The sequence below is a fragment of the Myxococcus eversor genome (genome assembly GCF_010894455.1).
Lineage (GTDB): Bacteria > Myxococcota > Myxococcia > Myxococcales > Myxococcaceae > Myxococcus > Myxococcus eversor.
Genome location: NZ_JAAIXY010000005.1, coordinates 459,733 through 517,403, shown reverse-complemented (window position 1 = coordinate 517,403; position 57,671 = coordinate 459,733). Strand labels below are relative to the sequence as shown.

Annotated in this window: 46 protein-coding genes (2 of these 46 only partly in view); 17 read left to right on the top strand and 29 right to left on the bottom strand. The window is 69.3% G+C overall.

Going from position 1 to position 57,671, the window contains the following annotated elements; genetic code table 11:
- Nucleotides 1-729: the 5' portion of a hypothetical protein gene (locus G4D83_RS13475; protein WP_163865119.1), read on the bottom strand. Its footprint begins 651 nt before the window's first position; the window shows 729 of its 1,380 coding nt (coding positions 1-729); it begins with the start codon at nucleotides 727-729; the stop codon falls past the left edge of the window.
- A 171-nt stretch (nucleotides 730-900) separates the two neighbouring features.
- Nucleotides 901-1,488 carry a hypothetical protein gene (locus G4D83_RS13470; protein WP_163865118.1) on the bottom strand — a complete coding sequence of 196 codons (588 nt, stop codon included), beginning with the start codon at nucleotides 1,486-1,488 and terminating at the stop codon, nucleotides 901-903.
- A 180-nt stretch (nucleotides 1,489-1,668) separates the two neighbouring features.
- Between G4D83_RS13470 and G4D83_RS13465 the strand changes: the two genes are divergently transcribed.
- The 3 genes from G4D83_RS13465 to G4D83_RS13455 all read left to right on the top strand — a co-directional run bounded on the left by G4D83_RS13465 (nucleotide 1,669) and on the right by G4D83_RS13455 (nucleotide 2,562).
- A complete protein-coding gene (locus G4D83_RS13465; RefSeq protein ID WP_163865117.1) occupies nucleotides 1,669-1,926 on the top strand; it encodes a ribbon-helix-helix domain-containing protein in 258 nt (85 codons plus the stop codon).
- Nucleotides 1,923-2,096: a hypothetical protein gene (locus tag G4D83_RS13460; protein WP_163864771.1), complete on the top strand. Its 174-nt coding sequence runs from the start codon at nucleotides 1,923-1,925 to the stop codon at nucleotides 2,094-2,096. Before G4D83_RS13465 ends, G4D83_RS13460 begins: the two co-directional genes overlap by 4 nt.
- An 85-nt stretch (nucleotides 2,097-2,181) precedes the next feature.
- Complete coding sequence (locus tag G4D83_RS13455) at nucleotides 2,182-2,562, top strand: hypothetical protein (RefSeq protein ID WP_163865116.1); 381 nt, start codon at nucleotides 2,182-2,184, stop codon at nucleotides 2,560-2,562.
- A 36-nt stretch (nucleotides 2,563-2,598) separates the two neighbouring features.
- Here G4D83_RS13455 and G4D83_RS13450 read toward each other — a convergent pair whose 3' ends face one another.
- The 3 genes from G4D83_RS13450 to G4D83_RS13440 are packed head-to-tail and all read right to left on the bottom strand — an operon-like array spanning nucleotide 2,599 to nucleotide 4,618.
- A complete protein-coding gene (locus tag G4D83_RS13450; protein WP_163865115.1) occupies nucleotides 2,599-3,663 on the bottom strand; it encodes a lysylphosphatidylglycerol synthase transmembrane domain-containing protein in 1,065 nt (354 codons plus the stop codon).
- A 17-nt stretch (nucleotides 3,664-3,680) separates the two neighbouring features.
- Complete coding sequence (locus tag G4D83_RS13445; RefSeq protein WP_163865114.1) at nucleotides 3,681-4,412, bottom strand: tyrosine-protein phosphatase; 732 nt, start codon at nucleotides 4,410-4,412, stop codon at nucleotides 3,681-3,683.
- Nucleotides 4,409-4,618, bottom strand: coding sequence for a DNA gyrase inhibitor YacG (locus G4D83_RS13440; RefSeq protein WP_163865113.1), 210 nt, complete (start codon nucleotides 4,616-4,618; stop codon nucleotides 4,409-4,411). Before G4D83_RS13440 ends, G4D83_RS13445 begins: the two co-directional genes overlap by 4 nt.
- Before the next feature lie 83 nt (nucleotides 4,619-4,701).
- Here G4D83_RS13440 and G4D83_RS13435 point away from each other — a divergent pair, with 83 nt between their 5' ends.
- Nucleotides 4,702-5,691 carry an NAD(P)H-quinone oxidoreductase gene (locus tag G4D83_RS13435; RefSeq protein ID WP_163865112.1) on the top strand — a complete coding sequence of 330 codons (990 nt, stop codon included), beginning with the start codon at nucleotides 4,702-4,704 and terminating at the stop codon, nucleotides 5,689-5,691.
- 143 nt (nucleotides 5,692-5,834) lie between these two features.
- Nucleotides 5,835-6,251: a hypothetical protein gene (locus tag G4D83_RS13430; RefSeq protein ID WP_163865111.1), complete on the top strand. Its 417-nt coding sequence runs from the start codon at nucleotides 5,835-5,837 to the stop codon at nucleotides 6,249-6,251.
- 20 nt (nucleotides 6,252-6,271) lie between these two features.
- Here the strand turns inward: G4D83_RS13430 and G4D83_RS13425 are convergent, their stop codons facing one another.
- Nucleotides 6,272-7,489: a M57 family metalloprotease gene (locus G4D83_RS13425; RefSeq protein ID WP_240356305.1), complete on the bottom strand. Its 1,218-nt coding sequence runs from the start codon at nucleotides 7,487-7,489 to the stop codon at nucleotides 6,272-6,274.
- A gap of 484 nt (nucleotides 7,490-7,973) precedes the next feature.
- On the opposite strand from G4D83_RS13425, the gene G4D83_RS13420 reads away from it, so the two are divergent.
- A complete protein-coding gene (locus G4D83_RS13420; protein WP_163865109.1) occupies nucleotides 7,974-8,456 on the top strand; it encodes a hypothetical protein in 483 nt (160 codons plus the stop codon).
- A gap of 40 nt (nucleotides 8,457-8,496) precedes the next feature.
- On the opposite strand, the gene G4D83_RS13415 is transcribed toward G4D83_RS13420, so the two are convergent.
- Nucleotides 8,497-9,027: a hypothetical protein gene (locus tag G4D83_RS13415; protein ID WP_163865108.1), complete on the bottom strand. Its 531-nt coding sequence runs from the start codon at nucleotides 9,025-9,027 to the stop codon at nucleotides 8,497-8,499.
- Between the two features lie 372 nt (nucleotides 9,028-9,399).
- Between G4D83_RS13415 and G4D83_RS13410 the strand changes: the two genes are divergently transcribed.
- The 4 genes from G4D83_RS13410 (at nucleotide 9,400) to G4D83_RS13395 (ending at nucleotide 15,856) form a co-directional block, all read left to right on the top strand.
- Nucleotides 9,400-12,234 carry a serine/threonine-protein kinase gene (locus G4D83_RS13410; RefSeq protein WP_163865107.1) on the top strand — a complete coding sequence of 945 codons (2,835 nt, stop codon included), beginning with the start codon at nucleotides 9,400-9,402 and terminating at the stop codon, nucleotides 12,232-12,234.
- Between the two features lie 91 nt (nucleotides 12,235-12,325).
- Nucleotides 12,326-13,267 carry a peptidase associated/transthyretin-like domain-containing protein gene (locus G4D83_RS13405; protein WP_163865106.1) on the top strand — a complete coding sequence of 314 codons (942 nt, stop codon included), beginning with the start codon at nucleotides 12,326-12,328 and terminating at the stop codon, nucleotides 13,265-13,267.
- Nucleotides 13,268-13,278: 11 nt separating this feature from the next.
- Nucleotides 13,279-14,775, top strand: a complete 1,497-nt coding sequence (locus G4D83_RS13400) for a DUF4215 domain-containing cysteine-rich repeat protein (protein WP_163865105.1) — start codon at nucleotides 13,279-13,281, stop codon at nucleotides 14,773-14,775.
- Nucleotides 14,776-14,818: 43 nt separating this feature from the next.
- Nucleotides 14,819-15,856 (top strand): agmatinase family protein, encoded by a 1,038-nt coding sequence (locus G4D83_RS13395; RefSeq protein WP_163865104.1) that lies wholly within the window; start codon nucleotides 14,819-14,821, stop codon nucleotides 15,854-15,856.
- Between the two features lie 4 nt (nucleotides 15,857-15,860).
- Here G4D83_RS13395 and G4D83_RS13390 read toward each other — a convergent pair whose 3' ends face one another.
- Complete coding sequence (locus tag G4D83_RS13390; RefSeq protein ID WP_163865103.1) at nucleotides 15,861-16,496, bottom strand: response regulator; 636 nt, start codon at nucleotides 16,494-16,496, stop codon at nucleotides 15,861-15,863.
- A 244-nt stretch (nucleotides 16,497-16,740) separates the two neighbouring features.
- Between G4D83_RS13390 and G4D83_RS13385 the strand changes: the two genes are divergently transcribed.
- Together G4D83_RS13385 and G4D83_RS13380 are read left to right on the top strand one after the other, a co-directional pair.
- Nucleotides 16,741-18,087, top strand: coding sequence for a trypsin-like peptidase domain-containing protein (locus tag G4D83_RS13385; protein WP_163865102.1), 1,347 nt, complete (start codon nucleotides 16,741-16,743; stop codon nucleotides 18,085-18,087).
- Between the two features lie 78 nt (nucleotides 18,088-18,165).
- A complete protein-coding gene (locus G4D83_RS13380; RefSeq protein ID WP_163865101.1) occupies nucleotides 18,166-20,310 on the top strand; it encodes a protein kinase domain-containing protein in 2,145 nt (714 codons plus the stop codon).
- 92 nt (nucleotides 20,311-20,402) lie between these two features.
- On the opposite strand, the gene G4D83_RS13375 is transcribed toward G4D83_RS13380, so the two are convergent.
- From G4D83_RS13375 to G4D83_RS13365, 3 genes are all read right to left on the bottom strand, one after another.
- Nucleotides 20,403-21,953: an ATP-binding protein gene (locus tag G4D83_RS13375; RefSeq protein WP_163865100.1), complete on the bottom strand. Its 1,551-nt coding sequence runs from the start codon at nucleotides 21,951-21,953 to the stop codon at nucleotides 20,403-20,405.
- A gap of 118 nt (nucleotides 21,954-22,071) precedes the next feature.
- Nucleotides 22,072-23,415: a GspE/PulE/PilB domain-containing protein gene (locus tag G4D83_RS13370; RefSeq protein WP_163865159.1), complete on the bottom strand. Its 1,344-nt coding sequence runs from the start codon at nucleotides 23,413-23,415 to the stop codon at nucleotides 22,072-22,074.
- Nucleotides 23,416-23,470: 55 nt separating this feature from the next.
- Nucleotides 23,471-23,857, bottom strand: coding sequence for a VOC family protein (locus G4D83_RS13365; RefSeq protein WP_163865099.1), 387 nt, complete (start codon nucleotides 23,855-23,857; stop codon nucleotides 23,471-23,473).
- A 13-nt stretch (nucleotides 23,858-23,870) separates the two neighbouring features.
- Between G4D83_RS13365 and G4D83_RS13360 the strand changes: the two genes are divergently transcribed.
- A complete protein-coding gene (locus G4D83_RS13360) occupies nucleotides 23,871-25,262 on the top strand; it encodes a response regulator (protein WP_163865098.1) in 1,392 nt (463 codons plus the stop codon).
- 63 nt (nucleotides 25,263-25,325) lie between these two features.
- Here G4D83_RS13360 and G4D83_RS13355 read toward each other — a convergent pair whose 3' ends face one another.
- From G4D83_RS13355 to G4D83_RS13325, 7 genes are all read right to left on the bottom strand, one after another.
- A complete protein-coding gene (locus G4D83_RS13355; RefSeq protein ID WP_163865097.1) occupies nucleotides 25,326-28,397 on the bottom strand; it encodes a hypothetical protein in 3,072 nt (1,023 codons plus the stop codon).
- 9 nt (nucleotides 28,398-28,406) lie between these two features.
- On the bottom strand, nucleotides 28,407-32,012 hold the full coding sequence (locus tag G4D83_RS13350) for a flagellar motor protein (protein ID WP_163865096.1): 3,606 nt from the start codon (nucleotides 32,010-32,012) through the stop codon (nucleotides 28,407-28,409).
- A gap of 65 nt (nucleotides 32,013-32,077) precedes the next feature.
- Nucleotides 32,078-33,982 carry a hypothetical protein gene (locus tag G4D83_RS13345; RefSeq protein WP_163865095.1) on the bottom strand — a complete coding sequence of 635 codons (1,905 nt, stop codon included), beginning with the start codon at nucleotides 33,980-33,982 and terminating at the stop codon, nucleotides 32,078-32,080.
- Between the two features lie 43 nt (nucleotides 33,983-34,025).
- Complete coding sequence (locus G4D83_RS13340) at nucleotides 34,026-35,687, bottom strand: TolB family protein (RefSeq protein ID WP_163865094.1); 1,662 nt, start codon at nucleotides 35,685-35,687, stop codon at nucleotides 34,026-34,028.
- Between the two features lie 249 nt (nucleotides 35,688-35,936).
- Nucleotides 35,937-36,905, bottom strand: a complete 969-nt coding sequence (locus G4D83_RS13335) for a FecR family protein (protein WP_163865093.1) — start codon at nucleotides 36,903-36,905, stop codon at nucleotides 35,937-35,939.
- Between the two features lie 36 nt (nucleotides 36,906-36,941).
- The gene (locus G4D83_RS13330; protein WP_163865092.1) at nucleotides 36,942-38,789 is read right to left on the bottom strand and encodes a sensor histidine kinase; all 1,848 of its coding nucleotides are present in this window, start codon (nucleotides 38,787-38,789) and stop codon (nucleotides 36,942-36,944) included.
- Nucleotides 38,786-42,112: a response regulator gene (locus G4D83_RS13325; RefSeq protein ID WP_163865091.1), complete on the bottom strand. Its 3,327-nt coding sequence runs from the start codon at nucleotides 42,110-42,112 to the stop codon at nucleotides 38,786-38,788. The genes G4D83_RS13330 and G4D83_RS13325 overlap by 4 nt, the downstream gene beginning before the upstream one ends.
- A gap of 198 nt (nucleotides 42,113-42,310) precedes the next feature.
- Between G4D83_RS13325 and lexA the strand changes: the two genes are divergently transcribed.
- Nucleotides 42,311-42,976, top strand: a complete 666-nt coding sequence (lexA, locus tag G4D83_RS13320; protein WP_141648756.1) for a transcriptional repressor LexA — start codon at nucleotides 42,311-42,313, stop codon at nucleotides 42,974-42,976.
- A 34-nt stretch (nucleotides 42,977-43,010) separates the two neighbouring features.
- Here the strand turns inward: lexA and G4D83_RS13315 are convergent, their stop codons facing one another.
- The 4 genes from G4D83_RS13315 to surE all read right to left on the bottom strand — a co-directional run bounded on the left by G4D83_RS13315 (nucleotide 43,011) and on the right by surE (nucleotide 47,140).
- A complete protein-coding gene (locus G4D83_RS13315) occupies nucleotides 43,011-44,147 on the bottom strand; it encodes a tetratricopeptide repeat protein (protein ID WP_163865090.1) in 1,137 nt (378 codons plus the stop codon).
- 14 nt (nucleotides 44,148-44,161) lie between these two features.
- Complete coding sequence (locus tag G4D83_RS13310; protein WP_205522628.1) at nucleotides 44,162-45,247, bottom strand: hypothetical protein; 1,086 nt, start codon at nucleotides 45,245-45,247, stop codon at nucleotides 44,162-44,164.
- A 145-nt stretch (nucleotides 45,248-45,392) separates the two neighbouring features.
- A complete protein-coding gene (locus tag G4D83_RS13305) occupies nucleotides 45,393-46,355 on the bottom strand; it encodes a peptidoglycan DD-metalloendopeptidase family protein (protein WP_163865088.1) in 963 nt (320 codons plus the stop codon).
- Between the two features lie 2 nt (nucleotides 46,356-46,357).
- Nucleotides 46,358-47,140, bottom strand: coding sequence for a 5'/3'-nucleotidase SurE (gene surE / locus G4D83_RS13300; protein ID WP_163865158.1), 783 nt, complete (start codon nucleotides 47,138-47,140; stop codon nucleotides 46,358-46,360).
- 79 nt (nucleotides 47,141-47,219) lie between these two features.
- Here surE and G4D83_RS13295 point away from each other — a divergent pair, with 79 nt between their 5' ends.
- Nucleotides 47,220-48,293, top strand: coding sequence for an ADP-ribosylglycohydrolase family protein (locus tag G4D83_RS13295; protein WP_163865157.1), 1,074 nt, complete (start codon nucleotides 47,220-47,222; stop codon nucleotides 48,291-48,293).
- 126 nt (nucleotides 48,294-48,419) lie between these two features.
- On the opposite strand, the gene G4D83_RS45530 is transcribed toward G4D83_RS13295, so the two are convergent.
- The 4 genes from G4D83_RS45530 to G4D83_RS13280 all read right to left on the bottom strand — a co-directional run bounded on the left by G4D83_RS45530 (nucleotide 48,420) and on the right by G4D83_RS13280 (nucleotide 50,833).
- Entirely contained in the window at nucleotides 48,420-48,596 is a 177-nt protein-coding gene (locus G4D83_RS45530; RefSeq protein ID WP_176433708.1) for a hypothetical protein, read from the bottom strand.
- 385 nt (nucleotides 48,597-48,981) lie between these two features.
- Nucleotides 48,982-49,407 (bottom strand): type II toxin-antitoxin system RatA family toxin, encoded by a 426-nt coding sequence (locus tag G4D83_RS13290; protein ID WP_163865087.1) that lies wholly within the window; start codon nucleotides 49,405-49,407, stop codon nucleotides 48,982-48,984.
- A 33-nt stretch (nucleotides 49,408-49,440) separates the two neighbouring features.
- The gene (gene glpX / locus G4D83_RS13285) at nucleotides 49,441-50,409 is read right to left on the bottom strand and encodes a class II fructose-bisphosphatase (protein ID WP_163865086.1); all 969 of its coding nucleotides are present in this window, start codon (nucleotides 50,407-50,409) and stop codon (nucleotides 49,441-49,443) included.
- Nucleotides 50,410-50,422: 13 nt separating this feature from the next.
- Nucleotides 50,423-50,833 carry an acyl-CoA thioesterase gene (locus G4D83_RS13280; protein WP_163865085.1) on the bottom strand — a complete coding sequence of 137 codons (411 nt, stop codon included), beginning with the start codon at nucleotides 50,831-50,833 and terminating at the stop codon, nucleotides 50,423-50,425.
- A gap of 100 nt (nucleotides 50,834-50,933) precedes the next feature.
- On the opposite strand from G4D83_RS13280, the gene G4D83_RS13275 reads away from it, so the two are divergent.
- Nucleotides 50,934-52,550, top strand: a complete 1,617-nt coding sequence (locus tag G4D83_RS13275) for an alkaline phosphatase family protein (RefSeq protein WP_163865084.1) — start codon at nucleotides 50,934-50,936, stop codon at nucleotides 52,548-52,550.
- Between the two features lie 57 nt (nucleotides 52,551-52,607).
- Here G4D83_RS13275 and G4D83_RS13270 read toward each other — a convergent pair whose 3' ends face one another.
- Entirely contained in the window at nucleotides 52,608-53,369 is a 762-nt protein-coding gene (locus G4D83_RS13270) for an alpha/beta fold hydrolase (protein ID WP_163865083.1), read from the bottom strand.
- Nucleotides 53,370-53,473: 104 nt separating this feature from the next.
- Between G4D83_RS13270 and G4D83_RS13265 the strand changes: the two genes are divergently transcribed.
- Nucleotides 53,474-54,175 (top strand): helix-turn-helix transcriptional regulator, encoded by a 702-nt coding sequence (locus tag G4D83_RS13265; protein WP_240356304.1) that lies wholly within the window; start codon nucleotides 53,474-53,476, stop codon nucleotides 54,173-54,175.
- Between the two features lie 7 nt (nucleotides 54,176-54,182).
- On the opposite strand, the gene nadC is transcribed toward G4D83_RS13265, so the two are convergent.
- Complete coding sequence (gene nadC / locus G4D83_RS13260; RefSeq protein ID WP_176433711.1) at nucleotides 54,183-55,067, bottom strand: carboxylating nicotinate-nucleotide diphosphorylase; 885 nt, start codon at nucleotides 55,065-55,067, stop codon at nucleotides 54,183-54,185.
- An 11-nt stretch (nucleotides 55,068-55,078) separates the two neighbouring features.
- Nucleotides 55,079-57,671 carry the 3' portion of a valine--tRNA ligase gene (locus G4D83_RS13255; protein WP_163865081.1) on the bottom strand. 1,109 nt of this gene lie beyond the right edge of the window, so the window shows 2,593 of its 3,702 coding nt (coding positions 1,110-3,702); its start codon lies beyond the right edge, outside the window — the gene reads right to left on this strand; its stop codon occupies nucleotides 55,079-55,081.

Sequence of the window (57,671 nt, the reverse complement as noted above, 5' to 3'; positions counted from 1 at the left end):
CAGCCGCGCCGTCTTCTGCTCCGTGGCCTGCCCGCCCTGATACACGGTGAAGGTCAACGGAAGCGTGGTCGGGTCCATCGCCTTCTCCACCGTCGAGTAGGACCAGTCCAGCCGGTACGAGTCCGCGTCCACCGCCGCGACTGCCGGCGCGCCATCCGGCGCCGTCACCGTGAGCGCCTCCGCGGACACGTCCGCGCGGCCCCGGTACACCAGCACGTCCGCCCCATTGCGCACGTAGACCGGGTCCACCTTCTCGTCGATCCACACCGCATTGGTGCCACGGAAATCGAAGAAGCGCGGGTACACCTCAATCTTCGCCGTGTAGTTCGTCGGCGTGCCCGTGAAGGTCTCCACGGTGATGAACAGCGGCAGCCCGGACAGCACCGTGTTCAGCTCGTGCCCCACCGGCAGCACCACCTCGAACCGGCGCTCACTGATGATGTTCGCCGTCCCGAAGGCGTCATCCGGCACGAAGCTGAATACGCGCTTCAGGTACCGGTTCGCCGTCGCCTTGAGGATGAGCGAGCGCACGCCGTTGCGCGTCTCGAAAGTCCCCATTGTCTCGAAGCTCAGCTCCAGCGAGGCCTCCGTCGCGTAGATGCGCGTGGCCGTCGCCTCCGCCTCGGAGACTCCCAGCTCCAGTTCGGACGCGGGCTCTCCATGGGAATCCATACAGCCCGACATGCCCAATACAACCAGACACGCAAACAACAGCTTGCGAAGACTCATCAGTTCGCTCCAGGTGGGTGACTCGGGGAAAAACACGATAACGTGACCACCCAGCCACGAGACGTGTCAATCCCGTCACACCGGCGCGAGCACCGAGTCGCTCTCACGTTGATACATTCTCAGAAACCGGCGCCGGCCCGAGCCAGGGGGCCGACGCCTCACGACCTCGACTCAGGAGTCGTAGCCCGTGTACCCCTGCAGCACGACGACCTTGCGCGTGGCCGGGTAGTACAGCACCGCGTACTGAAGGAACTCATGGCAGTTGTGGCAGGGCACTTCCTGGGTGGCGATCCACGCCTGGACCGTCCCACCGCCCGCGAAGGAATCAATGGCCGCCAGCACCGCGAGGCCATTGCCGTAGTAGTTCGAGCTCAGGAAGATGCTCTGCGACAATCCGGCGCGGTTGGTGAAGATGCCATCCCCGGGGAACGGAAACCCCTGGTTCTGCTCCGACAGCTTGTCCACCACCGCCTGGATGGTGACAGGCGTCGCGGGGCACTGCGGGGTGCTGTAGGCCTGGATGGTGTCCATGTAATGCCAGGCGCCACTGTTCGAGCCGGCATTCCACGCCACCCGCGTGGGCTCCAGCGAGGACGCGTTGATGGCCGTCAGCGACAGCGGCACCGCTGTACATACCTTCGCCTGGGAATCGGCGAAGCCATCCACCTGCACCAGCGACACGGACTCCCGAACTCCCTCGGCGCTCGCGGAGAACGAAAAGACAGCGGCAGCGGCAACACACACAAGACGCATGTTCATCAGGACGCTCCAGGTGAGAAGTCCGCGAAATACCACATCAATTCGAGAGACCGGATAACAAAGGTGTCAATTCCAACCCGTGTGGCGCGGGCCGTTTTGTTGACGAGTCCCCGGAGCGCCCTCCTAATGCCCGGACAGGTCGGTAGCGGCCTGTAGCAGCCACGCCAGGAGGAACCCCCGATGCAAGATGGAAACGCCAGCCCCCTGAGCCCCGAGCTTCCCGCGCCCCCGGCCACCGCCGAGGTCTCCGTGGACGCACGTGGGCCCGAGGCCGACATCGTCTCCACCCACGTCCTGGTGCCGGAGGAGCAGGTCCAGAAGCTGCGCGAACTGGCGCGGCGGACCCGCATCCACCAGAGCGAGTACCTGCGCGAGGCGGTGGAGGACCTGCTCGGCAAGTACGGCCGAGGCCCCGCGAAGGAAGAAGGCCAGTCGTGACGCGTCGGGCCTTCATGCAGCACGGAGCGCCGCCCCGTATGCGCGAGCACCTGTCGCCCGCGCGGCTGTACGACGTGGAGACGACGCGAGGCCCGCGCGCTCGTCCGGCCTCCGAGCGTCCGACGTCCATCCGCGACGCCATCATCCGCTGGTTGGACCAGGAGTTGTAGGACCGACACACCCGGCCCCTGTCTGGAGGCTGGCGACACGCGCGGGCTAGGCTGGCGGCTTTCCTTCCCTGGAGCCCCGCACCCCATGCGCTCTTTCTTCCTGACCGCCACCCTCGCCGTCGCCGCCTCCGGCTGTTCCACCACCGGTGGCTTCCAGAAGCTCTACCCCGGCATGACGGCGCGGGAAGTCGTGGACGCCATGGGCGAAGGCCCCACCCGGGCCCAGGAGTTCCCCGACAAGTCCACCGCCTGGTACTACGGCGAGGACCGCTGCGTGCTGATGCGCGACGACAAGCTCGTCTCCAAGGCGACGTCGAAGGAGCGCATCGCGGTGGACACCCCCGTCGTCTCCATCCGGGACACCGCCAAGGCCCAGTGCGCGCCGGAGGGCTACGCCGTCGAGGGCCACAGCGAGCACCAGGTCGACACGCCCTTCGGCACCATCAAGCGCAACGTCGACCCCTGACGCCGGGAAGCCGCGCCCGCGAGGACCTCGCGGCGTTCACGTCGTGGGCGCGGCGGCCTCGCCTTCCTTCTCCAGCTTGCCCGCGATGTCCTTGAAGGACATGTGGCCCAGGGACATGAGGAGGATGCCGAAGCCCACCGTCTGCACCGTCTGCGCGAACCACAGCACGTTGGCGTAGGCCAGCCCGCTGGCGTTCACGACGGTGGCGGGCAGGAAGAGGCTCAGGCCCACCTTGCAGGCCGCCTGGAACGTGCCGACCATGCCGGGCGCCGCGGGAATCATCAGCCCCACCACCAGCACGCACAGCACCACGTATGCCTGGAAGAGTGACAGCTCCATGGGCTGACACGCGGTGCCGGCCGCGACGCCCGAGCAGTCGAAGGCGTTGGCCAGCAGCACCATCCCGAAGCCGTTCAGGCCCCAGTAGCCGAAGGTGAAGAGGAAGAAGAGGACCACCTGCTTCGCGTCGGGCAGTTGCCGCATGGCGCCCACGAAGGTGTCGACGACATCCGCCACCTTGTCGGCCAGGCCCGGAGCGAGGCGGCCCACCGTCGCGCGCACCAGACCCACGGTGCGCTCCTGCTGCCACAGCCCGACGAGGAGGAAGAGCAGCCCGCCGCCGAACACGGCGAACATCAGCCACGAGCCCAGCTTGACGTAGCGGACCTCGGGCGTCTCGTTGGGGACGAAGAAGAGCAGCACGCGCATGGACGAGGCGACGAAGAGGCCGTCGACGATGCGCTCCAGCACCACGGACGTCATCGCGGCGCTGCGGCGGATGGAGCTGCGCTGGGCGATGAGGAAGGGCCGGGCGAACTCCCCCAGGCGGAACGGCAGCACCAGCAGCATCATGAAGCCGATGCCGGAGGCCTCGTTCAGCTTGCGGAAGGGGATGCGCTCCATGCCCGACAGCAGGCTCCCCCAGCGCAGCGTGCGGAACACGTGGATGGCGAAGAGGCAGCCGAAGTACGGCACCAACCAGACGTAGTTGGCCGACTTGAGGCTGGCGAGTTGGGTCCCCCAATCGGTGTCCCGGAAGGCCCACCACAGGAAGAGGACGGTGACCAGCAGGCTGGCTGTGAGCTTGACGGCGCGTTTCACGGCGGCCGGGTATACCGTCAGTCCTGGTCAGACTCCAGCGACTCGCCGGCCAGAAGGCGGGACGGGTTGCCCCGGAGGAGGCGGCCGGATGCCTCCTCCCCCACCCTGCTCCTCAGCTCCCCGAGCGCCCGGCCCACCCAGTCCCGCGCTCCCACCGGGCCGTGCAGGTCCGTGGCGGCCACGGCGTAGAGGCCGTCGTCCAGGAAGGCCCGGGCCAGCTTCTTCGCCATCGGGCCATAGCGGCCGATGAGCGCCCCCACGTCGAGTTGCAGGTGGGCGCCCGCGCGCACGGCCTCCGCGGCGCGGCCCTTGCGCTCGAACTCCAGGCACCGCTCGGGGTGGGCGATGAGCGGCACCACGCCCTTGGTGCGGATGCGGAAGAGGATGTCCGGCAGCGCGGGCACTGGCGCCGTGTAGGGCAGCTCCACCAGCGCCACGCGCCCTTCGCCCAGCATGCGCGCCGAGGGAGACCCCAGGCCGCGCAGGAAGGCGTCATCCAGGATGTTCTCCGCGTTGCGGCCGAGCGACAGCGGGATTCGCGCCTGCTCCAGCGCGGCCTTCAGCTCCGCGAGCCGGGCCTCCACGACGTCGACCGGCGCGTACTCGGGGCGAGCGTGAGGGCTGGGCGCCACGGTGGAGAAGCCCAGGTCGACCAGCGCTCGCGCCATCTCCAGCGCGTCCTCCAGCGTGCGCGCGCCATCGTCCACGGCGGGCAGCAGGTGGCAGTGCAGGTCGACGAAGCCGCTCACGCATCCTCGCGCTGGCGGTCAGGGTGGCTGCCAGGGGGCAGCTCATCCTCCGTCTGCTCGGCCTGGCGGTCGGGCATCCGGTACTCCTCCCCCAACCATCGTCCCAGGTCCACGGCGCGGCAACGCCGGGAACAGAACGGGAAGGCCGGGTTCTCGGCCCTCGGAGGGGCGGGCTTCTTACAGATGGGACACGTAATGGTGCTCATGATGGACCTGTCCTTAGATATGCCTTGATGCTCTCGCGGGCCAGGACGTTTCGTACCCGCTCGCCCCAAGGGAGGTCCGCGCCATGAAGGTCATGCGAATCACCGAGCCGGGAGGCCCCGAGGTCCTCGCGGAGGAGGAGCGCCCCGAGCCCACGCCTGGCCCCGGCGAGCTGCGGGTGCGCGTCCGGGCCACCGCCCTCAACCGCGCGGACCTGCTCCAGATTCGCGGGCACTACCCCGCCCCGCCGGACGCGCCCCCGGATGTGCCAGGCCTCGAGTATGCGGGCGAAGTCGTCGCCGTGGGCCCTCGCACGCGCCGCTTCAAGGTGGGTGACAGGGTGATGGGCCTGGTGGGCGGCGGCGCCTGGGCGGAGATGCTGCTCACGCACGAGCGCGAGGCCCTGCCGATGCCGGAGGGCATGGACTTCACGGACGCCGCCGCGCTGCCCGAGGTGTACCTCACCGCGTACGACGCGCTGGTGCTCCAGGGGGGATTGAAGCCCGGTGAGACGGTGCTCGTGCACGCGGTGGCCAGCGGCGTGGGCTCCGCGGCGGCGCTGCTGTGCCGGGCCTCGGGCGCGCGGGTGGTGGGCACGGGCCGCAACGCGGCCAAGCTGGCTCGCGCCTCCGAGTGGGGCGTGGCGCGCACGGTGCTGTGCGAGTCGTCCCCTCCGCGCTTCGCGGACGCAGTGCGCGCGGAGACGGGCGGCCGGGGCGCGGACCTGTGTCTGGACCTGGTGGGCGGAGACTACGTGCCGGAGTCGCTGCAGGCCCTGGCCCCTCGGGGACGGATGATGCTGGTGGGGCTGGTGGCCGGAGTTCAGGCCGACCTGAACCTGGGGCTGCTGCTGATGAAGCGCCTGAGCCTGACGGGCACGGTGCTGCGCAGCCGTCCCGTGGAGGAGAAGATGGCCCTGACGCAGAGCGCGGAGCGCCACCTGCTCCCCTTGTTCCGCACGGGCGCGCTGCGCCCCGTGGTGGACGCGGTGCTGCCAAAAGCGGAGCTGCGTCAGGGGTTGGAGCGCATGGCGCGCAACGACTCGGTAGGCAAGCTGGTGGTGCGCTGGGAGTGAGGGCGCCCCTTGCATGACATTGCGCGGAGCCGCCCGGTCCGCGCCCTGAGTTGGCGAAGTGTCAAAACCCTGGCGACGCCTCCGACCGGGAAGGCGCCGTGTTAGACAGGCGCCCCCGCAGGCCCAGCTCCCGGGGTGACTCCGTGACGGATGTAGCAACGCAGCGAGGACGTGACCCGGCCGCGACGGGCCGACGGTGGTGGATCGCGGCGGGCGTCACCTCGGGCAATGTGTTGACCGCCTCTGGCTTCGCGATTCTGGGGCTCGTCGCTCCCGCGGTCATCGCCGCCGACGGGAATGATTCCGCCTCCGCCCGGGTGTTCGCGATGTACGCGGCGGCCCGAACGCTCCCGCTCGCGGCCGCCGTGCTCTGGAATGTCCTGGCCCGCTCGACGCGGGGACTGGGCGTCCTCGCCGTCGTCGCGGGGTTGATGCAGGCGTGCGACGCGCTCGTCGGCATCTCGATGAACGATGCCGGCAAGACGTTCGGCCCGGCGATTCTCGCCGTGGCCACGTTCGTCTGCGCGCGGTGGCTCCTCAGGCCCGAACCTCGGACCTGAGGAGCCTGGCTCGGCTCAGCTCAGGGAGGGCCGAGGCGCCCCACGCGCATGCGCCCGTCCGCCGTCGTATAGATGCGCCCACCGCTGAGGGAGTCCCACAAGGCCCCGCCGCTGTAGGGATTGTTGTTGTCGACGGCGATGGTGAGCGGCTGGGTTCCCGTTCCAAAAACAAACGTGTAGGTGCTCAAGGCCGGAGTGGAAACCCCCGTGAAGTTGGCGCGGTACCAGGTGTAGGTCGCGCCGAAGGGGCTGCATTGGACTCCCGTGTTGACGACCGACGTGGCGACTGCCGCCACGGCGCCGGCGAAGCCATTGCCGACGCGGATGTGCGCGGCCGTCGGCGCCGCCCCCGCGGCGAAGCAGCCCTCCGCGAAGTTCGTCTGCACGTCGATGGGGAAGTAGAACGCCTGGGCCACCTGGGCCGTCACCGACACGTTGTGGGTGTGCGTCGCGGGCACGTTGCGGTCCACGTTGGCGTTCGTATGCCAGCCATAGAGGAGCGCCGCGCCCGCCGCGTCCGGGTAGGTGATGTTGAGCGTGGAGTTCGTCACCCCGTTGCACCAGGGATAGTGCATCGTCGAGTTGACGTCGTAGGGCGTGAGCGCGCGCCAGTTGTTGTCCTCGAAGCAGGGCACGGCGTTGCGCGTGTGCTCATGACGGAAGCCGAGGACGTGCCCCAGCTCGTGGATGAGCACCGTGGCCGTCGTCACGTTGGGCGAGGTGGGCGGCGCCGGGTCCAAATTGGAGATGTTGATGACCACCGTGCGCGCCACGCACCCACCGCCCGAGGGGAAGAAGGCGCACGCGCCGCTGCCCGTCCACGGCTGTACGGAGAAGGTCACAGCGGTGTTGGCGTTGGTGCAGTTCGCATCGTGAGTCGGGTCATAGATGAACTGGACATCCGCGAAGGCCCGCCAGTTCGCCGTCGCGTTCGCCATCTCGTTGACCATGCGCGCCTTGTTCGCGCCGAACGTGTTGCTCACGCAGTAGCGCAGGTTGAAGCGTGACGCCCAGGGCCAGATGTCATCCACCCCACCCACCCGGTTGACGATGAGAGGCGACGTCTGCGTCCCCAGCGGCTCCGGCCCCGCGCGCACTCCCGCGGACTCCGCCGCCACGTAGCTGTCATAGCGCTCGCGAAGCGCCTCCAGCGACAGGCCCATGTCCCACTCGACGATGTAGTACTCCTTGCCGTCCACCACCTGCCGGGCGCTGCGCTGGTACTCCTCCCATGACACGACGCCTCGAGAGGCTTCCCCCGGAGGAGGCGCGCTCGGTGGCCCACCCACGTCCCCCGTCCCACACGCCCACAGCAACGGAACCAACAGAAGTCCCCACCGCGTGAACCTCGGCCCTGCGCCTCGGACTGGCGTCATGACTGCTCCTCTTTGGAATGGCTTGTCTGGGTACGGCCGGCCGCAGACTCGCACCCAACAACCACCGCCAGTCAATGGTGGATGACCTCTATACATTCACATCTGAGATTGTCATTTCCGTTGGCGCGGCCTTTTTCGCGCGGCAGATGGAATGCCGTAACGCGGCAACGCGGCGCATCAGTCACTGGGAGGTCACACCATCTCGCCGTGAGCCGCCACGCACGGTGCTTGACGGCGTCAGGCGCGGCGACTTATCTGAAGACTGAATCACCCATCAACTCACGGATTCGCCGCATACGTGCGGCCCGGGAAGGCAATGCGCTACATGGGACACCTTCGGCATGGCATGGTCATCGGCTTGGCGCTGCTCGCGGGATGTGGAGGACTGGAGGGCACGGAGGCCGGCGCGGAGCACCCCGAGGCCACCGGCACCGTCGAGGCCGCCCTCTACGAGTCTCCGGACAGCCTGGCGGGACTCGTAGGCACCTACTCCCGCAGCTGGCCGCTGGCGGCGTCGGAGGAGTTGCTCACGATGACGCTGACGGGCACTGAGTACGTCGACCGCGTGGAGGGCAGCTACGTGCGCACGGTGAGCCGCACCTGCCCCGTGGTGGGCTGCAACACGGAGACGGGCAGCTTCTACGCGCTCCCCAACAACCCCGCCATCGGCTCGTTCATCGCATTCAGGAACCTGGCTGGAGAGACGGTCGACGTCTATTCCATCAGCCAGATCCAACGCAGCCTCTTCACGGGGAAGATCACCGGCATCATCCTCCAGAAGGGCGTCAATGGCTCGCAGCCCTTCACGATGATTCGCGTGGGCTTCTGATTCACCGGGGCGCCTGGGTTCCTCCTGCCCGGGCGCTCCGTCAATCCCAGCCGTACCAATACTTCTTCTCGGGATTGTACGAGTACTTCCAGAAGACGATGGTCATGCAGGTGATGCCGTAGGTATCCGCCGTCGTGCGGTAATAACCGCCGTCGGCGATGCCCGGCCTCTGCTCGGACGAATCCTCCAGCGCGCACGAGGGCGCCTTCGACAGGTGCGCGGGAATCAGCTCCGCCACCGACTCGGGGTACCGCCCCGTCTCGGCGTGGTAGGCGTCCAGCGCGGTGATGAGCGGGGCGAACTCCTCCTCGATGCGATCAAACCGCCAGGACGTCCCCCGCGTCATGCCCGCATAGGCCAGCGCGATTCCGCCCAGCAGGTACGCCAGGGTGACGAAGTTCGCCGACTTCCGAGCGGGCGAGAGCGCGAGGACGAGGGTCACCAGCAACAGCCCCGCTCCCCCCAGCACCAGGAACGGCACCAGCAGGGCCGCGGTGAACGAGAGATGTCCCAGCAGCGTCATCATCGCCGCCCCCAGCAGCATCAGGGCGGGCAGAAGCCAGCGTGTCATCTCGTCACCGTAGCAGTCGGGAATGACCTGATGTCGCGCAGCCGACGCCCCGTTCGAGGCCCGTTTCCGTCCAGGGTGCACGACTGCATCCAAGCGCCAGTCACACGACACAACCCTGCCCTCCCGTTCACATAGGCAAGCAGGCAAGTGTGCTCAAGATTGGCAACGAGAGCTTTCTCCGGAAAATCAGACCTCCCCCCTAGAGCTCTCGCCATCGGCGGACGTCCATTCTCCGCGAACAGGGATTCGTCAACGGCCCCTCCCTGTCGGCCCGCCCTCATCGAGATTCGCTGAAGCACGGCCCGCACCCTTCGCGGGGGCGATGGGCCGCTCGCGCTTTCCCGAGGCCCCCCTGCCTCTTCCGAGTACCCCATGAAGCCAGAACCCACTCAAACCGCCCGCAGTGCGCCCATTCCCCTTGTTCCTCCGCCCGGAACCCTGGCTGCCTTTGGCCCGGGGGCGCGCATCCAGCACTACGAGCTGATTCGGCAGCTCGGCAGCGGAGGCATGGGAACCGTCTTCCTCGCGCGAGACACCCGGCTGGGCCGGCGCGTCGCCATCAAGCTGCTGCACACGCAGGACGCGCAGTTCGCCCGCCGCTTCATCCTCGAGGCCCGCACCACCGCGCGGTGCAGCCATGAGAACATCGTCATCATCTACGAGGTCGGCGAGGCCAACGCCACCCCGTACATGGTGCTGGAGTACCTGCAGGGCCAGCCGCTCAACAAGATTCTGAAGAGCAGCCCGCGACTGCCCCCGTCGCGCGCCGTGGAGCTGGTGTCGCCCATCCTCCGCGCCCTGTCCTGCGCGCACGCGCACAAGATTGTCCACCGAGACCTCAAGCCGGAGAACATCATCGTGACGGACTCCGGCACCATCAAGGTGCTGGACTTCGGTATCGCGAAGGTGCTCCAGGGGGACGGGCATCGCGGCGAGACGGACCCGCGTGCGCTCCTGGAGGGGCTGCGGCTGGTTCCTCCACCGGGGCCTCGGGATGAGTCCATTCACCTGACGCGACAGGGCGCGTTGCTCGGGACGCTCGCGTACATGTCTCCGGAGCAGTGGGGGAACGGCATTCCCGTCGACCACCGCACGGATATCTGGGCGGTCGGCATCATGCTGTTCCGGATGCTCACGGGACGTCATCCGCTGGAGCCCCTGCGGGGTCCGCAGTTGATGGTCACCGCGCTGCTCCAGGAGCCCATGCCGTCGCTCCGGGCCTTGCTCCCGGATGTCCCCGCCGAGCTCGCCGCCGTCGTCGACCGGTGCCTGCTCAAGCACAAGGAGCAGCGCTTCCCGGATGCACTCGCGGTGCTGCGGGCCCTGGAGCCGTTCCTCCCAGGCCGGTTCGTCCACGAGGCGGGGCTCGATGAGAGTCCGTATGCGGGGCTCGGCTCGTTCCAGGAGGCGGACTCGGCGCGGTTCTTCGGCCGCTCGCGGGAGACCGCCGCGCTCGTCAATCGGTTGCAGGACCAGCCCCTGCTCGCGGTCGTCGGTCCGTCGGGTGCGGGGAAGTCCTCGTTCGTGCGCGCGGGCCTGGTGCCCGTGCTGAAGCGGACGGGAATCCCCTGGGAGTCGCTCATCATCCGCCCTGGGAGAGACCCGCTCGGGGCCCTGGCCAGCATGGTGGCGCCGCTCGTCACTTCGTCACCGACTCTTGAGGAGGACCTCCGCAAGCAGCAGCAGATCACCGCGCATCTGCGGGTGGAGCCGGGGTACGTGGGCGCCGTCCTGCGAGCCCGTGCCCGTCGCGAGCGTCGGCGCATCGTGTTGTTCATCGACCAGTTCGAGGAGCTGTATACGCAGGTGCCCGATGCGCGGGAGCGGCGTGCCTTCACGGCCTGCCTGTCTGGCATCGCCGACGACGCGACGTCTCCCATCCGCGTCGTGCTGTCCTTGCGCTCCGACTTCCTGGACCGTGTCTCGGAGGACGAGCGCTTCATGGCGGAGCTGTCTCCAGGGTTGTTCTTCCTGACGGCGCCGCAGAAGGAAGGACTGCGGGACGCGCTCGTGCAGCCCGCGGAGATGGCGGGTTATCGCTTCGAGTCTCCCCAGATGGTGGACCAGATGCTCCAGCACCTGGAGACGACGCCGGGCGCCCTGCCCCTGCTCCAGTTCGCGGCCACCCGACTCTGGGAGGCGAGAGACCCGTCTCGCCGGATGTTGACAGAGAGCGCGTTCCAGCAGCTCGGCGGAATCGCGGGGGCGCTCGCGACACATGCGGACAGCGTGCTCGCGGGGATGACTTCTCCAGAGCGGGCGCTGGCTCGGGCGATCTTCCTGCGGCTCGTTACGTCGGAGAAGACGCGGGCGATTGTGTCGCTGGAGGAGCTGCGCGAGTTGACCCGGGATGCGGACGAGCTTCAGCGGCTCATCGACAGTCTGGTCCAGGCGCGACTGCTCGTCATCCAGACGGGGACCAAGGCCACGGGCGCGTCGGTGGAGCTGGTCCATGAGTCGCTCATCTCGGGCTGGCCCACGCTGCGCAGGTGGCTCGAGGAGGGACAGGAGGACTCGGCGTTCCTGGAGCAGTTGAGGAACGCGGCTCGGCAGTGGCAGGCGAAGGCTCGGGACAGTGGGCTGCTCTGGCGCGGCGAGATGGCGGATGAGGCGCGGAGGTTCCAGCGGCGGTATCGGGGGGAGCTGCCGGTGTTGCAGCGGGCGTTTCTGGAGGCGGTGTCGGCGCAGGCGACGCGGTCGGCGCGGATGAAGCGAGCGTTTGTTGTCGGCGTGGTGACGTTGGTGACGGTGTTGTTCGCCTCCGCGGCGGTGGCGCTGGTGGTCATCCGGGAGGCACAGCAGGAGGCGGAGCAGCAGGCCATCATCGCGCTGCGTGCGGAGGCGGCGGCTCGCAACGCGGAGTTCCTGGCGAAGCGCTCGGCGGCGGAGGCAGAGGAGCGACTGGCGGAGGTCCAGGCCAAGGAGCTGGCCCGGCAGGAGGCACAGCTTCAGGTCGATGCGGCCAATCTGCGGATCGAGTCGACCCACGACGAACTGGTGAAGAAGAACACCGAGCTGAGCAAGGCGGTTCTCCGGGCGCGATGGGCGCAGTATCGGGCGAACGAGGCACTGCGACAGGCCGAGCACAGTGCGCAGCAGGCTCGACAGGCTCGCGCCGAGGCTGAACGACTGCTGCAACGTGAGCAGGAACGGACGCTGCGCATCGAGTCCACGCTCGGAAGCTCTTTCATCGAAACCTTGAAGTAAGGCTGAGGCACCCATGACGTCGATTCGGAAATGTGGCTCGCGTGGACGCGGGCTGGCCGTGGTGTTGCTTGTGTCATGGGCGAGTGCGTCCATGGCGCAGCGTGTGGACACGCCACTGGATGTTGGAGGAAACCGGCCGTGGGCGCTGGGGGTACCACGGGATGAACAGCAGGCGGCCCAGGCGCTCTTCTTCGAGGGGAATGAGCGACTGCGTGAGTCGGTGTTCGTCGAGGCGACTCGGAACTACCGCCGGGCCCTGCGGCACTGGAACCACCCTGCGATTCACTACAACCTGGCCCTGGCGCTGATGAACCTCGATCAGCCCATTGAAGTCTACAAGCACCTGAAGGCAGCGGTGGGCCATGGACCCGAGCCGCTCGACTCCGGTCGGTATGAGCATGCACGCTCGTACAACGCGCTCCTGGAGAAGCAGCTTGCTTGGGTGGATGTGAAGTGTGACGAAGAGGGGGCGATTGTGACGCTGAATGGGCAATCGCTGTTCAAGGCGCCCGGGAGGTATCAGGCGTTCATCCGGCCCGGTGTTCACAGCATCGTGGCCTTCAAGGATGGGTATCTGCCGACGGAGAAGCGCCAGCCGTTGATGCCTGGGGAGAAGGCGGAGTTGGACCTGGAGCTGTACACGGAGGACGAGGTCATCCGGTATCGGCGCCAGTGGGCTGCGTGGATTCCGTGGACGGTGCTCGGCGCTGGGCTGGCGGCAGCTGGCGGTGGTGGAGTGCTGCACTGGAAGGCGAATGGGTCCTTCCGGGACTTCGACTCGCGAATCCCTCCCGGGGGACGTCAAATGACCCCCGAACTGGAGGGACTTCGGAGAACCGGGTCCAGGCTCCAGGCAGGAGCCGTAGGTGCCTATTCACTCGGGGGTGCCGCCGTCGTGACAGGGACGGTGCTGCTCTATCTCAATCGCCAGCGGGCATACCGCATCAATCCCGCGGAACAGGGACCCACGATGGTCATCGCCCCCGCTGTCGACGCCGAGTCGAAGGGCGTCGTGGGTACAGTCCTTTTCTGAAGAGGTGGCTCATGCACTGTATCGACATATCCCTCGGTCGCATGACCGTGGTCAGCCTCGCTCTCGTGATTGTGCCGTTAGTGGCCTGCGTCGAACCTCAAAGCGACTCTTGTGCCAATGGACGGATATGCCCTCCTGGATACACGTGTTCCCCCCATGGAAACTCGTGCATCGGCAACACATGCGGCGACAACACCAAGGACAGCAACGAGGAATGCGACGACGGCAACGACTTGAATGGCGATGGCTGCCGAAGCGACTGTATCCTTGAATTCTGCGGAGATGGCGTACAACAAATAGGCATTGGAGAGAAATGCGACGATGGCAACCAACAGGACCTTGATAGATGCAGCGCCAACTGCCTCTCCGATGAAACCTGCGGCAACGGCTTCGTCGACGCACCTACGGAGGCCTGTGACGACGGGAACAACCAGAGTGGCGACGGATGCTCCGCGGATTGCAAATCCAAGGAGAAGTGTGGGGACGGCGTCGTCAATACTGAGTGGGGGGAACGCTGCGACGACGAGAACAAGCAGAGCGGTGACGGATGTAGCCGAGACTGTCGCTCCGACGAGACCTGTGGAAACGGGGTGCTCGACACAGTCATCGGTGAGACGTGCGACGACGGCAACCGCGAATCAGCAGACGGCTGCAGCGCAGATTGTCGTTCCACCGAGCGATGCGGCAACAACGTCGTCGACAAGCACCTGGGTGAGGTGTGCGACGATGGCAACACCCAGAGTGGCGATGGCTGCCGTGCGGACTGTCACTCTGACGAGGAATGTCACAATGGCATTCTCGACCCTGGTGAAGAGTGCGATGACGGCAACCACCTCGACAACGATGATTGCGTCGACCTCTGCAAGCTCGCGAAATGTGGCGACGGTCACACCAACGACAACGAAGGTGCACGACACGAAACCTGCGACGATGGGAATTCTGACTCGTGTGGAACCTGCAGCGCGGATTGCACGGTCGTTCAGCAGGCCGGGAGAGCCACGGGGACCATCCACATCAGCGCTGACGGTGGCGTGCTCGACAAAGAAATCGTCAGCATTGGCGACAGCCACAGCCGACTCGTTTTCGAGTTCGACACAACAGGCACCGTGCCGGACGCCCACATTGGCGTCAACGTCGACGCTGGTGCAGGGCCCAAAGAAGTCATCACCGCTCTCGCTGCCGCAATTGACTCAACATGTGCTTCACCCGATGCGGGAGCAGATGCCGGAAGTGGATCGGCGCATCCTCTGCTGCGCCTGACAGTCACCACCGACGGCGGCACCATCCATCTCACACATCAAGAGCAGGGGTCGTTCGGCAACCAGCTCATCATCGAATCCGTGGCGGACAGCGAGTTCGTCGTGAAGTCCTTGAGCGGTGGCCAAGGATTCGACTGCCCGGTCGACATGGGATGCGAGGCCCACCATGACTGTGGCCCCGGCTCCCTGTGTCAGAAGGATGAGGGGAACATCAGGGGAAAGTGCGCGCTCACCAAACCGTCCCCCTAACGGACAGTTGCACCCGGACCCCGGCCCCTTATCCTCCGCCGCCATGGCCACCCACTTCGACCCCAGCGCCGCGGCGCAGCCGGGTTCCGGCGTCTTCGGACTCCCCCACTCCCCCGATGAGGCGCACGTCGTCCTCATCCCCGTCCCCTTCGAGGCCACCACCAGCTACGGCGGCGGCACCTCCGAGGGGCCCGCCGCCGTCCTCGACGCCAGCAGACAGGTCGACCTCTTCGACGTCGAAACCGGCCGCCCCTACGAGCGCGGCATCGCCATGCTCCCCGAGTCCGAGGAGCTCCGCGACTGGAACACCCGCGCCAAGGAGCGCGCCCAGGTCGTCATCGAGGCCGGCGGCATCCACTCCGGCGAACCCGAGCTCCTCGCCGCCGCTCGCGACGTCAACGCCCTCTGTGACCAGATGAACGAGCTGGTCTACCGCACCACCAAGCACTGGCTCGACCAGGGCAAGCGCGTCGCCGCCGTCGGCGGAGACCACTCCATCTCCTTCGGCATCATCCGCGCCCACGCGGAGAAATACCCCGGCCTCGGCGTCCTCCACCTCGACGCCCACGCCGACCTGCGCGTCGCCTACGAGGGCTTCACCTGGTCCCACGCGTCCATCATGTACAACGTCTCCGAGCGCCTCCCCGGCGTGAAGACGCTCGTCCAGGTCGGCCTGCGCGACATGAGCCAGGAAGAGCACCGCTACATCGAGGACTCCAAGGGCCGCGTCCACGGCTTCTTCGACGCCGCCCTCCAGAACAAGCGCTTCGACGGCATCCCCTGGAACCGCCAGGTCGATGAGATGGTCGCCCTGCTCCCCCAGCAGGTCTACCTCTCCTTCGACATCGACGGCCTGGACCCCGTCCTCTGCCCCCACACCGGCACGCCCGTGCCCGGCGGCCTCTCCTTCCCCGAGGCCATCGCCCTCATCTCCGGCGTTGTCCGCTCCGGACGCACCATCGTCGGCTTCGACCTGACGGAAGTCGCCCCGGACCCCGAAGGCAGCGAGTGGGACGGCAACGTCGGCGCCCGCCTGCTCTACAAGATGATTGGCTGGATGCTGAAGTCCCAGAAGGCCTGAGCCCTCAGCTCACGCTCCCCTTCGGCACCCGCGAGCCAAACGTCAGGCCCCGCACCACCTGCGACTCCACGGACAGCGCGCCCCCCTGCAGGCGCGCCAGCTCCGACGCCACCACGTCCATCGACTCGAGCTGCGCTCGCAACATCTCCAGCGCGGCTCGGTCCACCGACGGCCCCGTCTCCAGCAGCCGGAGCTGCCGCCGGGCCTCCTCCAGCGGCCCCTGCAGCGCCCTCGCCGCCCACTGGCTCAGCGTGGCCCCGGGCGGACCCTCCACCCTCGACGCGGGCTTCGGCGCGTTCGCGAGCGACTGGTGGATGAGCGCCTCGAAGTCCGTGATTTCGAAGGGCTTGTGCAGGAACGCATGCGCCTCCGGCGCACCCTGCGGCAACACCGCGCTCAACAGGATGACGGGCACGTCCTTGAGGTCCACGTCCCGCTTCAGCCGACGGCACAGCTCCACCCCGCTCAGCCGAGGCATCATGTGGTCCGTCACCACCAGGTGTGGGCGACACGCCCGGGCCAGCTCCAGGGCCTCCTCGCCGTCTCGCGCCTTCACCACCTCGTGACCCAGGTCCTCCACCACCTGACTGAGAACTTCCAGCACCGCGGGCTCATCATCCGCGACCAGGACGAGACTCATTCTTCCGCTCCTCCGCTCCAGCGCGGCCCCCAAGCCACGCCGCCAGGACTTCGGCCTGCCCCTGGGATGAACCGAAATCCTCGGGGAACAGCCACCTCCCGGAGATGCAATCGTTCACGGACGTGCGGACTGGATTATGAAAGGCACTGCATTGCCTCCAGCGAATCGTGGGAATGACGCCAGCTTCCCGACAGTCTGCGTGTCATTCGCCGGACAATCCGCTGCGGGCACACGGAGGGCGTACATGAAGGCTGGAGTCATGAGGTGGGGACCCTTGGTGGTGGCGCTGTTGGCGTCCAGCGGCGCGAGCGCGGACATGGCCCGGCGTCGCGACGCCGTCGTGGAGGTCGTCCAGAAGGTCTCCCCGGCCGTCGTCTACATCGGCACCGAACAGGAGGTGGAGTCGCGCTTCCGCCGCCGTTCTCCGCTGGAGGAGTTCTTCGGAGGCATGGGCGGCGGCGAGCAGGGCCGCCAGAAAATCGAGGGCCTGGGCAGCGGCGTCATCATCGACCCGACGGGCATCATCGTCACCAATGACCACGTCATCCGGGGCGCGTCCGCCATCCACGTCGTGCTCGCGGACGGTCGCTCGTACGACGCGGAGGTCATCGGCAGCGACGCGGGCAATGATTTGGCCGTGCTCAAGGTGACGGCGAAGGAGGCGCTGCCCATCGCCCGACTGGGCACGAGCGCGGACCTGATGATTGGCGAGACGGTGGTCGCCATCGGCAGCCCGTTCGGCCTGAGCAAGACGGTGACGGCGGGCGTCGTGTCCGCCGTGGGCCGCACCTTCCGCGCGGACAACCGCGTGTACAACGACTTCGTCCAGACGGACGCGGCCATCAACCCCGGCAACTCGGGCGGCCCGCTGCTCAACGTGGACGGCGAAATCATCGGCATCAACACCGCCATCTTCGGCGGCGGCGCGCAGGGCATCGGCTTCGCCATCCCCGCCGACAAGGTGCGCCGCATCGTCGACGAGCTGACCCGCTTCGGAAAGGTGCGCCCGTCGTGGGTGGGCCTGGACGCCGTGGACCTGACGCCGCGCGCGGCCCGGCAGCTCGGGTGGGACCGCTCCTACGGCGCGCTCGTGACGGCCGTGGAGACAGGCAGCCCCGCGGACCAGGCGGGCGTGAAGCGCGGGGACATCGTCGCGGAGCTGGGCGGCTCCCGCATCCAGGACGCCGAGGACTTCGACACCCGCGTGCGCGGCTACCCCGCCCGCTCCGCCTTCCCCCTCGTCCTCTTCCGCGAGGGCGCCACTCGCACCCTCCAGCTCACCCCCTCCGAGTTCCCCCCTCGCATGGTGGAGTCCCTCGCCTGGGACCGACTAGGACTCAAAGTGAAGGAGACGCGGGGGGTGTTGGCCCTGAATGGGGTGAGGGCGGGGAGCGCGGCGGCGGAGGTGGGGCTGGAGCCGGGGGACATCATCCTCCGGGTGAACAACCAGCCGGTGACGTCGGCGGACGGGTTCAAGGAGGCCCTCATCACGGCGCGGCGCGGACGGAGCGTGTTGTTGCTCGTGCGGAGGGGCCGCTACGGGTACCACATCACGCTGCCCTTCGAGCAGGACCGGGGGCCGAGCCTGTAGGGCAGGCCTCCTGGCAGGCATGGCAGCGGGTTCCTCGGATTTCGGAGGGCGCGCAACTCGCACTAGCATGCGTGCCCCATGAGCACCGTGCGCTACCTGTCACTTGGTCCCCTGCTCGCCGGGGCGGGCTCCCGAGCCTTCCTGGGGCTTGCCCTCGAGGATGGCCTGCCCCCTCGCCCCGTGGTCCTCATCTGGGCTCCGCAGGAGGTCGTCCAGAGCCCGGAGCTGACCGCGAAGCTGACGCGGGAGACGGGCCGCGCGCTCGTCTTCGAGCATCCGAACATCCTCCGCGTCCACAGCCTCGCGGCCCAGGACGGTGGCCTGGCGCGCGTCACCGAGTTCGCCGACGGTGAGCCCCTGCGGCGCGTGCTGGAGGCGAGCCCTCGGCTTCCCCCGCCGCTCGCCGCGCTGGTGGCCGCGGATGCCGCCACGGGCCTGCACTACGCGCACATGGCCGGCAACGACGACGGCACGCCGCTGGTGCACGGCGATGTGCGGCCCGAGACGCTGATGCTCTCCTTCAGCGGCCTGACGAAGGTGACGGGCTACGGCGCCCTCAGCGTGGCGCCGCGCGAGCGCGATGGAAAGCGCGTGAAGAACCGCCGCGCATACAGCGCCCCGGAGCAGTTGCTGGGCGGTCGCGAGGCCGTGAATGTCCAGTCGGACGTGTTCCTGCTCGGACTGGTGCTGCACGAGTGCCTCTCCGGGAAGATGCCCTTCAAGGAGAACGCGGACCCGGACAAGGCGACACTCACTCGCACGCTGCCGACGATGTCCCAGGACGTGCCGCTGAAGCTGGACGCGGTGGTGCGCAAGGCGACGGCGAAGCGCGCGTATGACCGGTACCCGTCCGCGCACGCCTTCCGCGAAGCGATTGTGGATGCGGTGGGCACGCTGCCCGCGCACACGTCGATGGCGGACTATCTCGCCAAGCTCTTCCCTCCGGAGAACGAGGCTCGCGCGGCTCGGCGCCGGGTCATCGAGGCGGGCATCGCGGACGTGCTCCAGAAGGTCGGTGTCTCACCTCCCGTCGTGGCGGAGTTCCTCGTCACCGGCACCCTGCCACCCTCGGCCATTCCGAAGGTGTGGCCGGCGATGCAGGGCCAGCTCTCCATCCTCGCGGCCGTGTCCGGCGGCACCAGCGGTGTGCAGCTCACCGAGGCCAGCGCGGCACCCGCGGGAGAGCCCACGGGCTCCTCCGCCGTGGTTGCACCGGCACCGGCACCGGCGGCCGCACCCGCCACCGAGGCCACGAGCACCACGGCGTCCAACCCCACCCTGCCTTCCGTCGAGACGATTCCGGCGACGGGGACCTCTGCCACTGTCGCTTCTTCCGAGAGCGCCACGGCGTCGACGGGGACCGCTGACACGGCCACGAGCACCGTGGCTCCCGCCGCCGCTGTGGCGACCGCCGCGAGTTCAGGGCCGACTCCGGCCGGAGCCGCGACCGCGTCCTCGACTCCGAGTGCCACGCCACTCACGAGCACCACGCCATCGCCCACGCCCGTCACGAACGGAGCCGGTGCGTCCGGAGCTCCGGCAACTCCAGCGGGCGCGGTGCCAGCTTCGAGCCCCGTGCCGCCAGCGGCCGGTGCGCCTCGGAAGTCCTCTCGGGCGTGGGTCGCCGTCGTCGGCGTGGGCACGGTGCTCGCGCTGGGTGGCGCGGCCGTCATCGTCCAGCGCCTGCCGGCCCAGATTGAAGCGGAGCTGGAGGACGCTGGGCCCCCGTCCATCGCGATGGGCGGCCTGGAGGACGCAGGAGCGAACGCCGACGGTGGCGTGGACGCGGGCGCCGAGGTGATTGCGACCGGCTACCTGGACCTCACCGTGGATCCTCGCGTGGACGTGTCCTATCCGGGTGGGTTCCTGGGTCGCACGCCGCTCAGCGTGGCGCTGCCCGCGGGCCGACATGTGTTCACGCTCACCAACGCCGTGCTCGGCATCCAGGTGGCTCGCACGTTCACCATCACCGCGGGCGGGCGCAACGCGCAGCAGCTCTTCCTGAACAAGGGCTTCATCAACGTCCGCGCGCCGAAGGACGCCATCGTCACCCTCAACGGCCGGCTCATCGGCGCCGCGCCCGTGGAGGAGCAGGACGCCTACGAGGGCACGCATCAGCTCCTCGTCATCGCCAACGGCGCGCGGTGGGCGAAGACGTTCAAGCTGGAGCCCGGCCAGCGCGTCTCGTTCGACGTGGACTTCGAGACGCCCTCCGAGGAGTAGGCCCCCTCGGTCCCCGCTGGCAGCGGCTCCTCACCCCGAGCCCTGCCAGCGAGACTCGCCCGACCTGACACGTGCTCCCTGGTGCGCCGTGACTACTCGCGACGCTCCAGGCGCAGAAGCTCCAGGACCCGGTCGGTGTCCAGGGGCCGCGCCACACAGTCGCTGGCACCCGCGTCCAGGCATCTCGCCCGCTCGTCGTCGCTCGGCTGGGCCGTGACGACGACGATGGGCATGTCCACGAAGCGCGCATCCTCACGGAGCTTCTTCAGGACGACATGGCCCTCCTCCATCATCGGGAGCAGCAGCAGCAGGCCATCGACCTCCGGCGAGTCCCCCAGGACACGCAGCGTCTCGCCCAGGCTCTCCGCATGGAGGACCTCCAGGCCCCGCGACTCCAACACGCTGATGAGCGAGAACGCCTCACGGATGTTGTCGTCCGCCACGAGCACGCGACGCCGGGTGGTCCGTTCCCGCTCCCCTTCCAGGAACGAAGACCCCGCGAAGGGCTCGTAAGGAATCACCTCGCCCGGCGCACGCGGACCGCTCCGCGTCGACTCATCACCGCGCGCGAACGTGGGGAGTTCGACCGCGGAGACCTCCACCATCGACTCCCCGGCCCGCGCGAAGTTCCGCTGTCCGCCCGCTTCGCCTTCCGCCTGGGACTCCTCACCCACGTAGACGTCGGGCACGTAGAGCGTGAAGGTGCTGCCCCGCCCCAGCTCGCTGGCGACGTGCAGCTCTCCTCCCAGCAGGTGCGCCAGTTCGCGGCTGATGGACAACCCCAGACCCGTGCCTCCGTACTTGCGACTCGTGCCCGGCTCCGCCTGATGGAACGCCTCGAAGATGCGCTGGAGCTTGTCCTGCGCGATGCCAATGCCCGTATCCACCACGCTGAACGCCAGCACCCCTTCGGCGCGATTCAGCACGGGGCTCTCGAAATGGAGCAGCCCCCGCCCCATCAGCGCGACGCGCAGCTCCACCCGCCCCGAGTCGGTGAACTTGAAGGCATTCGAAAGCAGGTTCATGAGCACCTGCCGCAAGCGCAGCGAGTCGGTGCGCATCGTCCGGGGCAGCGAGCTGGAGAGCACGACACCAAAGCCCAGCCCCTTCTGCTCGGCGACGTGCTGGAAGTCGCGCTCGATGAGCGCCTTCACCTCCGCGAGCGGCACGTCCTCCGGTTCGACCTGAAGCTTCCCCGCCTCCACCTTGGACAAGTCCAACAGGTCATTGATGAGGCTGAGCAGGTCCACGCCCGAGGCATGGATGGTCCGCGCATACTCCGCCTCCTTCGGCCCCAGGCGATGGTCCGAGTCCTCCGACAACATCTTCGCGAGCCCGGCGAGCACGTTCACCCCGTCGCCCAGCTCCCGCCACGCGCCCTCGGTCCCCGACACGTCGACACGTGCACCCAGCCGGCCCTCCACTCCCACCTCACGGCCCACCCGAGTCACGTCCCGAGCAAGGGACGACAGGCGCTCCACCCCCGCGTTGAAGGTCTCCGCCAGTCGGTCCTCGAGCGTGTTCGTGCCTCGGACGGGCACTCGCCGCGAGAAGTCGCCCCGGTTGGAGGCCTCCATCGCGGCGAGGAGCTCTGCCAGCCGAGCGTCCTGCCGTGCGGCCCCCTGGTTGCCATCGTCTTCCACGCGTTGCTCCCGTGAATCCGCACCCGTCACAGGGCCGGAACACACCCGGACCCCGTGACGCCACGACATCGCGGCGACACCGAACAGACGAACCGTCTCCCAGAATCCCGGATGACGACTACGCGCTCTTGCGGCGCCGCATCATCGCCTCGTACGAGCGACCCACGCTTTGCGAGAGGATCATCAGCTCGCCCACGTCAGGCGGCGTGAGCTGATCCGGCCCGTTGTCCACGTACAGCAAGTGGACCACCTTGCCTCGGACGAGCAGCGGCAGGATGACCGCCGTCGTCGGGAAGCCGCCCCCCAGCAGCTTGTAGAACACGCCCATCGCCGCGTCCCGGCGCACCGGCCCGACGTAGTGCGAGCGCGTGTCTCGCACCAACCGGAACGTGCTCTGCTCCCGGAGCGCCACGCCGATGCGACGCACCGCCGCCTCGCGCACCCCCGGGCCCATGCCGTGCCAGCCCGTGACGAGGCTGCCCTGCACGGACAGCAGCAGGTTGCGCCGCCACTTGCCCAATGCGAAGCGCAGCACCGTGCGCGCCACGTCCTCGCGGTCCGTGCTGCGCGCCAGCTCCGCCTGCGCCTCCGCGAACGTCAGCGGCGTGGGAGCAGGCTCGGGCGCGCGCTGCACGGGCGCGGCGGCCATGGGCGGCGGGGCGACGGGCGCCACCGGAGGCAGGGGGGCCACGGGAATGCCCGCCTGCACGGGAGGCGTCGGCGGAGCCACCGGGCGCGGCGCGGGAGGCTGCATCGCGGGAGGCGGAGCCACCACCGGACGCGCCACCGGCGCCGTCGGCATGGGAATCGGCGGGAGCTCGGGGAGGGCTTCCACCACCTCGACGCCGGTGATGACCTCCTCCTCGCCCATGTCCCCTTCGTAGTCCGCGCCACCGCGCAGCGCCTGCGCGTAGACGGACTGGAACTCCTCCTCGCTCATCAGGTCGGGCGGCTTCTCCTCGGCCTTCGCGATCTCCGCCGCCGCCTGCGAGCCCGGCTTGGGGCGAGGCCGCACCGCGTTCATGTCGATGGCGCGCAGCGGACGGAAGGCCTTGGTGTAGCGGCGCAGCAGCTGGTTCATCCGGAACTCGGGGATGACCACCGGCACCACGCGCTTGCCCGTCTTGAAGGCAATCGCGTCCAACGTCGTGAAGTCGTGCGGGTTGACGACGGCGACGCTCAGGCGCGTCGCATCCACCCGCATGGGGAGCAGCTCCTTGTCATCCGCCTGGTTGGGCGGCACCAGCTCCAGCGCCTTGGGGTCCGGCACCATCTCCCCGGAGGCGAACGCGCTGTTGTGCAGCGTCCCCAGCGTCTTGGCCAGGTCCACCTCGGACAGCAGCCCCAGCTCCACCAGGTTCGTCCCGAGCCGGCCGCCATGCACCACCTGGGCCTCGAGTGCTTCCTCGAGTCCCTCCGCGGTGACGAGGCCATCATTCAGGAGCTGTTCGCCCAGGCGCATGTCCGGCTTGTAGCCGCGCCCCATCCCACTCCGCAAGCACGCACACCCAGGGCTCCTAGTCCTCCGGGTGGTGGCTGAGCGCCACCCGGTTGCCCTCCGGGTCCCGCACGTACACCGTCCACCGCGTCTCGTGCTCCAGCGGGACGCCCGCCTGAGTAAGCTCGGACACCACCGCGTCCCGCTCCGTCCTGGCGATTCGGAACGCGAGCATCAGCAGGCCCGGGCGCTCGTGGCGGAACGGGAGCGGCTCTGGCGCCATGCCCGCCGCCTCGATGGCCAGGAAGCCGCCCCCGGGCACGCCCACCCAGATGCTCCGCAAGGAGCCGTCCGGGCGCAGGTGGCGGGTGAGCTCGGGGAAGCCCAGCAAGTCCCTGTAGAAGGCCGTCACCCGCTCGATGTCCTCCGCCTGGATTGCGACATGGTGGAAGCCCTGAACGTTCATGAGGGCGGATGGTATGGTCCCGCCGCCCATGGCGCGACTGCTCATCGTCGAGGACAACCACGAGCTGGCCTCCCTCATCGTCTCCACGGCCCAGAGCCGGGGCCACGACGCGCGCGCCGTGCACACCGGCGAGGCCGCGTTGGAGGCGCTCAGCCCCGGCTCCAAGTGGGACGCGGCGCTGGTGGACCTGCTCCTGCCGGACATCCGTGGCAGCGAGGTGCTCGCCGCCCTGCGGGCCCACGGCATCCCCGCCATCGCCGTGAGCGGTGTGTACAAGGGTGACCGCTTCGCGCAGGAGGCCGTGCAGGTCCATGGCGCCAGGGCCTTCTTCGAGAAGCCCTTCGAGCTCATCCAGGTGATGGAAGCCCTGGAGCAGGCGAGCGGCGTGGAGCCCGCGCCCCGCGCGCCACCGCCCGTGGAGGATGGCGCGGCCCAGGACGAGCTGCTCGACGACGCGGACCTCATCGTCCTGGAGGAGCTGGTTCCCGAAGCCGAGGACGGCGGCGAGGCCAGCGCTCCCATGCAGACCATCCCCGACTCCGCCCCGCTGCCCGGACTGGAGAGCGAGGAGCCCGCGCTGCCGCTGCCCTTCGCGCACCGGGAGAAGGTGTGGACGGGCGCGCAGCCCACGACGGCCAAGACGCGGCGCGCGCTGCCCGAGTGGTCCCTCGCGGGAGACCTGAAGGACACCTCGGTGGCGCGGCTGCTCAACGCCTACTACGAGGCGCGGCACCATGGAGAGCTGAAGCTCCAGCAGGGCTCCATCCTCAAGGTCGTCTACTTCGAGTCCGGCCGCATCGTGTACGCGGCCTCCAATCTGGCCCACGAGCGCTTCGGTCGCTTCTGTGTCCGCAAGGGCGTGCTCACGGAGCAGAAGCTCGCGGAGGTGGCCGCCTTCGCCCGGCAGGAGGGCCTGCGCACCGGTGAGGCGATGATTCGCCAGGGCCTGCTGGATGCGCCTTGGCGGCGACAGCTCCTGGAGGAGCAGGTCCGCGAGCTGCTCTGGTCCACCTTCACCTGGACGGAGGGTGCCTACGGCTTCAGCGCCATGAGGCCGCAGCGCGCGGACCTGGTGAAGCTGTCCGTGTTCCCGGGCGACCTGGTGTTGGAGGGCGTGGAGAAGACGGAGACGCTGGTGGCCCTGCGGCAGCGCATGGGGCAAGGGCGCCGCCTCTTCCCCACCGCCGATCCGCCGTACGGCCTGCACGAGCTGAAGCTGCAGGGGCCGCAGGCGTTGCTGCTGGCCTACGCGGACGGCAGCAAGACGGTGGAGGACCTGCTCGCGCTGACGGACCTGTCGGAGCGACAGGCGCTGGCGACGCTGCGGGGCCTGGAGCTGCTCGGCGTGCTGGAGGAGCGGCCGGAGACGCCGAGCCGCCGCCACCGGATCTCCTTCGGCCTCTAAGTCAGCGCAGCGTGCCGTCTCGACGCCGGCACAGCCACTGCGCCACCGCGATCGGCCGCTGAGTCAGCGCCGCGTGCCATCTCGACGGCGGCGCAGCCACTGTGCCATCGCAAGCAGTCCGAACAGCGCCGCGCCCGAGCCTCCCTGCGAGCAGCCACAGGACGACGGTTGTTCGCTCAACGACGCCCCGGACACGGGCACGCCGTTGAGGAACACCTCACCGGCGAAGCGCGGCGACGACAGCAGGCGGGGACGGACCACGTACGTCAGCGTGCGCGTCTCGTGAGCGGCCAACGCCACGCCCTCCACCTGGAAGCCGCCTTCGACTGACTGCTCCGCCAGCGTCGCGCCCGCCACCTTCACGCTGCCGGGCACCAGCTCCATGCCCTCGATGCGCTCCACATGACGCAGGCCGGTGACGCCGCAGTCCGTGGTGTTGCTCAACTGCACCACCACGCCCACCAGCCCCGTCTCCTGGCCGGAGGTGGACTCCGTGGAGTGCGCCACGTCGACGAAGGGGTCCGCGACAATCGGCACCGTGTGCACCCGCGTGGCCGCATTGCCCCCACCCGCGTCGGCGGTGACGCGCAGGGTGATGGACGTCCCCACCAGTTCCTGCAGGCCCGTCTCGAGCGTGGCCACGGTGACGCTCGTCCCCGACAATTCGTCCTGCGCGAGCGCGGGGCCGCTGTCCCTGGACCAGGAGACCTCCACGTCCGCGCACGCATCGGGAGGAATCCGCTGTGTCAGGGTCGTCTTCGCGCCTTCGCCACAACGCGCCACCAGCGCATCACCCTCCACCCCCCCCAGGGCCACGGCCCGTGCCTCCGCCGTCAGCGACTGTCGCGCGCGGCCCGCTTCGACGGGCGTGGAGACATCGGAGAAGAGCTCTCCGCGCACGGTGTACGTGGTGGCCGAGCAGACCGAGGGCAACTGAAAGCGCCAGGCGCCCGGCACGGGCACCACCTGGGAGGCAAGCTGCACGCCGTCGACGGACTCCAGGAACATGCGCGCCTTGAGCGCGTACGTCCCGGGGCAGCGCAGCGACGTGCCCAAGGTCGCCTCGACGTCCTGTCCGCCCAAGGTGACGCGCAGCGACAGGTCTAGGCTCGCGGCGGACACGTCCTCCGCTTCTGGCTGGGCGTCCACTCGTACCGGGGCCTCGGGCCCCTCCACCACGCCGACTCCAGGGACGGTCATCCGGTTGCGCGCCACCAGCGTCAGCGCCGCCAGCTCGCAGCCCTCCGCCGACACCTGGAGCGCCGGCGCCGTGACGGGCGACGTGAGGTCGACGGGATTGCCAGCACCGTCCTTCACCGTGAGCCCTGGAGGCACGGAGCTTCCATCCTGGAGCCGCCACACCGTCTCCAACTGGGGGAGACCCGCCGTGGCCTCGCAGGCGTGCAGCGCCTCGGGACGCAGTTCCACGGTGCTCCCCGACCTCACCTGTCGAACCGTGTTCGGCGCGAAGGGCGCTGCCGGCTTGCCCCAGGGCCGCACGTCGACGGAGATAGACGTGGGCTCGGACGGAGTCCGCCCCTTGTCCCGTGCACGGACTTCGTAGGTGTAGCGCGCGCCCGTCGCGGAGCAGAGGAACTCCGGGGGCACGAACGTCGCGACGCGGCCATCCTCCTCTGTCTGCAACATCGGCTGGCCCGGGGGGGCGTTCCACACGTAGTCCACCGACTCGCAGATTCCGGCGCTCGGGGAGGCGGTGAACACGAGCGAGGAGCCTCCCGCCGTGGTGGTGTTCCCCTGGAGCGGCAGCACCCCGGGCGCTCCGGGCCCTTCCGTGTTCTCGATTCGCACCGTCACCGTGGTCTGCCGGTCATGCGCGCCCAGGCCGTCCGAGGCGAACACGGTGAACTGGGTCGTGGTCGGCTCGCAGACCTCCGGGGCGGTGAGGGACAGCGACAGCGCATCCACCCCAGGCGTGGCGTTGACGGTCAGCGGCGTCGCCCCCACGTCGGCGGAGACCCGCACCGCGTCGCCGTCCTCGTCGCTCGCCATGACATCCAGTATCCGCGTCGTTCCCTCGTCGATGAGGACGGGGTCCGGAATCGCGCCGAACAGCGGGGCCACGGCGTTGACGTAATAGATGACGTTCTGCCCCTGGTTGCGCAGGGTGATGACGCAGAAGCTGGAGTCCACGCAGGACACCTGGTCGAACGGGTCCGACACCGGCAGCGACGCGTTCGCGAACGCGGGATGCACTCGCCACGTGGTGCCGGAGTCGCTGGCGCTTCCTGTCGGCACGGCGCCGAGCACGACATGCTCTCCGCCATTGCGCGTGCCCACCGCGAGGCCAAAGCCCGTTCCCCGGCCGGTGCTCAGCTCGGTATTCACATCGACGGAGACGATGCTCACCGGCCCCGAGTCGACCAGCGTGACTCGACTGAAATCCCCAGGCGCCGGAGATGCCGAGATGGGCGCCCGGAAGAGGCCGTCCGCGTTGCCCGCCAGGAGGATGGGAAACAGCCCGCTCGTGGGGATGAGGTCCACCGTCTGGAGCGGCAGCGGCGTCAGCGCCGGATTCATGCTGAACGAGGCCTCCACCTTGTCGCCGCGAAGGTAGATGAGGTTCGGCGTGCCGGTGACAGGGACGAGCGCATGCGTCACTCCCCCCGCGGACTCCGTCACTCCCATCACCGACGTGGCCCGGAACTGGGTCGTCTCCAGGACTCGGGTGGGCCAGGGGAAGGTGGCCGTCTCGGATGGCGTCGCGTGCAACAGCAGGAGGTCGTTCGTGTCGACGGCGATGGCGGCGTAGCCGGTGCCCGACGCGGTCTGCATCACCCGGCGGACCTCCATCGTCGTCGCGGTGGGCAGGTTGGGGATGATGCTGCCGTTGGGCAGACAGTTGTTGTAGGCGAAGATTTCGCCGTCGCTGCGCACGCCCGCGAAGCAACCCGAGGTCAACAACAACGTGCCCACGGCGGGCGACAGGTTGCGGTTGGCCACCTGCTCCTCGTTGACGTGCAGCTCCGCGCCCGTGGAGTGAGCGATGGCGACGGTGAAGGGCTCCCATGCCCTCACGTCGCGAGGCTCTCCCGGGACCGTGAGGCCTTCCTTCCACTCCGCGGACGCCACCGCGGACAGTCCCAGACAGAGGCAGATGAGGATGCCGGCGCGCACGAGTTACTCCTAGTAGGCGAGCTCCGCCCGGAGGTAGAGCCGGTCCTGATCTTCGGACGACTCGGAGCCCAAACCCAAACCGCTGAAGCCCAGCAGTGTGTACCCGACAGCCATTCGGAGCTTCTCATCCATCCGATATGCCACTTCCGCGCGCACCGCTGTCAGCCGGTCGCCTTCGGGTGAAGCCGTCCGACGGGCCAGCTCCGCCGCCACCTCCAGCCCACCCACGATTCGGACCGCCGGACGCACCGTGCCTGTCCACACCCACCGCGAGGAGCCCTCCAGGCTGCTGTGCCCCGCGTGAAGGCCCGCGGCCACCGAGAACCTGTCGCCCAGGCGCACCGCGGGAAGCAGGGAGAGAATCTGCAAGGCCCTGTCGCCAAACGCGGCCCGAGTACCCGGCAAGAGCTCCCGCGTCACACCATAGCGCGCCACCACGAGCCACGGGCCGGGTCGCCACGCCACCGCCGCGTAGCCCTCCAGCAGCCGAGCCTCCAGCGCGTCGTCGTTGACGGTCCGCGCGAAGTCCACGCGGCCAGAAGCCGTCACGTCGCGCAGCAGCTCCGCCTCGGCGGCCAGCGCCACCACCGTCTGGAGTCGGTCCACCGCCTCGCTCGCTCCGCGCTCCGGCGTGCCCTTCTCCCGCCGCACCTCGAAGCGGCCCTCCAGCCGCAACCGCTCCAGGAGCAGTTGGCCGAAGACGCCGCCCGCATCGCGCCGCAGCGGAGGATTCACGTCCAGCAGGCTGCGCACGCCGCGCTCGTAGCGGGCCCCCACGCTGAAGCCATCCAGCACCGTCTTCTGGAGCCCCACCGCCCGCGACAGCCGCACGGACGTCGCGTCATGAAGGCCCACCTCCTCGACGAACAGCGCGGTGCCGCTGTCGGGCAGCTCGGTGCGAGCCCCCGTGAGCGTCCTGCCCGCGCCGAAGTCCGGCCCATCCACATCGACGGAGTAGCCGCCGTAGTACACGTCCGAGCCACTGCGTGACTCCACGTTCGCCCAGGCGCGAGGACCCAGCTCCGGTCCCCAGCCGCCGCGCGCACCCACGCGCGTGTCGCGTCCCAGCTCCACGTCCACGCCCGCCGCGCTGAACGAGTCATCCACCCGGCCCGGCCCCGCGCCATGCAGGGCCAGCTTCTGGCGATGCGACGCCTGGAGCCAGAGGCCATCGAGCAGACGGTAGCGACCCGCGACACCCACGGAGGTGCGGCCTCCCGTCAGGGCGTCACCCTGCCCCACGACTTCGGCCGCCTTGAGCCGAGCATCCCGAGCCTCCACGCTCACGCCCCAGGTGGACTCCTCCCAACCCACGCTCGCGCCCACGGTGCTCGCGGAGAAGGGGTTGTCCACGAAGGGCTCACGAGGGTCCGCCGAGTTCCGCCCATCCGCGAGCAGCGACAACCGCAGCCGCCCCACGGGCTGACGCAGCCGCAGCGCGAGTTGCTGGAAGCGCGCCGCGTCCAGGTGCGCGCCGTCCGAGAAGCCTCGCCCGCGCCAGCGATAGGACGCATCCACGGAGCCCTCGCTCCACAGTCCCGGTCCGCGCATGCGCAACCCCAGCGCCTCGCCACCTGTCGCCAGCCCCGCGCCAGGGCGCAGGAAGCTCAGGCCACCGTCGTCGGAGACGCCGAACACGCCCGAGTCCACCGCCATGCCGCGACTGGATGCCGCCTCCGCCTCCAGCGAGTACGCGCCCAGTCGCGCGGAGCCCCGGCCCGAGTAGAGCGTGTACGGACGACCCTCGCGGCCTTCACGCACCGCGGCCAGTCCCACGCGCGCGCCACGCCACTCGGCCCACACCTCGCCGCCTCCAGAGTCCTCGGTGCCCGTCGTGCGCAGCGCCGCGTAATCGACGACGAGCACCGGCTCCGGTGCCTCCGTCAACATGTCGGTGCGCAGGAAGGTGTCACCCGCCATGAACGACAGCGGCCGGGACAGCAGGATGCGCCCCGCGAAGTAGTCGATGTCGTAGTCGCGCCCGCGCACCAGGTGTCGCTCGGCCAGCGGCAGTCCGGTGACACCGTCACGCACTTCCACTCGCACCAGCTCCGAGCCCTCCGCCACCGACACCGCGCCCAGGTAGAAGAGGCTGCCGCCCGTGGCGCGAAGCTCTTCGTGCGCGGGGACGGCCGAGAGTCCGCGTGTCGGGTCCGTGAGGCTGCCACCGAATGCGTCCACGCCAGCGCGGAGCTCCGGGCCCTTCGCGCTGGAGGTGGTCAGCTCCGCATAGGGGCCGAAGAGGGGGCGGTGGTAGCGGCCCACCTCACGGTCCTGCACCAGCGCGCGGTAGGTGCCCAGGCCCACGCGGCCGTAGTCGGGATGACGTGCTTCCGCGCGGAGCCGGGCCTCGGAGGCGTTCGGCGTCAGCGACACCGAGTCGTCGGCCCACTCCTCCGGCGAAAAGTCAGGGTCCGCCACACGCTCGAAGCGCTCGGGGACGCGAGGACGCAACCAGTCGGGGAGTTCCGCGCCTCGCAGCGTGCGGCCGTCCGTGTCGCGCAGGTCCACCTCTCCCACCACGTCCACCGGGCCCAGGCGCAGCTCCGCGTGTGCTGAGCCTCTGCCGCGAAGCTGGAAGTCGCTGTCCGCCGGCGCGAAGCTCGCCTCGATGTCCAGCAACCCCACCGCGAATGGCATCGGCTTCGCGAGGATGTCCACCACCACCTCGTGAGCGGAGCCACCGGGCGGAGTCAGCGCCAGCGTCACGTGGTTGTTCCCCGAAGCCAGCGTCACGGGAACTTCCACACGGCCGTCGGCATCGACCACGGAGCTCTCACCCAACGGGCCGCGCACCGAGGTCCCCGAGGGAGCCTCCACCTTCAGCCGGGTGACTCCGCTGGCCGCGGTTTCGTCACGCGCGGAGGGAAGCTGAAACGCGCCCACGAGCACCAAGGGCCTCGGCACCACCAGCCAGCCTTCGGCGCGGCGCACGACATCGACGTGCTGAAGCGAGACGCGCACCTTGCCATCCGGCGCGGTGGCCTGGATGACCAGCGTGTTGTCTCCAGCGATGAGGGGAACCGAGGCGCTCCATCCACCGCGCTCATCCACCTCCGCGTCGGCGCCGCCGATGCGCACGCGGTCTCCCACTGCGGCCTGTCCCGCGACACGGAAACGCACGGCGCCCTCGCCGGAGACCACGTCGGCCACGGGAGGCATCCGCGAATAGGACAGCTCCAAAGGCGGCGCATCCGAAGCCAGGCTGCGCACGGCGAAGTCCTGGAGGGCGACGGCGCCCCAGGGCACCTCCACCGTGGCTGCCTCTGGCGTCACCTGACTCGCGGCCGGCAGTGAGCGAGGGTCCACCTTGAGGCGATGCCGACCCGGACGCAGATGAAGTCCACGCGTGGCGTCCGGCGTGCGCGAGTCCACTCCCGTGAGGTGGAAGCGTCCTCGCGAATCCGTGCGCACCTCGCGACCCGTCGTCAGCACCAGCCGCACACCCGCGACACCCGGCTCGTCAGCGCCGCAGAGTCCATCCCCATCCACGTCGAGACATACGCGTCCGGCGATGGTGGATGCCAAGGAGGGCACGTCCATGGACACGCCCTGTCCCGAGGCCGCCCCGGCGCACAGCAGCACGCTCAGCACCAGCAGGCCCGAGCGCTTCATGGACGCACCTCGGCGAGCAGCGCGGGCACGTCCATGGACACGCCCTGTCCCCAGGCCCGAGCGCCTCATGGACGCACCTCGACGAGCGCGGTGACACCCGTGGCGACGTCCGCCACGGAGACACTCACCGGTCGCGTGGCGCGCACCGTGAACGACGTGCGTCCCTCGCGGACCTCGTCGCCTTCGCGCGCTCCGTCCGACAGCGCGACATGCACCGCGCGCCCTTCCAGGATGCGGCCGCGCGAATCCTCCACCCAGTACGTCACGCGCGTGCCCTCCACGCGAAGCCGCACGTTGACGGGGACCTGGGGCGCCACGCGAACCTGCTGTGAGACGGCCTCGGGCACGAGCGGCGGGTCCAACGGATACGCCAGTCCCTCGCCCCCCAGGACATGGACGGTGCGCACCAACCCCGTCCACAGCCCATGCGCCACCAGATGCGCGCCCGGAGCCAGCTTCCCCAGGGACACCGTGCCATCCAGGCCCGTGGTCAGTTCGTGCCCATCCAGACGCAGCGGCTGCGAGGGCACCGGCAGCCCCGCCAGGTCCGACACGCCCGCGTACAGCACACCTCCGCGCGGCCATACAGCGATGCGCGCCGGCTCGCTGCCCACCGGTCCCCACGCCCGCGCGCTCAGCGTCACCTCCTCCTCGCCTCCGGAGGCCGGCGGCTGCCAGGCGCTCGCGAAGTCACCGGGCGCGGGCTCCACCGGCGGAGTGAAGTCCCCTTCGGGCGCGGTGAGAGACAAAGTCGCGCCAGGACGAGGACGTCCGAGCGCATCCCGCGCGCGCACTGCCACCTGTGCCTGGGCGCCGCGATGCACCAGCGGCTCCGACACGGACATGGCCAGCTCCGTCACCGGTCCCTGCACCAACTGGAGCGCCAGCACCTCGCGAGAGCCCGCGCCGCGTTGAGGCCAGGCCGCTTCGATTCGCTCGTCGTCGCCCACCGTGCGGGGCGCCGTGTAGAGCCACTCCAGCATGCCGCCCGCCGCGCGCGACGGCCCCTTGAGGACACCGCGACGCGCCTGCGCCGTCACCTTCGCATCCTCCACCGGCTTGCCCAGCGGGTCGCTCGTCGCGCACAACAACCGCGCCCGCGACACACCATCCGCCGGAAGTCGCTGCGGCTGGAACACGCACGCGAGCCCGTCGGTGGGCGGCAGGTTCAAATCGATGTTCTGTCGCTTCGCATTGCCCGCCCGGTCCACCACGCGGCCCTGGCCGAAGCGATGTCCTGGCGGCACGACGATGGGGAGACGGAAGCGACCATCCGCGCCCGCCGTCACCGGACCGAACGTCGCCCCCGCGATGTCGATGGAGATGCGCGCATCCGGCTCCGTCGTGCCCGGCAGGTTCACCGACGCGGCGAGCGGAACCAGCACTCGCCCATAGGCCCCATGCACCGACTGCGGACTGGGCCACGCGGAGAACGCCACCAGGATGGCCACCTCGGGATGCCGCGTGTCCGGGAGGATGTAGCGCGCCCGATACATTCCAGGCGCGACACGCTCCAACCCTTCCACCCTGCCAGTGCTGACACGCACCACGGGCGGCGCGCCGCTGTCGTCGGCCGTGCCATCCGGGCGCAGCAGACTCACGGTGAGCACCGCCTCCTTGTCGCGGCCCTTCACCGGAGCGGCGGGCTCAAGTCCCAGCTTCACGTCAGTGGCGGGAGGTCCGAGCACGAAGCGCGCCTGCGCCTCCAATCCATCCACGCGCGCGCGCACCACCACGTCACGAGCCCCTGAGTGGGGCACGACGATGAAGGTGCGGAGCGGTGGCTGCGCGAGTCCCTCACGCAGCTCCGCGCCCTCCACGATGACGGTGGGTGTGCCCGCCAGCGGCACGGGAACTCCAGACGCATCCTTGCGCACCACCGCCACGGGGAAACCCTCGGGCGTCACGGCGGACGACGGCCCAAGCAGCTCCAGTGTGTCGGCTCTGGCCGAAGCACACACGCACAGCAATAGAATGGCGGGGAGCGGAAAATGTTTCAGGACGCGTAGAAGTCTACAGGGCCCGTCCTCTCCGCCGAAGCTCCTTCCGCGAAACCACCACCGAGACCCGCCGGGGTCGCGCCAGCCACAACGCCACCAGCACCAGTCCCGCCGCCGCCACCGACGTGCCACTCGCGCTACACCCTGCTCCAGGCTCGTCACTCAGCGGCACGAAGGTCAGGGGTGACACCCCGCCTACCTCAAGCGTGAGGGGTGCCACGGAGTGGCCCGGAATGAGCTCCTCCCCCGCCACCGGCTGCGTCACACCGCACTGCGACGCGGTGCCGTAGATGCGAATGCGGAAGGAGCTTCCGGGATTTCCTGAGATCAGCGCCGCCAGCCACGTGTTGCCATCCAGCGTGACGTCCCGCGCAACCAACGACACGGTGGGCTTGAAGCGGGATGGGTCAACGATTTCCGCGCCGTCCAACCAGACCCAGCCGGAGGTGGCGCGCTCGCCGCTGTAGCCGTTGTCGACACACATGACTCCCGCACCCAGGCCATGGAAGCCGAGTGACACCGCGTTGGGCTGCCCCGTCGTCCGCGCCACCTCCAGCGCGGCCAGGAGCGGCGTCGACCCGGGCTGAGTGCACACCGCCTCGGCCGTCCGCGTCGGCTCCGCGGGCGAGGCGTCACAGGGGAGCTCTCTCGGGAGCTTGAAGGTGAACGAGCGCACGTTGAAGTCCCCGTTCTCCGCCACCGTCCACACCACGCGCACGGTGCCGTCGTCGGACACGCTCAAGTCATTGAGGTTCTCGTTCTCCGGCGACTGGGTGAGCAGGTAGAGCGTCTGCGTGTCCAAGTCGTAGAGCGCGATGTCGAAGTCGCCCTTCGTCGGGTCCCTGCGCTCGAAGGCGATCAACGAGCCGCTGATGCTGGGGTTCGCATCCAGCCCCGGCAGCGCGAGTCGCTGCTCGGTGCCGCCATTCACGGGCTTCCAGTAGATGTCCCGGTCCGACACACCGTCCACGGTGCGCGTGCTCGCGTAGACGACGATGTCTCCGTTGGTGTCGGGCTGGGACTCCTCGCCCTCGCTGCCGGTGAGCGCCTGCGAGTTGAAGCCGTTGCCCGCCCAGCGCGCCTGCCAGATGTCGCAGTGCTGGCCCTGGGCATCGCACTTGGCCCAGACCACCGTCTTCCCATCCGGGGACACCGACGGTGTGCGGTCCAGCATGCGATCATCCGTGAGCCGGGTGAGCGTGCCCTGGTCCAAATCGTAGAGGGCGATCTCCGGCTCCAGCGTGCTGCCGGTGTAGCCGAAGTCCTGCCACGCCACGGTGCGGCCCCCAATCACCGCCGCGCGCCGGCTGCTGCCCGCCTGGGGTGCCAGCTCCACCGGCGCCTGTGCCTTGCCCACCTCGTACGTGTAGATGGCGCTGGAGGTGTTGACGCGAGTGAACACCACGGTGCTTCCGCTGATGTCCGACACGAAGTCGAACGCACCGTCGTTCGGAATGGCCTGGTCCACTCCGGACACCATGTCCTGGTAGCGAATCTCGCTCGTGCCACCGGACTCGCTCGTGTACGCGACCAGCGCCCCGCTCACGTGAGGGTCCGTCTGGTCTCCGGGCCCGCCATTCACCACCTTGGCGGACCCGCTGAGACTGCCGACTTGAGGGGAGGCGGGGGACAGCGCAGGCAGCAAGCACGTCACGACGGCGAGAGCGCGCAGCATTTGAAACCACCTTCCCGGGGGGACTCAGGAACGACAGACCCATGGCCCGCACAAGGCGCAGTGGGTCCGGAATGCTCCCCGGAGCGTGCTTCCCACGGCGGTCACGGCCGGCCGGACTTCAGGCCCCGCGGCTTTGCGCACCAGGCCTTTCGGCCAGGATTGCCCTTGAACAGGAACGACTGTGGGTTGGAGTCTAGGGAGACCCCCTGCCAGGGGTCAAGCCGACCGCTTGCCCGCATGCTCGTGGCTTCAGGGAGTTGCGTCGCTGGCCTGATTCCAGATGTCGGAGTCGGTCTTCAGCGAAGGAGGCCGGGTGTCGACGATGAGCTCGGCCTTCTCACGCTGCTCGACACGGCCGACGCCCACGGCGCGCACGTCCACGGTGTTGGAGCCCTCGCGCAGCTTCACCTTGCGCTCGAAGCGGCCCTCCGCGTCGGCGAGCACGCGCACGTCATTCACCTGCACGCGGCTGCCGGGGGTCGTCTGGCCTCGCACGACGAGGTCCTTCTCGCGACGGGTGCGCTCCGAGGGCCAGTCCACCTTGAGCAAGAGGCTGGTGGGCACTGCGGCGGGCTCTGACGGGGCCTGGCCCGGACGGATGACGGACTGCTGACCCGCGCGGACGATGACGACCTTGCCCTTCCCGAGCAGTGTCACCTCGCCCTCGCGCGTGCCGACGGCCACGGTGCCCTGGCCGTTGTTGCTCATGGTGAAGGCACCGGCTTCGTGCAGGGTGGCCACCGCGTCGCTCTGGGCGGCCCTCACCTCGAAGGTGTGGCGCTTGCCGGGACGCACGACGGCGGTCGCCATACCGTTGGCGAGCAGGAGGCGGGACACCGACGCGGTCAGCTCCTCCACGGACACCTCGGTGCCCGGGTCCATGCGGAACTCCACCGCCTCGCCGCCGATGAGCACGGCGTACGAGCCATCATCCGTGCGCACCTTGTCGTGCCGCCGCAGGGCCATGCCCACCGAGGCCTTGCGCCAGGTGCCATCGCCCTCCTTCACCTCCACGGTGCCCGTCACCTCGGTCAGCTCCAGCTCCAACGGCCGCGTCACCGCGGGCGCGGCCGCCGGCACCACGAGCGGGGCGGGCGGAGGAGGCGGAGGAGGTGGCTGGCGCAGGAAGACGAACCACCCCAGCGGCAGGGCCGCGAGGATCAACGCGAGGCCGATGAAGAACGGCGTCTGGCGCCGGGAGGGGCGAGGCTCAGCCATGGAGTCCCTCTAGCTATCACAGCCGGAGTGGGATGCTCAGGCCCGCGGCAGCTCGACTGTGAAGCAGGCCCCCTGCCCCACCTCCGAGCGGACAGAGAGCGTCCCGCCCGCCTCCGTCACGACGCGCCAGGCCACGCTCAACCCCAACCCCACGTTGGACCACACGTCCTTGGTGGTGAAGAAGGGCTCGAAGATGCGCGGGCGGATGTCGGGGGAGATGCCCTTGCCGGTGTCCTCCACCTCCAGGAACGCGCGGCCGTCGCGCTGCCCCGTGCGCAGGGTGAGCCGCCGCGTGGGCGACTTCATCATCGCCGTGCGCGCGTTGGACAGGAGCGCGAGGACGACCTGGGACAGGTGCCCAGGGTCGGCGCGAACGCGGCTCAGGCCCGGCGACAACTGGGTGGCAAGTGTCACGCCGTCACTGAGAATCTGGTGCTCGGTGAGGCTGAGCGCGTCGCGAACCACGGCGTTGAGGTCCACCGGGCGCATGTCGGGGCGCTCGCGCTGCTGGGAGAAGCGCAGGAGGTTCTGGGTGATTTCCTTGCAGCGCTTGGCGCTGTGCTCGATTTTGCGCAGCGTCTCCAAGTCGGGGTCCGCCGAGCCCCTGTCCAACATGAGCAACTGCACGTTGCCGAGGATGCCGGCCAGCGGGTTGTTGATTTCGTGCGCCACGCCCGCGCCGAGCTGTCCCACGGCCGCCAGCTTCTGCGCCTCGAGCAACTGGGCCTGGGCGCCGCGCAGCTCGTTCGTGGCCTCGTCCACGCGCATGCGCAGCTCGTCATTCCAGCGCAGCAGCCTCGCGCGGGCCGACTCCAGCTCCTCGCCCATGCGGTTGAAGGTGGTGGCCAGCTCGCTCAGCTCGTCCTGTCCCTCCACCTTGACGCGCCGGCTCAGCTCTCCGCGCCCGTAGGCCTCCGCGCCTTGAACGACTTCGCCCAGCCTCCGGTTGAGCCGTCGCGTGAAGAGCGCGCCCAGCCCCAGCAGGACGAAGAAGGCTCCGCCAATCGACGCCAGCACCGTGCGCCGCATGGCGTGCACCGGCGCCAGGGCCGTGGCCTCGTCCACCTCCACCACCACGTCGAAGCGCAGGCCCCGGGACACGCGGGCCACGCTCACGCGCCGGGGCGGGTCCTCCAGGCGGAAGCTCCTGACCAGGTCCGGCTCCGGGGCCGTCGGCGTCAGCAGATGGGCGGCCAGCTCGGGGGCCAGCGTCGTCATCCGTCGCGTGGGCTCCGTGCTCGCGAGGATTCGCCGGTCGTCGTCCACCAGGTCCACCCGGCCCAGCGAGCCCTGGGGACGGCGGAGCAGCGCGGCCTCCAGCGGCTCGAGGACAATCTCCGCCAGCGCGAAGGGCGCGTCCTCCCCTTCGGCCAGCTTCACCGCCACGGACACCGCCGCGTGTCCGCTCTCCTCATGGACGTAGGCGCCGCCGAGCGCCGCCTGGCCCTTTCCTCCGCCCCGGAGCTGCTGCACGGGCACCGAGTGGGCCATCCGCGTCTGCCCACCCTCCTTGAAGCGGGGGTGGCCCTCCACATCTTCCTGCCGGAACACGGGGGCGCCCAGCGGACGGCCCTGGGCGTCGAGCTTCAGCACCGCGCTCACCGCCGGGGACTGGCCGTAGAGCAGCCGCAGTCCACCCACCGTCTCCGCCTCCGTGGCGGACTGCCAGTCGAAGAGCTCGGCGGAGCGCGCGAGCGCCTCCACCACCTCCATCAACCTGGCGCCCACGGCCTCGGCGGCGGCGGACGCCTGGGTGCGTTGCTCCGCGTCGATGCGAGCGACCAGCTCCGCCTCGGCGCGTGAGAGCAACAGGAAGCCGACCGCGGCCAGCGGCAGCACCGTCGCGGCGAGCATGAACAGGACCAGCTGCTGGTAGAGCCTCACCCGGCGACGGAGCGTACCACCTGCTCCCGGTCACTGCGCAGATAGACGGAGCCCAGGATGGCCTTGGCGCGCTTCTTCATGTCGGCCGCGCGGCGAGCCAGCTCCGCGTGGTCCTGGGTGCCGTCCGTCATCACCGCGACGATGGACACGCTCATGATGGGGAAGCGCCGCCGCTCACCATAGCGGTCCTCCGCCTCGATGTGGCCCCGCTCCCTGTCTTGCCTGTCGTAGTAGAGCGGGATGATGCGGTCGAAAGTCTCGATGGCCGTCTGACAGACGCGGTCCACCGACTCCGGCGCGGCGATGAAGACGAAGTCGTCTCCGGCCACGTGGCCCAGGAAGTCTCCGGGCACGCCTTCCTGCGCGAAGATTTCGCGCATCAGGTCGCCCGTCTGCCTCACGACACCGTCGGCCTTCGCGAAGCCGTAGTAGTCGTTGTAGGCCTTGAGGTTGTCCAGGTCCAGGTAGCAGAACGCGAACGGCCGCCGCGCCACGAGCCGCCGCTGCACCTCGCGCTCAATCGCGGTGGAGCCCGGAAGCTGCGTCGTTGGAGAAGCCGACAGCTCCTGCTCCTTGCGGCGCAGCACGCTCTCCACCCGGGCGCCCAGCTCCAGCGCATCGAAGGGCTTGGTGAGGTAGTCGTCGCCGCCCAGCTTGAGGGCGCGCACCTTCGAGGACGTCTCCGCGCGGGCGGAGATGAAGATGACGGAGATGTGGCCACTGGCGCGCTCGGCCTTTATCTCCTCCAGGAAGAGGAAGCCGTCGCCGTCCGGCAGCGTCACGTCCAGCAGGATGACGTCCGGCCGGCGCTCGCGCAGGGAGCGGCGCCCCTCTTCCAGCGAGCCCGCCACCACCACGTCGAAGCCGATGTTCTCCAGCACCTCGCGACAGATGGTGGCGATCTTCACGTCGTCGTCCACCACCAGCACGCGGCCATGGGCCGTGCCCGCGCGACCGCGCACCAGCGAGTCCACCGTGGCCAGCAGCTTGTCCGGCATCAGCGGGCGCACCAGGAAGGCATCCGCCCCGGCGCGGAAGGCGCGCTGACGCTCGTCGAAGGCGGACGAGAGCAGCAGTGGCGCGCGCCGCGTCTCCGGGTCATGCCGGAGGATCTCCGCCAGCCGCAGCCCGTCCACGTCCGGCAACCGCACGGACACCAGCACCATGTCCGGGTGGTAGAGCCGCGCGCTCGACATGCCTTCTTCCGCGTTGAACGCCAGCCGCACGTCGTAGCCACGCGCGGTCATCAGCGCCTTCGCGATGTAGCCGACCTCCGGCTCGCCCTCGATGACCAGCACGCGGCCCCGGCTCTCGCGGCGTCGGGGCCCCGGCACTTCACCCGCCTCGTCGGACTGGCGCAGCTCCGGCGGCGGCTCGGTGGGCAACACCGCCATGAAGCGCACGCCATCCGCGCACGGCTCGCACCAGATGCGGCCACCGTGGGCCTCGACGATGTTGCGGCAGATGGCCAGGCCCAGGCCCGTACCGCGCACGGTGCGGTTGGCCTTGGTGCGCGCCTGCTCGAAGCGGTCGAAGATGCGCTCCAGGCTGTCCTCGGCGATGGGGTCGCCGCTGTTCCAGCAGGAGAGCACCACGTAGCCAGGAAGGCTGGACGTGGCGTGCAGCTCCACGCGCACCTCGCCGCCCTCCGGGGTGAACTTCACCGCGTTGTTGAGCAGGTTGTTGAGGACCTGGTTGAGCCGGTTCGGGTCGGCGATGACGCGCAGCGGATGGCGCGGCAGCCCCGGCGTCACCTGCACGCGCTTCTCACCGAAGGCCGGGCCGTACTTCTCCACCACCCGCTGGACGAGCTCGTCCAGGTAGGCGACCTCGAAGTTCATCCGCAGGCGGCCCTTGGCGAACTTCGACAAGTCCAACAGGTCGTCGACGATGGTGTTGAGCTTCTCGGTCGAATCCCGGGCCAGCGACAGGTAGCGGCGCTGGCGCTCGTTGATGTCGCCGGCCATGAAGTTGAGCACCAGGTCCAGCGCGCCGGAGATGGACGTGAGCGGCGTGCGCAGCTCGTGGCTCACCATGGAGACGAACTCGTCCTTGCGCTCCTCCAGCCGCTTCTGGTCGGTGATGTCGCGCAGCACCACGCACACACCACGCAGCGTGCCGCGCGCATCGCTCACCGGCGTCGTCGTCGTCTGCACGTGGCGGTCGAAGAGCTTCACCTCCTCGCGCAGCACCTGCGTGCCGCTGTACTCCCAGCCGCGCACCAGGTGGAAGGGCTGGAAGCCCAGCCGCTCCTCCATCATCCGGCTGGTGTGCTCCGTCGGGTCATCCCCCACGCGCAAGAGCCGCCGCGCCGCCGGGTTCATCACGACGATGTCGTTCTTCTCGTCGGTGAGCACCACGCCGTCGGCCATGGACTCCACCATCCGCTCCATGCGGTGGCGGGCCTCTTCCTCCGCCGAGCGCAGGGACTGGATGGCGTCCGCGGTCTGGTTGGCGAGCACGTCCAGCAGCACGCCGTCGTCCTCGGTGAAGGCGTCCGCGCGCTGGCTGAACAGCGACAGCATGCCCACCGGACGTCCACCCGCGACCAGGTTCACCGTGAGCTGGCTGGGGTACACGGCAGGCGCCGCCGCGTCCTGCGTCGTCGTCCCCGCCACGCGGGTGATGACCCGGTCCTCCGGCAACAACAGGCCGCTGCTCTTGCGGTACGCGCCGAGCATCGACTCCTTCACGCCCAACAACGCCTGCTCGCCCACGGTGCCGTGACAGCGCAGCCGCAGCGTCGCGCTGCGCGACTCGTCCGGGGCGATGAGCGCCGCGCCGCAGTCGTACGGCAGCACGCGCGCCACGGCGATGAGCACGCGGTCGATGATGTTGTCGTAGCTGGCCGGATCATTCGCGCTGGCCCGGCTCACTTCGTAGAGCACGAACAACGCTTCCACGCGCTGGTGGAGCTGGCGGATGAGCCGCTCCTTGTCCCGCCGCAGCTGCGTGTACTCCACCGCGTTCTTCACGGTGATGAGCAGGTCGTTCACGTCCCAGGGCTTGGTGATGTACCGGTACACCTGCCCCTTGTTGATGGCCGCGATCAGGTCATCGGGGTCGGTGAAGCCCGTCAACAACAGCGTGGTGACGTCGAACCCCTCCGCGCGCGCTGTCGCCGCCAGCTCGATGCCCGTCATCTCCGGCATCCGCTGGTCCGTGACGAGCACGTCCACCGACTCGCGACGTAGGACTTCCAACGCGGCCTGACCGCTCAAGGCCGTGAGGACGCGATACCGGCGCTGGAACATCCGCGAAAGGATGTCCAGGACGTCGGCCTCATCGTCGACGAAGAGCAGCGTGTGGCGGAGCTCGGACAAAGCAGGCGGAATTGTACGTCGAGATCATCGACTCCCCTCAAGAACTGAGAATGCCGAAAAGTTCGACACACACTGAGGGTGCGCACGGGGATACTGAACGGATTGACTCTACACGTATGTTCAGGGAAAGTGGACACTGAAAGCCTGTTGCCTGGAGACCTGCTCCAAGGGAATCAGGCCGGCCGAGCGAGGGAGCGCATGGAAGAGCTGACGGACCGCCAGCGCGAGATTCTCAGCTTCATCGTGAAGGAGTCGGAGACTCGCGGATTCCCGCCCACCATCCGGGAGATTGGCGAGCACATGGACATCCGCTCCACCAACGGGGTGAATGACCACCTGAAGGCCCTGGAGCGCAAGGGCTACCTGAATCGGGGTGAGCAGCAGAGCCGCTCCCTCGTTCCCACCAAGCGGGCCCGGCTGCTCCTCGGCCTGGGCGCCAAGCGCGACGCGGGCATGGTGGAGGTGCCCCTGCTGGGCAAGGTGGCGGCCGGCGCGCCCCTGCTCGCGCAGGAGCACATGGAGGACTCGGTCAAGATCGACAGCTTCCTCCTGGGCGGCGTGAATGGCCGGGAGGTCTTCGCCCTGCGGGTGAAGGGCCAGTCGATGATCGACGACGGCATCCACGACGGCGACTACCTCTTCGTGAAGAAGACGCCGGCGGCCAATCCGGGTGACATCGTCGTGGCGCTCATCGAGGACGAGGCCACGGTGAAGCGCTACTACCCGGAAGGCGAGCGCATCCGCTTCCAGCCGGCGAACGCCACCATGCAGCCCATCTACGTGAGCCGCACGGAGTTCCGCTCCACGATGATTCTGGGCCTGGTCGTGGGCGTGTACCGGAAGATGCAGGGCGGGCGCGCATAGCGTCGTCGCGGCCCCAGGGCCCCTGGGCTCACGCTCAGGGGCACTTCTTCACGCGAGGGTCCGCCGCCAACGCGCGAGCGCAGGCGGCCTGCACCAGCACCGGGTCCTTCAGCTCCTTGGCGAGTCGCGCCGTGGTGAGCTGGAGGTCCACGTCCTTCACCATGTCGTGCTCGGTGCTGAGGTTGCCGAGGATGCGCAGCGCGTCCGACTTGCGCTCCATGGTGACGAGCAGGTCCGCCAGCTCCCGCAGCTCGCGCACGTCGTTGCCCTGCACGGACTCGAGCGCCGCGGCCAGCTCCTGCTCCGCGCCGTCCTTGCTCTTCATGGCGAGCTGGATTCGGGCCAGCGCCACGTGGACGATGGCGCGGTCCTTCACGCGCAGGGATTCCTTGTACGCGTCGATGGCGTCACCCGGCTTGTCCAGCTGCAGGTGGATGGTGCCGACGAGCTCCCACAGCGTGGGGTCCCTCGGGGACTTGCTCGCGGCCTCCTTGTAGGCGGTGGCGGCCTCCGGCAGCTTGCCGGCGCGCACCAGGGCGTCGCCCAGCGCGGTGAGCACCCCGGGCGTGCGGAGGCCTTCGTCGGCGGCCTTCTGCACCAGCGCGAGAATCTCCGGCTGACGGCCCACCTTGGTGAGCACCTCCGTGGTGCGGAGGATGAGCTCGGACTTCACCACGCCCGAGGAGGCGTTGGCGGCCAGGATGAAGTGGCGGATGGCCTCGTCGTTCTCGCCCTTCTTGAGGTGGATTTCGGCCAGCTGCTCCAGCGCGTTGAAGTCGTTGGGGTACAGGGCCACGGCCTTGCGCAGGGAGCTGAGGGCCTCGTCGGGACGGCCGAGCTGGGCCTGGACGAAGCCCAGGCGGCTCCAGTTGGTGGAGCGCTTGGGCTCCAGCTTGAGGGCGGCCTCGAACTCGGTGGCGGCCTCCGCGATCTTCCCCATGGAGAGGAAGACCTCGCCGCGCGCGGCGGGCAGCCGCGGGTCATTGGGCGCCAGCTTGCGCATCTCCTCGAAGGACGCGAGCGAGGCCTCGAACTGGCCCTGGAGGTACTCGGCGGTGCCCTTGATGTAGAGGCCCTCCGCGTGGTCCTTGGGCGTCACCGTGGGACTGTCGTCACAGGCGGAGGTGGCGAGCAGGGCAATCAGGGACAGGGAACGCAGGCGCGAGAACATGGGGGCTCCGAATCCTAGAAGTGGTACGCGATGCCCAGGTTGAGGTCCAGATTGAGGCCATCTCCGAGCTTGGACTCCGCGAGTCCGAGCACGGCCTGGGCCACGTTCGTACCTGCCTCGAGCTGGACGCCGACGTGTCCGGCGATGAGGTACTCCAGCCCGAGGAAGCCGACGACGGTGGGCAGCGGCCCGGTGGACTGGAAGATGCCGAAGTCGCCGAAGGACAGCTGCACGCCCAGGCCGAAGCCCCAGTACGGGCGCAGCGACTTCTCCACGTTGTGGTAGTGGCGCGCGCCGACGACGCTGGGCAGGACGTTGAGGCCACCCTCGGCGCCCTCGGTGTCGGAGCGCAGGTAGGAGAAGCCCACCTGGACGAAGCCGAGCCACTCCGGGTGGAACCAGTAGCCCACCTCCAGGTCGGCGCCTGGATTGAAGTTGGCCAGCTTGTCGACGAAGTTGTTGTTGATGCGCAGGCCCAGCGAGAGGCCACCGCCACCGACCATCGGAGCCCCGCCGATGAGCGGCCGCGCGCCCTGGCTCACGCCGGGAGCCACCAGCTCGGCGACGAGCGCGTCGGCGATGGCGTAGACGGTGGGGAACAGGGTGTCCGCCTCCGGCGACTCCGCGCGCGGCTTGGACAGGCTCTCCTCGCGCTCGGTGTCGAGGAGATTGGCCGTGAGCAGGTACGACTCCCCGAAGCGGTCCACGCGGCCGATGATGACGAAGCGCGCACCGGTGAGCTTGGAGAGGTCCTTGAGGCAGAGGCCTCGCTCACACGAGGACTTGAGCTCGACGAGCTGCTGACGCTGGGCCTCGTTGAGCGAGGCGTCGATGTCACGCTGCGAGACGACCCACAGGCGCGGAGCCTCGGCCAGCCGCCCGGTGATGAGCGAGGTGACGCCCGCCGCGGAGTCCCGGGCGGAGGGGTTGGCTTCGAACGCGAGCACCGCGACGCTGAGGGGCGCCTCCTCCTTCGAGGGAGCGCTCGTGGCGGGCACCGGCTGGGGGTCGGGCTCGCTCGACGGGGAGAACACCTGGGCCCACGCGGACGGGGAGAGCAGGACGAGGAGGACGACGAGGGGTGCGAAGGTGTGCGGCACGGCGCGGCACTCTACCCTCCCCTGGCCCCGGCCCGGAGGGCCCCTGCGGGTCCTGACGCCTGAATTCATTCGGGTCCACCGTCCAGGACCGCGGCCACCAGCGAGGGAGGGAGCGAGCCCCCGTCCCCGAACCTGGGGCCCGCGCTCAGGTGGACGGCATCGGCCCCAGGTAGTCGAGCGGATCCACCGGCTTGCCATCCACGCGCAGCTCGAAGTGCAGGTGCGGACCGGACGTCTTGCCGGATTCGCCCACGGTGGCGATGACCTGCTCCCGGCGCACCTTCTGCCCGGTGCGCACGCGCAGGTCGCGGTTGTGCGCGTAGAGCGTGATGAGCCGGTTGGCGTGCTCGACGATGACGATGTTGCCGTAGCCCTTCTGCTCGCCCGCGTAGAGCACGGTGCCTTCCTGGGCCGTCTTCACCGGCGTCCCCGAGGGCGCGGCCAGGTCGATGCCGTCGTGCGGCTCGCGTCCCTTCTTCCCGAAGCGCCCGTACAGGACGCCCCGGAGGGGCCAGTCGATCATCCCCTGCGTGGCCAGTCGGGGCCGGGGTGAACCCGGACGCGACGCGGGCCTGCGGGGAGGCTCCTCGCGACGCGCCACCACCTGCCGGGGCGCCGTTCCCGTGGACGTGCGCACGGGCTCCGGGTCCGCTTCGGCGGCCAGCGTGTCGGACGACTCCACCGGCACGCTGCGCTCCACGCCGGGAATCGTCAGCTCCTGACCCACCGCCAGCGCGCGCACGTCCTTGATGCCGTTGGCGGTGGTCAGCTCGTCCACCGTGAGGCCATACGTCTTGGCGATGCGGTACATCGTCTCGCCCGGGGCGACGCGGTGCCGCACGGACACCAGTTCCGGCTCCGGGTGCGCGGACCGCAGGGCGAACGGCAACGCTCCGTTGCGAGGCGGAGGCGTCGAGTCTTCGGAAGGACGGGAGGCACGGGCCGGCGCCGCGCCCGGCACCTCGGACGAGGCCTGGGACTCCGAGTCCACCAGCGTCAGCTCCGTCCCGGGAGCCGCGGCCCGGGTGCCCGCGCAGCCCGCGACGAGCACGGGCACGAGGAGGACCAGGAGCGCCCTACCCGCTCGGATGGAGGTGCCCGGCCTCAACGCTAGGCACCATCCGGCTCGTGTCGGACGAAGTCCTGGAGGCTCCAGCCTTCCAGTCCCTCGAGCTGACCATGGTCCGTCAGGTCCAGATGCAGAGGCGTCACCGAGACCCGCTTGGACAGGTGCACGGCGTTGCAGTCACTGCCTGGAATGTCCTCGTGCTGATACTCGCTGCCGCCAATCCAGTAGTACTTCCGGCCGCGAGGGTCTTCCTTCTCCACCACGCTGTAGCCGTACGAGTGCCGGCCCAGGCGCGTGACGCTGTAGCCCTCCGGCTCCACGCCGCCGGGGATGTTCACGTTGAGCAGCATCCGCTTGGGCAAGGGACGCGACAGCGCCGTCGTCACCAGCGAGCGGGCGAACCGCGCGGCCGGACCGAAATCGAATGAGCCCCTGGCCACGAGGCTGAAGGCGATGGCGGGAATCCCGAGCAGGGCCCCCTCCATCGCCGCCGCCACCGTCCCCGAGTAGGTGACGTCGTCGGCCAGATTCGAACCGTGGTTGATGCCGGACACCATGAGCGTGGGGCGATCATCCTTCAGGAGATGGACGATGGCCAGATAAGCGCAGTCGGTGGGCGTCCCGTCGACGGCGAACCACCGCTCCCGGACCTCCTTGATTCGCAGGGGCCGGTGCAGGGAGATGGCATGGGACGCGGCGCTCTGCTCGCGGTCCGGCGCCACCACCCAGACCTCCCCCAGGGGACTCACCGCCTCCACCAGTGCCTGAAGTCCTTCGGAGAAATAGCCGTCGTCGTTGGACACGAGGATGCGCGGTTTCCGCATAGCCGCGCGGTTGTAGAGGAGCCCCCGGGCATCGGCAAGCACGCTCACCGGCGGCGCTGTTACAGTGTCCACCCGCCGAATGCCGCCGCCGCCCCGTCGCCGCAATGCCCCCCAGGGGCCCGACCCGCTCATCGCCCAGCGCCGCCGAGGCGCCCTGCTCGGCCTCGCCGTGGGCAACGCCCTCGCGGTGCCCACCGCGCACCGCAACCTGCAGGCCTCCCCCTTCCCCACGCTGGCGGATGGGCCGTACGACAGGATGACGGGCGGAGGCCCCCAGCAGCTGCGCAAGGGACAGGTGACGGAAGAGGTCCACCTCGCCTGTTGCCTGGGGCACAGCCTGCGCGACTTCAAGCGCTATGACGCCGCGGACGCGCTGCGCCGCTACCGGGCCTGGCAGCCCCACGCCTTCGACGTCAGCGAGGCCATGAAGGAAGTGCTGGAGGACTGCCAGTCCTCCGGCCTGCCTCCCCTGGGCGCGGGCAAGCGCGTGTGGCTGCGAAGCCACCGCAAGGCCGTGGGCGCGGGCAGCCTGGCGCGCTGCGCGCCGCTGGGCGTGTACCTGGCGGGTGACGCGAAGGCTCGCACCCAGGCCGCGCTGGAGGACTCCGCGCTCACCCACTACGACCCGCGCTGCCAGCTCGCGTGCGCCGCCCTCACCGCCGCGCTCGCCAAGGCCGTGACGACGGGCGAGGGGTTGAAGCCCGAGGACCTCGTCACGGCCGCGGAGTCCGGCATCCTGCTGGCCGGCGCGGCGTTGGGGCGCTCCGCCCCCGACTACGTCCAGGAGGTGGCCTTCGCCTCCGGCCTGCTGCGCGAGGACCTGGCGCGCGCGCGCGACGACGACCCCTGGCTCTACGGCCCGGACCTGCACGTGCACCGCGCCCAGCACGCCATCCACGTCGCCTTCCGGCTGGCCTTCTGGGAGCTGCTCCACGCCCCCACCGCCCAGGCGGCCCTCATCGACGTGGTCCACCGGGGCGGCGACACGGAGGTCCACGGCGCGGTGACGGGCGCGCTGGTGGGCGCCTTCCACGGCGAGGAGGCCCTGCCCGAGGAGTGGCGCAAGCAGGTGCTGGAGGCGCTGGGCACGGTGAAGGGCCCCCTCTGGGACGTCTACCACCCCCGGCACCTGCTCAGCCTCGTGGCCGACTGAAGCGTCGCCCGTGCGGGGTGGCGGAGGGCTGCCAGATACACGAAGCCCGCGGGGGACGGTCCTCAGGGGGACGCCCGCCGCGGGCTCGTTGCCACGTCAATGCGGCCTGGGGGCCGCGTGTGTCACTCAGGCCAGCAGGTCGATGACCACCACGCCCCGCTGGGGCTTCTCTTCCTCGGTTTCAGTCCTACGACGCGGGCGGTCGTCGGGCATGGGCAGCGGCAGCTCCACCACGGGCCTGTCGTGCTCCTCCCGGCGGCGCTCCCTGCGCTTGATTTCTTCGATGATGAAGGCGTCGAGCATGGGTTTCCGTCTCCCCTCAGCCTACGTACCCCGATGTACGCCCGCCGTCCCGCCCAGAAATCACTGCCACCACTCTCAGATGCAAATTAAGAACCCCGGTTCCGCACTGGGTACGTTGCCGCCATCTCGCACGGTTGCTCGTCCACCATCCGACAGCCGAGCCAGGGGAACCGTGGCGTAGATGTCATGGAGACCCGAAACTTCCGGTCGGGATGCTGTTGATTCTAATGCCCTCGCGACGGCCCGCAAGCGGACCGCGTCCCGACACACCTCCGGCACTCGGGGCGGCAAGCCGCCCGGCGGGAGGGCCTGCCCGCCTGTCTACTCCCAGGCGGGTGGGGTCAGCGAGGGACCTGGAGTCCAGACGGACCCCTGGCCGCCACTTTCAAGGCGCCTCGGCGCGGCGCTTGAACGCCTCCAGCATCTTCGGCAGCGACGTGTCGACCAGGGCGTTGACGACGGCCTTGGGCACGAGCAGGCCCAGGGCCATCTCCACGTTGTAGGTCGCTCGCGTCTTGCCCTCGCCCTCGGGCTCCAGGAGCCAGCTGCCCTTGTTGTCCTTCATGACCTCGCCCTTGATGAAGGACCAGGCCATGCGGCGGGGGCGCTCCTCCACCACGCGGATGGAGTAGTTGACCGTCTTCATGACGTCGACCTTGTAGTGGACGTCGACGGTGTTGCCCTTCCGGTTCTCGGTGCGGATCTCCTTCACCTCGGAGAGGAACTCCGGGTAGCGCTCGTACTGGGTGATGACGTCGAACACCTTCTCGACGGGGGCGTTGATGACGATGGTCCGCGTGGCGCCAGGCATGGTGTCGGTCTCCGAAAGCGTCGAGGGGACAGGCTAGAACGCAGCGTAGCCCGGCTTCTTGTCGAACTTGTGCAGGGACTGGATGAAGCGCACGGTGCTCGTCTTGCTGCGCATGACGACGGAGTGCGTCTCACAGCCGCCGCCGAAGAAGCGCACGCCCTTGAGGAAGTCGCCGCTGGTGACTCCCGTGGCGGCGAACATCACCTCGCCCCGGGCCAGCTCCTCGGCGGCATAGATCTTCGACATGTCGGTGATGCCCATCTTCTTGGCGCGCTCGATTTCGCCCGGGTTGCGGGGCACCAGCCGGCCCTGCATGTCGCCGCCGGTGGCGCGGATGGCCGCCGCGGCGATGACGCCCTCGGGCGCTCCGCCGGTGCCCATCAGCACGTCCACGCCCGTGCCCTCGAAACAGGTGGCGATGGCGCCCGCCACGTCACCGTCCTCGATGAGCCGGATGCGCGCGCCCGCGGCGCGGATCTCCTTGATGAGGTCCTGGTGGCGCTCGCGGTCGAGGACGACGACGGTGAGGTCCTCCACGTAGACCTTCATCTTCTCCGCGACGGCGCGCAGGTTATCCGTGGGGCTCTTGCGCAGGTCGATGGCGCCCCGGGCGCGGGGACCCACGGCGAGCTTCTCCATGTACGTGTCGGGCGCGTTGAGCAGCCCGCCCTTGCTGGCCATGGCCACCACGGTGATGGAGCCCGGACGGCCGTAGGCGCACAGGTTGGTGCCCTCCAGGGGGTCCAGCGCGATGTCCACGGCGGGGTCACCCTCGCCACGGCGGCCGACCTTCTCGCCGATGTAGAGCATGGGCGCCTCGTCGCGCTCGCCCTCGCCGATGACGATGGTGCCGTCGATCTGCAGCGCGTCGAAGGCGCGGCGCATGGCGTCCACGGCGGCCTGGTCCGACTCGTTCTTGTCGCCGCGGCCCATCAGTCGGGCGGAGGCGATGGCCGCCATCTCGGTGACGCGCACGACCTCCATTGCAAGGTTGCGATCCATAATCGGTGCTCCTTCAGGTTCCTGCGTTCGGATGTTCCAGCAGCCGGGCCAAGGACTCCGGCAACCGCGTGGGCTTGCCGTCGCGCCCCACGCACGCGTGCAGGGTACGACCGGTGCACAGCAACGTGCGCGGTTCGCCCTCGCGGAAAAGCTCGTAGGTGAACACGACCGAGGCCCGGCGCAACTCGCTCACCGTCGCGCGGATGACGAGCACGTCGTCGTAGCGCGCGGGGGACTTGTACGCGCAGCTCGCCTCCGCCACCGGCAGCATGAAGCCAGTGCCCTCGAACTCCCGGTAGCTGCCTCCGCGCGCGCGGAAGTACTCGCTTCGGGCGAACTCGAAGTAGCGGAAGTAGTTCGCGTAGTAGACGACACCCATTTGATCGGTGTCGCCGTAGATGACGCGCAGTCGGGCCTCGACCATGAGGGCGCGGACCGTAGCAGGGGCTGACCGCCGCCGTCCAAGACGCCGAGGCGCTTGTCGGTTGCATCTTCTCCGTCGGGCAGGTCAGCTTCTTGGACGTATGATTCGCGCCCTCGCCCTGACCGCCCTGCTGGGTTCGCTCCCCGCCGCCGCGCGTCCTCCCCGACTCACCCTGCTCATCACCGTGGATGCGCTCGGCAGCGACGTCCTCTTGCGCAACCGTCCCCGGCTCCAGGGCGCGCTGGGTCAACTGCTCGACAGTGGCGCCTACTTCCCGTACGCGCGTTATGCCTACGCGAAGTGCCGCACCGCGCCGGGCCACACCACGCTGGCCACGGGCACCAACCCGTGGCGTCACGGCATCGTCGACAACCGGTGGGCGGACCGCTCCACCGGCAAGCTCGTCTATTCCTTCGTGGACCCGGCGCACCCGGTGCTGGAGGCGACGCTCAAGCCGGGGCAGGACGCCAGCCCCGCGAACCTCATGGCGGAGACGCTCGCGGACCGGCTGCGGATGGCCACGCAGGAGCGAGGCAAGGCGGTGGCGGTGTCGCTCAAGTCGCGCTCGGCCATCCCGATGGCGGGCCGGCTGGGACAGGCGTGGTGGTTCGATGACGGCGTGGGGAAGTTCGTGACCGGCACCTGGTACACGAAGGAGTTCCCCGAGTGGGTGAAGCAGCTCAACGCGCGGAAGCTCCCGGAGTCGTACTTCGGCAAGACGTGGGAGCTGATGCGTCCGCGCGCGGAGTACATCGGCGAGGATGACCGGAGCTACGAGGCGGACTCGTACGGGCTGGGCCGCACCTTCCCGCATCCGCTCACGGGCGGACTGAAGGAGCCGGGGCTCAACTTCTACAAGGCGTTCGGCGTCTCGCCGGACTCGCACACGCTGCTGGTGGAGGCGGCGAAGGCGGCCATCGTCGGTGAGGAGTTGGGGAAGGACGCGGTGCCGGACCTGCTCGCGGTGAGCTTCAGCGGGACGGACAACGTGTTCCATGAGTACGGCCCGTACTCGTGGGAGATGCAGGACACGATGCTGCGGTTGGACAAGGCGCTCGGGGATCTCATCTCCGCGGCCGAGCGCGCGGCCGGTGGACGCGCCAACCTGACCATCGCGCTGGTGGCGGACCATGGCGGAGCGACGGCGCCCGAGCAGTGGGCGGCGGCGGGGTTGCCCGCGCAACGGCTGAACCCCAAGACCCTCAGCGAGGGCATCTCCGCGATGGTAAAGGAGCGCTTCGGCCCGGACGTCACGGCGACGATGGAGGAACTGGACGTGTACCTGGGCGGTCCGGCGCTGACGTCGGGCAAGGTGGATGGCGCGCAGGTGCGGCGCGCGGTGGCGGACTGGCTGTTGAAGCAGCCCCATGTCGTGGCGGCGGTGACGCGTGAAGAGCTCTTCACCGCGCCGGACCCTGCGGGCTACCTGGCCCCCCTGCGCAAGGGCTACTTCCCGGAGCGCAGCGGCGACGTGCTGTTCCTGCTGCGGCCCTTCCAGGTCGTCTACTTCGACCCCGAGGGGAGCACGCACGGCTCTCCGTACTCGTACGACTCGCAGGTGCCCGTGGTGTTCGCGGGCAAGGGAATCAAACCGGGGACGTACATGACGGAGATCGACCCGGTGGACGTGGCACCCACGCTCGCGGCGCTGCTGGAGATGGGGATGCCCGCGTCCACGGAGGGAAAGCCCCGCGCGGAGATCCTCACCGGCAAGTGAGCCCGGACTGAAGACAGGGACCTCGGACTCGAGGTCCCCGCCGCGAACCCGAACCACTCAGCGCAGCGGCGCGAGGAACCCGTCGAGCACGCCGTTCACCCATGCCGGCGCATCGAGCTGTACCCAGTGGCCAGTGATGGGCTCCACCTTCTTGAACGGCAGCTCGGGCACCCGCACCTGGTACGCATCCGGGCCCTCGTTGTAGGCCGTCACCACGGACAGCTTCGGCCCCGGGTAGCGGCGCAGCGCGGAGACCGGATCGAACGTCAGGAGCGAACCCAGTCCCGACCGGACCGCCACCTGGGCGGTGGCCCTCAAGCCCCCGAGCACCTGCTCCCGAACCTCGGGCCGAGAGGGCGCGAGCATCGGCGCCCAGTACTCCTCGACGACCTGAAGCCACGCCTCGGTGCCCAGCACCGCCATCAGCCCCTGCGCCTGCTCCTCTGGAATCATCCGTCCATCGGAAGCAGGGTCGAGCAGCAGCAACCCCGCCACTCGCGACGGATGTGCCGCCGCGTACGCCGCGCAGACCGCTCCGCCCAGGCTGTGGCCCACGAGCACGAACCGCTCCAGCTTCAAGCCGTCCACCACCGCCGCGACGTCCGCCGCGAAGTCCTCGACGGAAATCGCGCCCTCGGTGGGGACCTCGGACTGGCCGTGTCCTCGCAAGTCCAGCGCGAGCGCCCGACGCGTCTGGCGCAGGTGTGAGAGCTGCGACGCCCAGTGCTTCGTACTCCCGGCGCTGGAGTGGACGAACACCACCGGAAGCCCACCCTCGCCACCGTCATTCACGTACAGCGCGCCCGCAGGGCCCTTCATGACGACCTCCTCGATTCAGGGGCGCGTCCAGCCGCGCCATGAATCCTTGAGTACGGCCCATCCCTGTCAGAATCTGTCAGCAAATGGCACGCGTCAGCCGAGTCATGCGTCTGGTCGACTTTCTCCGGGGCCGCGAGGCCACCACCGTCGCGGAGATTTCCGCCGCGCTGGGGGTGAGCCCGCGCACCATCCACAGAGACCTCGCCACCCTGCGGGAGCAGGGCCTGCCCATCGCCAGCGACACCGGCCCGGGAGGCGGCGTCCGCCTGGAGCGCGACAGGGGCGTCACCGCCGTCCACCTCTCCGTCGAGGAGGTCGTCGCGCTGTGGCTGGCCGCGAGCCTGTCCTCGACGGGAAGCGCGTTGCCTTGGGGGAGCGCGGCACGCTCGGGGCTCGACAAGCTCTTCGCCAGCGTGCCGAGGGAGCGCTCACGCAGCATGCGCGAGCTGTGTCAGCGCGTGGTGGTGGGGCGCCCCGCGACGGCCCGCGTGCTCTCGACACTGGGAGCGCCGCCCGAGGAGCTGCTCGCCATCTTCGAGCAGGCCTTCCGCGAGCAGGTGTGCCTCGCCTTCGACTACGAGGACCGCCACGGGAAGAAGAGCCGTCGCTGCGTGGAGCCGCACGGACTGCTCGTCGAGTCGCCTGTCTGGTACGTGCTGGCGCGCGACGTGGAGAAGTCCGCGGCGCGCATGTTCCGGATGGACCGCGTCCACCGGCCCCGGCTGGTGCCCGAGCGCCGCTTCATCCCCGACATGGAGGGGCTCAAGGCCCAGGCCCTCGCTCAGCGGAGCAAGGGCCCGGAGTGAGCGAGGCTCAGCCCTGAGAAGGGGCCGCCGCGCGCGGACGCCGCGGCTTCTTCGCCGCGACGATTTCCAGCGACAGGTCCATGGCCCGCGCCGAGTGCGTCAGCGCCCCCATGGAGACAAAGTCCACGCCCATCTTCGCCAGGCGAGGCAGGCGGTCCAGGGTGACGCCACCGGACACCTCGAGCGGAACGCGACCACCCGCGAGCTTCACGGCCTCGCGAATCTGCGCGTCGTCCATGTTGTCGAGCATCACCACGTCAGCGCCGTGTTCGAGCGCTTCGGCGAGCTGCTTGAGGTTGGTGACCTCAATCTCGATCTTGCAGAGGCGAGGCCCGTTCGCCTTGGCGAGCCGGAGCGCCTCCGAGATGGACCCACCCACCGCCGCGATGTGGTTGTCCTTGATGAGCACGCCATCGAAGAGGCCAAAGCGGTGGTTGGTGGCGCCGCCCATGCGGACGGCATCCTTGGCCAGCACGCGCATGCCGGGAGGCGTCTTGCGCGTGTCCAGCACCTGCATCTTCGAGCCGCGCACCGACGTCATCGCCTGCTGAGCCAGGGTGGCGATGCCGGCGGCGCGCTGAACCAGGTTGAGCGCGGTGCGCTCGGCGGCGAGCAGGGAGCGCAGCCGCCCGTGACACCGGGCGGCCACGACCTTGGGCTTGATCTCCTGGCTGTCCTGGCGGAGCAACTCCACCTCGACGTCCGGGTCGACCTTGTGGAAGACGCGCGTGAAGGCCTCGAGGCCCGCGAGCACCAACTGCTCCTTGGCGACCAGCTCGGCACTGCCCTCCGCGTCAGGCGGAATGAGGGCCTGCGAGGTGACGTCTCCCGCCGCCCCCAGGTCTTCGTCAAGGGCGAGGTCGATGAGCCGATCGAGGTAATCCTGCTGCACGTCTCCTCCTGCTACCGCCGGGCCTTCGCCCGTGCCGAGGGCTTCGCCCGGGTGACTTTCTTGGCCGCCGCCTTCTTCGCGGAGGCCTTCTTCTTCGCGGGAGCTCTTCCGCCCGCCTTCTTGGCCGCCGCCTTCTTCACGGGAGCCTTCTTCGCCACGCCCTTCTTCGCCGAAGCCTTGCCAGCGGACTTCTTCGCCGCGCCCTTCTTCGCCGAAGCCTTGCCGCCCGCCGCCTTCTTCACCGAAGCGGCCTTCTTCACGGCGGCGCCCTTCTTCGCGGAAGACTTAGCACCCGCCGCCTTCGCGGGAGCGCCCTTCTTCGCGGCCGCCCCCTTCTTCGCGGGAGCCTGGGTGCTCGCGGACTTGGCTGAGGGAGCCTTCTTCGCCGCCGGCTTCGCGGGAGCCTTCACCGGGGCAGCCGCCGCCACGGTCGGCTTCTCGGTGGAAGCCTTCGGGGCCTTGGGCGCCTTCGGAGCCGCCGGATTCGCGGGAGCCTCGGAGGCCTGAGCCTTCGCCTTCTTGGCAACCGTGCGCGCGGGCTTGGACGCGGCGCCGTCGGCCGGGGCCTCGCGGGCGTCGCCGCCCTCCTTGGCCTTGCCGAACTCACGCATCGCGTCGTCCACGAGGCCCATGCTCATGTACGCGACGCCCAGGTCGTGGTGGTCCGTGGGGGACAGGCCTTCCTTCGTCCCCTCACGCAGCTTCGCCAGCGCGTCCTGCACCTGGGGGTCCTCCTCGGGCACGCGGCCCTCGTCCCCCATCTCACCCTTCAGCTCCCGGCCCAGGTCCACGCCGCCCTTGTCTTCCTTCGGGGCGACCTTCACCTGGGCTGGCTCGGAGGGGGAGGCACTCTCGCTCTCCTCGGTGGACGTGCTGCTGCTCTCGGTCGGCAGAATCTCGGGCATGGACGGCTCCGGGGCGATCCGCTGCAGGTGATCTTCGAGCTTGGCCTTGCGCTCCTTCAACTCCAACACGCGAGCGCGGTCCTTCTCCACGACGTCGGGCGGCGCCTTGGCCACGAAGTTGGGATTCTCCAGCTTGCGCAGGATGCTGGCCGCCTCCTGCTCCGAGCGCGCCATCTCCTTGCGCAGCCTGTCCCGCTCCGCGTCCAGGTCGACGAGCCCCGCCAGCGGCACGTAGATCTCCAGATTCGTCGCCATGAAGGCCGCCGCCTGGGGAGGCTTCGGACCCGGAGGACCCACCTGCACGTCGGACAGGCCCGCCAGGGGCAGCAGGTAGCCGCGCCAGCGCTCCAGCAGCTCGCGCGTCCGAGCGTCCGGGCTCTGCACCACCGCCTTCACCTTGGTGGCCGGAGACAGGTTGCTCTCACCACGGATGGTGCGCAGCCCTTCGATGGCCGCGATGACCGGCGCCATCTCCGACTCGGCCGCCTCGTCCACCAGCGCCGTGTCCGGCGTCGGGTACGGGGCAATCATGATGCTCTCCGTCGGCCGGGTCATCGGCAGCTTCTGCCAGATCTCCTCGGTGATGAAGGGCATGAACGGGTGGATCAACCGCAGCACGCGGTCCAGTGCGTAGACGAGCACCGCGCGCGTGGTGTCCTTCGCCGCCGGGTCCTCACCGTAGAGCGAGCCCTTGGCCAGCTCGATGTACCAGTCGCAGAGCTCCGCCCAGAGGAACTGGTACAGCGTGGAGGCGGCCTCCGCGAAGCCGTAGACCTCCAGCGACGCGCTGGCCTCCGTCGTCGCGCGCTGCAGCCGCGAGAGAATCCAGCGGTCCGCCAGCGTGAGCGGCAGCTCCTTCGGCGAGCGCCCGTCGTACTGGTACTCGCCCATGTTCATCAGGGCGAAGCGGCTGGCGTTCCACAGCTTATTGCAGAACGCCTTGTAGCCGGCGAGCCGGTCCATCGACAGCTTGATGTCGCGGCCCTGCTGGGTGAGCGAGGCGAGCGTGAAGCGCAGCGCATCCGCGCCGAACGCGGGCATGCCCTGCGGGAACTTGTTCTTCAGCGTCGCGTTGAGCTGCTCGGGCTTCGCGCCGAGGATGATGTCCAAGGGGTCGATGACGTTCCCCTTGGTCTTGGCCATCTTCTCGCCCTTCTCGTCGCGCACCATCGCGTGCAGGTAGACGGTGCGGAAGGGCACGTCGCCCATGAAGTGCAGGCCCATCATCATCATCCGGGCGACCCAGAAGAAGATGATGTCGTGGCCCGTCTCCATGACGGACGTCGGGTAGAAGGTCTTCAGCTCCGCGGTGTCGCGGGGCCAGCCCAGCGTGGAGAACGGCCAGAGCGCGGACGAGAACCAGGTGTCCAGCACGTCCGGGTCCTGGATGAAGCTCTTGCCACCGCACTTGGGGCAGGACTCCGGCGTCGCGCGAGAGACGATGGGCTCCGCGCGAGCGAAGTCCACGCCGCCCACCTTCACCGTCGGGGCATCCAGCGGCAGGTCCGTGTCATCACCCTGCCGGGGGCTGCATGACGTGCAGTAGTACGCGGGAATCTGGTGGCCCCACCACAGCTGGCGGCTGACGCACCAGTCGTGGATGTTGCGCATCCAGTGGAAGTACGTGTTCGTCCAGGACTCCGGGACGAACTTCGTGCGGCCCTGCTCCACCGCTTCAATCGCGGGACGCGCCAGCGGC

What these genes read in the sequence shown, in the direction of transcription:
- G4D83_RS13470 (WP_163865118.1), bottom strand. Translation starts at nt 1,488, where the DNA reads ATGAACATGCGTCTTGTGTGTGTTGCCGCTGCCGCTGTCTTTTCGTTC.
- G4D83_RS13465 (WP_163865117.1), top strand. Translation starts at nt 1,669, where the DNA reads ATGCAAGATGGAAACGCCAGCCCCCTGAGCCCCGAGCTTCCCGCGCCC.
- G4D83_RS13455 (WP_163865116.1), top strand. Translation starts at nt 2,182, where the DNA reads ATGCGCTCTTTCTTCCTGACCGCCACCCTCGCCGTCGCCGCCTCCGGC.
- G4D83_RS13440 (WP_163865113.1), bottom strand. Translation starts at nt 4,618, where the DNA reads ATGAGCACCATTACGTGTCCCATCTGTAAGAAGCCCGCCCCTCCGAGG.
- G4D83_RS13435 (WP_163865112.1), top strand. Translation starts at nt 4,702, where the DNA reads ATGAAGGTCATGCGAATCACCGAGCCGGGAGGCCCCGAGGTCCTCGCG.
- G4D83_RS13420 (WP_163865109.1), top strand. Translation starts at nt 7,974, where the DNA reads ATGGTCATCGGCTTGGCGCTGCTCGCGGGATGTGGAGGACTGGAGGGC.
- G4D83_RS13415 (WP_163865108.1), bottom strand. Translation starts at nt 9,027, where the DNA reads ATGACACGCTGGCTTCTGCCCGCCCTGATGCTGCTGGGGGCGGCGATG.
- G4D83_RS13410 (WP_163865107.1), top strand. Translation starts at nt 9,400, where the DNA reads ATGAAGCCAGAACCCACTCAAACCGCCCGCAGTGCGCCCATTCCCCTT.
- G4D83_RS13405 (WP_163865106.1), top strand. Translation starts at nt 12,326, where the DNA reads ATGGCGCAGCGTGTGGACACGCCACTGGATGTTGGAGGAAACCGGCCG.
- G4D83_RS13400 (WP_163865105.1), top strand. Translation starts at nt 13,279, where the DNA reads ATGCACTGTATCGACATATCCCTCGGTCGCATGACCGTGGTCAGCCTC.
- G4D83_RS13395 (WP_163865104.1), top strand. Translation starts at nt 14,819, where the DNA reads ATGGCCACCCACTTCGACCCCAGCGCCGCGGCGCAGCCGGGTTCCGGC.
- G4D83_RS13390 (WP_163865103.1), bottom strand. Translation starts at nt 16,496, where the DNA reads ATGAGTCTCGTCCTGGTCGCGGATGATGAGCCCGCGGTGCTGGAAGTT.
- G4D83_RS13385 (WP_163865102.1), top strand. Translation starts at nt 16,741, where the DNA reads ATGAAGGCTGGAGTCATGAGGTGGGGACCCTTGGTGGTGGCGCTGTTG.
- G4D83_RS13380 (WP_163865101.1), top strand. Translation starts at nt 18,166, where the DNA reads ATGAGCACCGTGCGCTACCTGTCACTTGGTCCCCTGCTCGCCGGGGCG.
- G4D83_RS13370 (WP_163865159.1), bottom strand. Translation starts at nt 23,415, where the DNA reads ATGCGCCTGGGCGAACAGCTCCTGAATGATGGCCTCGTCACCGCGGAG.
- G4D83_RS13365 (WP_163865099.1), bottom strand. Translation starts at nt 23,857, where the DNA reads ATGAACGTTCAGGGCTTCCACCATGTCGCAATCCAGGCGGAGGACATC.
- G4D83_RS13360 (WP_163865098.1), top strand. Translation starts at nt 23,871, where the DNA reads ATGGTCCCGCCGCCCATGGCGCGACTGCTCATCGTCGAGGACAACCAC.
- G4D83_RS13350 (WP_163865096.1), bottom strand. Translation starts at nt 32,012, where the DNA reads ATGAAGCGCTCGGGCCTGCTGGTGCTGAGCGTGCTGCTGTGCGCCGGG.
- G4D83_RS13340 (WP_163865094.1), bottom strand. Translation starts at nt 35,687, where the DNA reads ATGCTGCGCGCTCTCGCCGTCGTGACGTGCTTGCTGCCTGCGCTGTCC.
- G4D83_RS13335 (WP_163865093.1), bottom strand. Translation starts at nt 36,905, where the DNA reads ATGGCTGAGCCTCGCCCCTCCCGGCGCCAGACGCCGTTCTTCATCGGC.
- lexA (WP_141648756.1), top strand. Translation starts at nt 42,311, where the DNA reads ATGGAAGAGCTGACGGACCGCCAGCGCGAGATTCTCAGCTTCATCGTG.
- G4D83_RS13315 (WP_163865090.1), bottom strand. Translation starts at nt 44,147, where the DNA reads ATGTTCTCGCGCCTGCGTTCCCTGTCCCTGATTGCCCTGCTCGCCACC.
- surE (WP_163865158.1), bottom strand. Translation starts at nt 47,140, where the DNA reads ATGCGGAAACCGCGCATCCTCGTGTCCAACGACGACGGCTATTTCTCC.
- G4D83_RS13295 (WP_163865157.1), top strand. Translation starts at nt 47,220, where the DNA reads ATGCCGCCGCCGCCCCGTCGCCGCAATGCCCCCCAGGGGCCCGACCCG.
- G4D83_RS45530 (WP_176433708.1), bottom strand. Translation starts at nt 48,596, where the DNA reads ATGCTCGACGCCTTCATCATCGAAGAAATCAAGCGCAGGGAGCGCCGC.
- G4D83_RS13290 (WP_163865087.1), bottom strand. Translation starts at nt 49,407, where the DNA reads ATGCCTGGCGCCACGCGGACCATCGTCATCAACGCCCCCGTCGAGAAG.
- glpX (WP_163865086.1), bottom strand. Translation starts at nt 50,409, where the DNA reads ATGGATCGCAACCTTGCAATGGAGGTCGTGCGCGTCACCGAGATGGCG.
- G4D83_RS13280 (WP_163865085.1), bottom strand. Translation starts at nt 50,833, where the DNA reads ATGGTCGAGGCCCGACTGCGCGTCATCTACGGCGACACCGATCAAATG.
- G4D83_RS13275 (WP_163865084.1), top strand. Translation starts at nt 50,934, where the DNA reads ATGATTCGCGCCCTCGCCCTGACCGCCCTGCTGGGTTCGCTCCCCGCC.
- G4D83_RS13270 (WP_163865083.1), bottom strand. Translation starts at nt 53,369, where the DNA reads ATGAAGGGCCCTGCGGGCGCGCTGTACGTGAATGACGGTGGCGAGGGT.
- G4D83_RS13265 (WP_240356304.1), top strand. Translation starts at nt 53,474, where the DNA reads ATGCGTCTGGTCGACTTTCTCCGGGGCCGCGAGGCCACCACCGTCGCG.